The organism is Nocardia sp. NBC_01327, assembly GCF_035958815.1.
Lineage (GTDB): Bacteria > Actinomycetota > Actinomycetes > Mycobacteriales > Mycobacteriaceae > Nocardia.
On record NZ_CP108383.1, the window covers coordinates 4,475,455 to 4,533,125 of the forward strand.

The 57,671-nt window shown below is 66.3% G+C and carries 51 protein-coding genes (2 of these 51 only partly in view); 28 read left to right on the plus strand and 23 right to left on the minus strand.

Annotated elements, in window-relative coordinates:
* Together OG326_RS20435 and OG326_RS20440 are read left to right on the plus strand one after the other, a co-directional pair.
* Positions 1-1,440, plus strand: partial view of a primary-amine oxidase gene (locus tag OG326_RS20435; RefSeq protein ID WP_327146249.1) — the 3' portion only. It extends 510 nt beyond the left edge of the window; 1,440 of the gene's 1,950 nt are visible here — the last part of the coding sequence; its start codon lies beyond the left edge, outside the window; it ends in the stop codon at positions 1,438-1,440.
* Positions 1,437-1,862: a hypothetical protein gene (locus OG326_RS20440; RefSeq protein ID WP_327146250.1), complete on the plus strand. Its 426-nt coding sequence runs from the start codon at positions 1,437-1,439 to the stop codon at positions 1,860-1,862. The genes OG326_RS20435 and OG326_RS20440 overlap by 4 nt, the downstream gene beginning before the upstream one ends.
* Here OG326_RS20440 and OG326_RS20445 read toward each other — a convergent pair.
* Together OG326_RS20445 and OG326_RS20450 are read right to left on the minus strand one after the other, a co-directional pair.
* Positions 1,783-3,006, minus strand: a complete 1,224-nt coding sequence (locus tag OG326_RS20445; RefSeq protein ID WP_327146251.1) for a PucR family transcriptional regulator — start codon at positions 3,004-3,006, stop codon at positions 1,783-1,785. The genes OG326_RS20440 and OG326_RS20445 overlap by 80 nt on opposite strands.
* Before the next feature lie 88 nt (positions 3,007-3,094).
* Positions 3,095-4,414, minus strand: a complete 1,320-nt coding sequence (locus OG326_RS20450; protein ID WP_442791043.1) for a lipase family protein — start codon at positions 4,412-4,414, stop codon at positions 3,095-3,097.
* A 211-nt stretch (positions 4,415-4,625) separates the two neighbouring features.
* Between OG326_RS20450 and OG326_RS20455 the strand changes: the two genes are divergently transcribed.
* Positions 4,626-5,639, plus strand: coding sequence for an LLM class flavin-dependent oxidoreductase (locus tag OG326_RS20455; RefSeq protein ID WP_327146253.1), 1,014 nt, complete (start codon positions 4,626-4,628; stop codon positions 5,637-5,639).
* A gap of 15 nt (positions 5,640-5,654) precedes the next feature.
* Here OG326_RS20455 and OG326_RS20460 read toward each other — a convergent pair whose 3' ends face one another.
* A complete protein-coding gene (locus tag OG326_RS20460) occupies positions 5,655-5,957 on the minus strand; it encodes an ArsR/SmtB family transcription factor (RefSeq protein WP_327146254.1) in 303 nt (100 codons plus the stop codon).
* Positions 5,958-6,260: 303 nt separating this feature from the next.
* On the opposite strand from OG326_RS20460, the gene OG326_RS20465 reads away from it, so the two are divergent.
* From OG326_RS20465 to OG326_RS20475, 3 genes are read left to right on the plus strand one after another with little or no spacing between them, the layout of a single operon-like run.
* Positions 6,261-7,262 (plus strand): AfsA-related hotdog domain-containing protein, encoded by a 1,002-nt coding sequence (locus tag OG326_RS20465; protein WP_327146255.1) that lies wholly within the window; start codon positions 6,261-6,263, stop codon positions 7,260-7,262.
* Positions 7,259-7,924 carry an HAD family hydrolase gene (locus OG326_RS20470; protein WP_327146256.1) on the plus strand — a complete coding sequence of 222 codons (666 nt, stop codon included), beginning with the start codon at positions 7,259-7,261 and terminating at the stop codon, positions 7,922-7,924. Before OG326_RS20465 ends, OG326_RS20470 begins: the two co-directional genes overlap by 4 nt.
* A gap of 24 nt (positions 7,925-7,948) precedes the next feature.
* Positions 7,949-9,166 carry a cytochrome P450 gene (locus OG326_RS20475; RefSeq protein ID WP_327146257.1) on the plus strand — a complete coding sequence of 406 codons (1,218 nt, stop codon included), beginning with the start codon at positions 7,949-7,951 and terminating at the stop codon, positions 9,164-9,166.
* Here the strand turns inward: OG326_RS20475 and OG326_RS20480 are convergent.
* Complete coding sequence (locus OG326_RS20480) at positions 9,146-10,669, minus strand: FAD-dependent monooxygenase (RefSeq protein ID WP_327146258.1); 1,524 nt, start codon at positions 10,667-10,669, stop codon at positions 9,146-9,148. The genes OG326_RS20475 and OG326_RS20480 overlap by 21 nt on opposite strands.
* Entirely contained in the window at positions 10,666-12,210 is a 1,545-nt protein-coding gene (locus OG326_RS20485) for an MFS transporter (protein WP_327146259.1), read from the minus strand. Before OG326_RS20485 ends, OG326_RS20480 begins: the two co-directional genes overlap by 4 nt.
* Positions 12,211-12,404: 194 nt before the next feature.
* Between OG326_RS20485 and OG326_RS20490 the strand changes: the two genes are divergently transcribed.
* Positions 12,405-13,379: a GAF domain-containing protein gene (locus OG326_RS20490; RefSeq protein WP_327146260.1), complete on the plus strand. Its 975-nt coding sequence runs from the start codon at positions 12,405-12,407 to the stop codon at positions 13,377-13,379.
* 6 nt (positions 13,380-13,385) lie between these two features.
* On the opposite strand, the gene OG326_RS20495 is transcribed toward OG326_RS20490, so the two are convergent.
* From OG326_RS20495 to OG326_RS20505, 3 genes are all read right to left on the minus strand, one after another.
* Positions 13,386-13,838 carry a flavodoxin domain-containing protein gene (locus tag OG326_RS20495; RefSeq protein ID WP_327146261.1) on the minus strand — a complete coding sequence of 151 codons (453 nt, stop codon included), beginning with the start codon at positions 13,836-13,838 and terminating at the stop codon, positions 13,386-13,388.
* 90 nt (positions 13,839-13,928) lie between these two features.
* Positions 13,929-14,795 (minus strand): LLM class flavin-dependent oxidoreductase, encoded by an 867-nt coding sequence (locus OG326_RS20500; RefSeq protein WP_327146262.1) that lies wholly within the window; start codon positions 14,793-14,795, stop codon positions 13,929-13,931.
* Between the two features lie 15 nt (positions 14,796-14,810).
* Positions 14,811-15,830: an aldo/keto reductase gene (locus OG326_RS20505; protein ID WP_327146263.1), complete on the minus strand. Its 1,020-nt coding sequence runs from the start codon at positions 15,828-15,830 to the stop codon at positions 14,811-14,813.
* 104 nt (positions 15,831-15,934) lie between these two features.
* Here OG326_RS20505 and OG326_RS20510 point away from each other — a divergent pair, with 104 nt between their 5' ends.
* Positions 15,935-16,522 (plus strand): TetR/AcrR family transcriptional regulator, encoded by a 588-nt coding sequence (locus OG326_RS20510; RefSeq protein WP_327146264.1) that lies wholly within the window; start codon positions 15,935-15,937, stop codon positions 16,520-16,522.
* Between the two features lie 75 nt (positions 16,523-16,597).
* Here the strand turns inward: OG326_RS20510 and OG326_RS20515 are convergent, their stop codons facing one another.
* A complete protein-coding gene (locus tag OG326_RS20515; RefSeq protein ID WP_297618078.1) occupies positions 16,598-16,801 on the minus strand; it encodes a cold-shock protein in 204 nt (67 codons plus the stop codon).
* Positions 16,802-17,227: 426 nt separating this feature from the next.
* On the opposite strand from OG326_RS20515, the gene OG326_RS20520 reads away from it, so the two are divergent.
* Entirely contained in the window at positions 17,228-17,572 is a 345-nt protein-coding gene (locus OG326_RS20520; RefSeq protein ID WP_327146265.1) for a VOC family protein, read from the plus strand.
* A 60-nt stretch (positions 17,573-17,632) separates the two neighbouring features.
* Here OG326_RS20520 and OG326_RS20525 read toward each other — a convergent pair whose 3' ends face one another.
* From OG326_RS20525 to OG326_RS20535, 3 genes are read right to left on the minus strand one after another with little or no spacing between them, the layout of a single operon-like run.
* Positions 17,633-18,826, minus strand: coding sequence for a cytochrome P450 (locus OG326_RS20525; protein WP_327146266.1), 1,194 nt, complete (start codon positions 18,824-18,826; stop codon positions 17,633-17,635).
* A complete protein-coding gene (locus OG326_RS20530) occupies positions 18,823-20,106 on the minus strand; it encodes an NAD(P)/FAD-dependent oxidoreductase (RefSeq protein WP_327146267.1) in 1,284 nt (427 codons plus the stop codon). The genes OG326_RS20525 and OG326_RS20530 overlap by 4 nt, the downstream gene beginning before the upstream one ends.
* On the minus strand, positions 20,103-21,368 hold the full coding sequence (locus OG326_RS20535) for a cytochrome P450 (protein ID WP_327146268.1): 1,266 nt from the start codon (positions 21,366-21,368) through the stop codon (positions 20,103-20,105). The genes OG326_RS20530 and OG326_RS20535 overlap by 4 nt, the downstream gene beginning before the upstream one ends.
* A gap of 258 nt (positions 21,369-21,626) precedes the next feature.
* Between OG326_RS20535 and OG326_RS20540 the strand changes: the two genes are divergently transcribed.
* Both OG326_RS20540 and OG326_RS20545 read left to right on the plus strand, forming a co-directional pair.
* A complete protein-coding gene (locus OG326_RS20540) occupies positions 21,627-22,835 on the plus strand; it encodes an MFS transporter (RefSeq protein WP_327146269.1) in 1,209 nt (402 codons plus the stop codon).
* 115 nt (positions 22,836-22,950) lie between these two features.
* The gene (locus OG326_RS20545; RefSeq protein ID WP_327146270.1) at positions 22,951-23,370 is read left to right on the plus strand and encodes a GtrA family protein; all 420 of its coding nucleotides are present in this window, start codon (positions 22,951-22,953) and stop codon (positions 23,368-23,370) included.
* A 3-nt stretch (positions 23,371-23,373) separates the two neighbouring features.
* On the opposite strand, the gene OG326_RS20550 is transcribed toward OG326_RS20545, so the two are convergent.
* Complete coding sequence (locus OG326_RS20550; protein ID WP_327146537.1) at positions 23,374-24,672, minus strand: alpha/beta hydrolase; 1,299 nt, start codon at positions 24,670-24,672, stop codon at positions 23,374-23,376.
* A 188-nt stretch (positions 24,673-24,860) separates the two neighbouring features.
* Between OG326_RS20550 and efeU the strand changes: the two genes are divergently transcribed.
* The 4 genes from efeU to OG326_RS20570 all read left to right on the plus strand — a co-directional run bounded on the left by efeU (position 24,861) and on the right by OG326_RS20570 (position 30,669).
* A complete protein-coding gene (gene efeU, locus OG326_RS20555; protein ID WP_327146271.1) occupies positions 24,861-26,927 on the plus strand; it encodes an iron uptake transporter permease EfeU in 2,067 nt (688 codons plus the stop codon).
* A gap of 26 nt (positions 26,928-26,953) precedes the next feature.
* A complete protein-coding gene (efeB, locus tag OG326_RS20560) occupies positions 26,954-28,189 on the plus strand; it encodes an iron uptake transporter deferrochelatase/peroxidase subunit (protein WP_327146272.1) in 1,236 nt (411 codons plus the stop codon).
* A 511-nt stretch (positions 28,190-28,700) separates the two neighbouring features.
* The gene (locus OG326_RS20565; protein WP_327146273.1) at positions 28,701-30,332 is read left to right on the plus strand and encodes an ABC-F family ATP-binding cassette domain-containing protein; all 1,632 of its coding nucleotides are present in this window, start codon (positions 28,701-28,703) and stop codon (positions 30,330-30,332) included.
* An 82-nt stretch (positions 30,333-30,414) separates the two neighbouring features.
* The gene (locus tag OG326_RS20570; protein ID WP_327146274.1) at positions 30,415-30,669 is read left to right on the plus strand and encodes a helix-turn-helix domain-containing protein; all 255 of its coding nucleotides are present in this window, start codon (positions 30,415-30,417) and stop codon (positions 30,667-30,669) included.
* 115 nt (positions 30,670-30,784) lie between these two features.
* On the opposite strand, the gene OG326_RS20575 is transcribed toward OG326_RS20570, so the two are convergent.
* From OG326_RS20575 to OG326_RS20590, 4 genes are all read right to left on the minus strand, one after another.
* Positions 30,785-31,744 carry a hypothetical protein gene (locus OG326_RS20575; RefSeq protein ID WP_327146275.1) on the minus strand — a complete coding sequence of 320 codons (960 nt, stop codon included), beginning with the start codon at positions 31,742-31,744 and terminating at the stop codon, positions 30,785-30,787.
* A gap of 11 nt (positions 31,745-31,755) precedes the next feature.
* Positions 31,756-32,118, minus strand: coding sequence for a hypothetical protein (locus tag OG326_RS20580; protein WP_327146276.1), 363 nt, complete (start codon positions 32,116-32,118; stop codon positions 31,756-31,758).
* A gap of 269 nt (positions 32,119-32,387) precedes the next feature.
* The gene (locus OG326_RS20585; RefSeq protein WP_327146277.1) at positions 32,388-32,804 is read right to left on the minus strand and encodes an acyl-CoA thioesterase; all 417 of its coding nucleotides are present in this window, start codon (positions 32,802-32,804) and stop codon (positions 32,388-32,390) included.
* A gap of 132 nt (positions 32,805-32,936) precedes the next feature.
* Positions 32,937-33,434, minus strand: coding sequence for a cupin domain-containing protein (locus OG326_RS20590; protein WP_442790984.1), 498 nt, complete (start codon positions 33,432-33,434; stop codon positions 32,937-32,939).
* A 71-nt stretch (positions 33,435-33,505) separates the two neighbouring features.
* Between OG326_RS20590 and OG326_RS20595 the strand changes: the two genes are divergently transcribed.
* Positions 33,506-34,009: a MarR family winged helix-turn-helix transcriptional regulator gene (locus OG326_RS20595; protein WP_327146278.1), complete on the plus strand. Its 504-nt coding sequence runs from the start codon at positions 33,506-33,508 to the stop codon at positions 34,007-34,009.
* A gap of 4 nt (positions 34,010-34,013) precedes the next feature.
* Here the strand turns inward: OG326_RS20595 and OG326_RS20600 are convergent, their stop codons facing one another.
* Together OG326_RS20600 and OG326_RS20605 are read right to left on the minus strand one after the other, a co-directional pair.
* Complete coding sequence (locus tag OG326_RS20600) at positions 34,014-34,580, minus strand: TetR/AcrR family transcriptional regulator (RefSeq protein WP_297623882.1); 567 nt, start codon at positions 34,578-34,580, stop codon at positions 34,014-34,016.
* A gap of 182 nt (positions 34,581-34,762) precedes the next feature.
* A complete protein-coding gene (locus tag OG326_RS20605) occupies positions 34,763-37,579 on the minus strand; it encodes an aconitate hydratase (RefSeq protein ID WP_327146279.1) in 2,817 nt (938 codons plus the stop codon).
* Between the two features lie 246 nt (positions 37,580-37,825).
* Here OG326_RS20605 and OG326_RS20610 point away from each other — a divergent pair, with 246 nt between their 5' ends.
* From OG326_RS20610 to OG326_RS20620, 3 genes are all read left to right on the plus strand, one after another.
* On the plus strand, positions 37,826-38,380 hold the full coding sequence (locus OG326_RS20610; protein ID WP_327146280.1) for an Rv1476 family membrane protein: 555 nt from the start codon (positions 37,826-37,828) through the stop codon (positions 38,378-38,380).
* 342 nt (positions 38,381-38,722) lie between these two features.
* Complete coding sequence (locus OG326_RS20615; RefSeq protein WP_442790985.1) at positions 38,723-40,141, plus strand: NlpC/P60 family protein; 1,419 nt, start codon at positions 38,723-38,725, stop codon at positions 40,139-40,141.
* Positions 40,142-40,316: 175 nt separating this feature from the next.
* Entirely contained in the window at positions 40,317-43,064 is a 2,748-nt protein-coding gene (locus OG326_RS20620) for a (Fe-S)-binding protein (protein WP_327146282.1), read from the plus strand.
* On the opposite strand, the gene OG326_RS20625 is transcribed toward OG326_RS20620, so the two are convergent.
* Together OG326_RS20625 and OG326_RS20630 are read right to left on the minus strand one after the other, a co-directional pair.
* Entirely contained in the window at positions 43,061-44,467 is a 1,407-nt protein-coding gene (locus tag OG326_RS20625) for an ABC1 kinase family protein (RefSeq protein WP_327146283.1), read from the minus strand. The two genes, OG326_RS20620 and OG326_RS20625, sit on opposite strands and share 4 nt — an antisense overlap.
* A gap of 54 nt (positions 44,468-44,521) precedes the next feature.
* Positions 44,522-45,193 (minus strand): TetR/AcrR family transcriptional regulator, encoded by a 672-nt coding sequence (locus OG326_RS20630; RefSeq protein ID WP_327146284.1) that lies wholly within the window; start codon positions 45,191-45,193, stop codon positions 44,522-44,524.
* Positions 45,194-45,412: 219 nt separating this feature from the next.
* Between OG326_RS20630 and OG326_RS20635 the strand changes: the two genes are divergently transcribed.
* The 7 genes from OG326_RS20635 to ald all read left to right on the plus strand — a co-directional run bounded on the left by OG326_RS20635 (position 45,413) and on the right by ald (position 53,751).
* Complete coding sequence (locus OG326_RS20635) at positions 45,413-46,270, plus strand: SDR family NAD(P)-dependent oxidoreductase (RefSeq protein WP_327146285.1); 858 nt, start codon at positions 45,413-45,415, stop codon at positions 46,268-46,270.
* On the plus strand, positions 46,267-47,127 hold the full coding sequence (locus tag OG326_RS20640) for an SDR family NAD(P)-dependent oxidoreductase (RefSeq protein WP_327146286.1): 861 nt from the start codon (positions 46,267-46,269) through the stop codon (positions 47,125-47,127). The genes OG326_RS20635 and OG326_RS20640 overlap by 4 nt, the downstream gene beginning before the upstream one ends.
* Before the next feature lie 7 nt (positions 47,128-47,134).
* The gene (locus tag OG326_RS20645; protein WP_327146287.1) at positions 47,135-48,676 is read left to right on the plus strand and encodes a flavin-containing monooxygenase; all 1,542 of its coding nucleotides are present in this window, start codon (positions 47,135-47,137) and stop codon (positions 48,674-48,676) included.
* Positions 48,673-50,253: a flavin-containing monooxygenase gene (locus OG326_RS20650; RefSeq protein ID WP_327146288.1), complete on the plus strand. Its 1,581-nt coding sequence runs from the start codon at positions 48,673-48,675 to the stop codon at positions 50,251-50,253. The genes OG326_RS20645 and OG326_RS20650 overlap by 4 nt, the downstream gene beginning before the upstream one ends.
* Before the next feature lie 13 nt (positions 50,254-50,266).
* On the plus strand, positions 50,267-50,839 hold the full coding sequence (locus OG326_RS20655) for an SRPBCC family protein (protein ID WP_327146289.1): 573 nt from the start codon (positions 50,267-50,269) through the stop codon (positions 50,837-50,839).
* Complete coding sequence (locus tag OG326_RS20660) at positions 50,836-52,443, plus strand: flavin-containing monooxygenase (RefSeq protein WP_327146290.1); 1,608 nt, start codon at positions 50,836-50,838, stop codon at positions 52,441-52,443. Before OG326_RS20655 ends, OG326_RS20660 begins: the two co-directional genes overlap by 4 nt.
* A 201-nt stretch (positions 52,444-52,644) precedes the next feature.
* The gene (gene ald / locus OG326_RS20665; protein ID WP_327146291.1) at positions 52,645-53,751 is read left to right on the plus strand and encodes an alanine dehydrogenase; all 1,107 of its coding nucleotides are present in this window, start codon (positions 52,645-52,647) and stop codon (positions 53,749-53,751) included.
* Between the two features lie 43 nt (positions 53,752-53,794).
* On the opposite strand, the gene OG326_RS20670 is transcribed toward ald, so the two are convergent.
* The gene (locus tag OG326_RS20670) at positions 53,795-54,298 is read right to left on the minus strand and encodes an Lrp/AsnC family transcriptional regulator (RefSeq protein WP_327146292.1); all 504 of its coding nucleotides are present in this window, start codon (positions 54,296-54,298) and stop codon (positions 53,795-53,797) included.
* Between the two features lie 105 nt (positions 54,299-54,403).
* Between OG326_RS20670 and OG326_RS20675 the strand changes: the two genes are divergently transcribed.
* Positions 54,404-55,657 carry a cytochrome P450 gene (locus OG326_RS20675; protein WP_327146539.1) on the plus strand — a complete coding sequence of 418 codons (1,254 nt, stop codon included), beginning with the start codon at positions 54,404-54,406 and terminating at the stop codon, positions 55,655-55,657.
* 96 nt (positions 55,658-55,753) lie between these two features.
* Entirely contained in the window at positions 55,754-57,190 is a 1,437-nt protein-coding gene (locus tag OG326_RS20680; protein WP_327146540.1) for a lipase family protein, read from the plus strand.
* Positions 57,191-57,218: 28 nt separating this feature from the next.
* Here the strand turns inward: OG326_RS20680 and OG326_RS20685 are convergent, their stop codons facing one another.
* A protein-coding gene (locus OG326_RS20685; RefSeq protein WP_327146293.1) for an FAD-dependent oxidoreductase crosses the window boundary here: on the minus strand, positions 57,219-57,671 show its 3' end. The gene runs 699 nt beyond the window's last position; only the last 453 of its 1,152 coding nucleotides appear in the window; its start codon lies off the right edge, out of view — the gene reads right to left on this strand; its stop codon occupies positions 57,219-57,221.

A 57,671-nucleotide genomic window follows, 5' to 3' on the forward strand; every position in this document is an offset into this window, starting at 1 on the left:
CAGGATCACCCGCAGGATCATCCGTGGGCGCATCCGGTCGACGGGCTGTGCGCCTACGTCGACATCATCAGCCGCGAACTCGTCGATCTCATCGACCACCGGACCTTCGAGGTGCCCGAGGAGCACGGGAACTTCCAGGATCCGGCGCTGGCCCTGCCCGGCTACGAGGGTCTCAAGCCCATCGAGATCACCCAGCCCGAAGGCCCCAGCTTCACCGTCGACGGTGATGTCGTCGAATGGGCGAACTGGCGGCTGCGTCTCGGTTTCGACGCACGCGAGGGACTGATTCTGCGCCAGTTGGCCTTTCGTGACGGTGCGCGCTACCGGCCGGTCCTGTACCGGGCCTCGATCGCGGAAATGGTGGTGCCCTACGCCGATCCGTCGCCGAGCCGGTTCTGGCAGAACTACTTCGACACCGGCGAATACCTGTTCGGGCGCTTCACCAATTCACTGCGGCTGGGCTGCGACTGCCTGGGCGAAATCCATTACTTCGACGCCACTCTCAGCGATGAGCTCGGGATGCCGCGCACCATCGAGAACGCGATCTGCCTGCACGAGGAGGACTACGGCACGCTCTGGAAGCACACCGATCTGTTCACCGGGGTGAGCGAGGTGCGCCGGCAGCGCCGGCTGGTGATCAGCTTCTTCACCACCGTCGGCAATTACGACTACGGCTTCTACTGGTACCTCTACCTCGACGGCACCATCGAATGCGAGGCCAAACTGACCGGCGTCGCGTTCAGTGCGGCCTATCCGCCGGAGGGTTCGCCGTATCAGAACGAGGTCGCGCCGGGCCTGGGGCTGCCTTATCACCAGCACCTGTTCAGTGCGCGACTGGATATGACGGTCGACGGGCTCGCCAATGCGGTCGACGAGGTCGAGGTGGGCCGGGTGCCGGTCGGCCCGGGTAATCCGTACGGAAACGCGTTCACCGCCAAGACGACTCGGCTCACCAGTGAATCCGAAGGCGCGCGGGACGCCGATGCCTCGGTCGGGCGGGTGTGGCATGTGGTCAATACCGAGCAGACCAATCGTATGGGTCAGCCGACCGGGTACGTCCTGCACGCGCAGCAGACACCGACGCTGCTGGCCGATCCGTCCTCCTCCATCGCGGCCCGCGCCGCCTTCACCACCCGTCAGCTGTGGGTGACCCGGTACGCGCCCGGGGAGCGGTATCCCGCAGGAGATCTGGTGAACCAGCACGCCGGAGGTGACGGGCTGCCCGCCTACATGGCGGCGAATCGGCCGATCGAGGGGGAGGACATCGTGCTGTGGCACACCTTCGGCCTCACCCATTTCCCGCGGCCGGAGGACTGGCCGGTCATGCCCGTGGACTATGTGGGATTCACGCTGAAGCCCTACGGCTTCTTCGACCGCAATCCCGTCATGGGCGTGCCCGCGACCACGCAGTCGCACTGCTGCCACCCGGAGCCGCAGTGACCGCGAATGTGCATGCGCTGCAACGTTCGGCCCGAGGGGTGGGGCGTTGCGGCGCGATCCTCGCGGCCGGTTCGGCGCTCCTGCACGCGGCGGGACTGTCGCAGGGCTGCGCACCCACGCCGCTCACCGTGCTCATGAATCTCATGATCCTGGCGTGCCTGGCCTGCGCCTGGCATCTGTGGACCCGTCCGACCCCGCGGGCGTGGGCGGTCACCGGTGTGATGAGTGCAGTGATGGTCATTGTGCACACAGTGCTGATGCGCGGATCCATGCACCACGGCTCAATGATGCTGGGCCCGGCGACGTTCGGGGCGGTGCTGGAAATCGCGCTGTCGATCGCGGTCATCCAGCACGAGGCCGGTGTTCGCCGTCGTGCTGGAAGGATTTCGATTCCAGCCGCCGCGCCGTCCGCGCTGCCATGAGCGTGGAGATGCCGGACGGGTGCAGCGGGTCGTAGCCGGTCAGGTCCGCGATGCGCGTCAGCCGGTAGGTGACCGTATTGCGGTGGATGAAAAGTGTTCGGGCGACGGCATTGTGGTTGAACTGATTGTCGATGAAGGCATCGAGGGTCTGGCCCAGCATGGGCTGATCATCGAGCGGATCGAGCAGCGCCGCCAGCGTGCGCCGGGTGGAACCGGTGGTGGCGATGGCGAATTCGAACATCATGTCCTGCTGACGGCACACGATGTCCGGGAGTTGCAGACAGCGCGCCACCTCGGCCACGATCTGGGCCTCGGCGTACGCGGCGGGAATCGCCGCGTGTGCCGGGGCCGGGGCCACACCGATCCAGAACTGCGGATGCGGCCGAATATCGCGCAGCGCCAGCGCATCCACCAGCAAGTGCTCCGGCTCTCCGCTGTCCGCCGGCATCGGGACCAGGGCGGTCCAGCCCCCGCTGTCGCGGTGCAGCAGGGTGCCGGGCAGATGTGCGATGCGGCTGCGCAGCCGGGTCAGGGTGCCCGGGGTGGGTTCGCCGAGCCGGACCACCGCAATGAGAAATGCCGGGGCGAGCGGTGATTCGGGATCCACCGCCCAGCCGCCGGGTTCGCGGCCGGACAGCAGGGCATCGGCGACCTCGTGCTGGCGTTCGAGAATGTCCCAGCGCGGCTGGCGGGCGTCCTCGACCAGTGCGGTCGCAATGCGCGCCATGATCAGGCCCATGTACTCGGTGAGCCGCAGGCCGACCTCGGGGACCACCCGGTACTCGTCGCGATCGAGCAGCGGTATCAGCTGGGACCAGAAGAACGCGGCGCCGACGCGGTAGTTGGTCAGCACCTCGGTCAGGCCCATACCGTCGTGGACCAGCGTCACCGCCCGGTCGATGAGCGGCTGCGTATCCTCGACGGACGGTTCGACGTGTTCGATGACGTAGCGGAAGAACAGTTCGAGATTGAGCTTCGCGCTCGGTACGAAGTCCGCATCCCGCAGCGAGTGGGGGAGGGTGTTGTAGGGCGCGACCTCACCGCTGAAGTCCCCGGCCAGCGTGCTGGCGCGGGCTCGCAGCAGTTCCAGTGTGGCGGCCGGTTCCGCGAGCAGGACCGGGTCCGCCACGATGCGGTTGTCCACTGCTGCCTCCCCGGATCTCTCGGAACTGTGTGTCCGCACACATTAGGCGATACACGCTGTTACAGATAGCCCCGGGGCATTCTTGGCGTCAGCTGCCGGGGAATCCCGGCGGGAAGGGCTGGAAATCGGCCTTGAACCGGGGCCCGGGCGGCAAGCCGCGCAGTACGGCGCTGATCCACGCGACCGCCGGCGCCCAGCCGACCACCGCATTGGTGAGGTGCTCGGGAATCGGATCGGTGTAGAAACGCATATCCGCGCCGCGATCCCAGTAGGACTGCACGGTCGGAAGCACCGTGGACGGCGGAATCAGCTCGTCCCAGTCGCCGTGCCACCACAGCAGCGGAGTATCCGGAATGTGCTTGCCGAGACTGTTGTCCTCGAGGACCTTCAGCACCTCAGGCGAGGAATTGATCGATTTCCCCGGCAGGAAGTACTCGCTGATCGGGCGGTACACGCCTTCGGCCGCGATGGTGGCATAGCAGCGGTGCTGCATATCCGCGAGCAGTCCCTGGCCTTCGGGGGTCAAGAACTCCTCGGGCTTGAACACGTCCGGATATTCGCGCGCCAGTGAGGCGAAGCCGAGCCACATGGTGAAATTGCTGGTTCCCGTCACGCCCGGCTCGCGGGCGGAGCCGTAATTCGCGATCGCCACCAGGTCGCCGGGTGTGCCGCCGAAGGCCGTCCCGAGCAGCCGCACATCCGGTGCGTAGGTCTCCCGCAATTCGGCCGCGCGAATGGAACCGCTGCCGCCGCCGGAGAATCCGTAGAGCGCGATACCCGAATCGGCGAATCCCAGGGCCGGATCGTTCTTGACCGCCCGCAGGCTGTCGAGCACCATCTTGCCTTCGTCGAAGGTGTTGAAGGTATTGAACTTTCCGTCGAAGTCCGGGACGTTGATCGCGAAACCCTGTGCCAGCCAACCGGCGACCAGCGTCGACTCCTTCATGGTGCCGACCTGCAGCGTATGCGAGGGATTGCACGCCGAATCGGTGGAGTCGATGGCCTCCTGGAAGGACACCACCGGCCGCGCGCCGCCCTGCCACGGAATGCCGGGCACGATCACGGTGGTCGCGGTGACAATGGGATTGTCGTGCACATCGTTGGACCGGAACAGCAGCTGTTTGGTGTACACCGGGAAAGGGATGCCCAGAATGCGGGTCTGGACCTCTCGTGACCGGACGATGTCACCCGGGTTGTAGTCGGCGAGGTTCGGCGGATCGTTGTACCAGTCGTCCTGGTCCGGCGACGGAATCGGCAGCATGTCGTAAATCTGCGGCTCCGAAGGCAATTGCGGGATCTGATTCTGATCCGACGGAAAATTCGGCGGATAGGCGGGCTGCGCCGACACCGCGCCCGTCCCGACCGTCACCAAACATGCGGACGTGGCCACAACCAGCAGCCGCCGCATCCGAGACCTGTTCACCGAGCCTCCAAAACTTCATTGTTTCCACACAGCCGAATCACATACTCCGGCCCATGCGACCTAGCTCACACCACTGCGAACTCGCGCGCAATCGGCGGTACGCCGAGCATTGACCACTGCTTTTGTGCATTTGCACGGGTGGTCGTCGGCCTTGCGCACGCGGAATCAACGCGCGCGGAACGCGTTGATCAGGTATGTGACCCCCGCATCGCAGGCGACCCGCTTCTCGATCCTCGACCGATCGCGCACCCGCCGGGGCCAGTCGCATCCGGCGGCGCTGCGCGAAACCGTCGAATTCGCGCGGCTCGCGGAAAGCTGGGGATACCACCGGTTCTGGGTGTCCGAACACCACAGTGTGCCCGGCGTCGCGGGTTCCGCGCCCACCGTGCTGGCGGCCGCCATTGCCGCAGCCACCGATCGCATTCGGGTCGGCACCGGCGGTGTCATGCTGCCCAATCACCAACCGCTCGTGGTGGCAGAACAATTCGGCACGCTCGAATCGCTGTATCCCGGCCGCATCGATATGGGGCTGGGCCGGTCGGTCGGATTCACCGACGGTGTGCGCCGCGCACTCGGTCACGGCCGGGACGATGCCGAGGATTTCGACGCCCAGTTGACCGAACTGCTCGACTACTTCACCCGCGGCCGGAACGGCGTGCACGCCTGGCCCGCCGAAGGTCTGCGCGTTCCGGCGTATCTGCTCGCCACCGGTTCCGGCGCCGAACGCGCCGCCCGCTTCGGGCTGCCCCTGGTCATCGCCGCGGTCTCCGGTGAGGAGGCGATGGTCGAGGCAATCGCGAACTACCGCAATAGTTTCCGTGCCACCGAATGGGGTGCGGCGCCGTATGTGATCGTCTCCGCCTCGGTGGTCATCGCCGATACGATCGACGCCGCCCACCGCCTGCTGCTCCCCGAAGCGTGGTCCGCCGCCTACTCCCGCACCCGGGGCGAATTCCCGCCGCTGCTGTCACCGGAGGACATCGAGCGCGAACCCATGACCGACCGCCAGCGCCGCATTGTCGAAGAATCCCTGCGTGGCCATATCCACGGTCCGGAATCGACAGTCATCCCCGCCCTGGATCGTCTGATCGCGCACACCGATGCCGAGGAAATCCTCGTGCACACCAGTACCTACGACCGCGAGGCCCGCTTGAATTCACATCGTCGGCTCGCCGAAGCGGTGTGGGCGCGGCCCTCGGTGACCGTTTAGGCCCTCGGTGACCGTTTAGACGATGGAGCTGAGCAGGCCCGGGAAACGTGTTTCGAGATCACCGCGCCGCAGCGTTGCCATGCGGGAATTGCCGCGGTCGACCTGACGGATGAGGCCGGCTTCGCGAAGCACTTTGAAATGGTGGCTGCGGGTCGATTTCGAGACCGGGAGGCCGAAGGACGTGCAGTGGCGTTCGACGCCGTCGGGTTCGGCGAGCAGATCGCGCACGACTTTCAGCCGCAGCGGATCGGCGAGAGCGGCGAAGACGTCGACGAGTTCGATCTCGTCGACCTCGGGGTGACCTTCGTGATCGGGCACAAATCCAGTTTACCAGTGGTTCGTCTTTCATCGAACCAGGCGGCGAGTGTGACCTGCTCTTGCTCCGGTTGCCGTGGGTCGGATGGTCTGTTTTACTTCAGTCGGACTCCCTTTCTTGGGACAGCACGGCGACCCTGATCGCTGTGCCCATCGTCCGGTGCAGGATTGCTCCTTCTCGGAGAACCCTTATGCCCGGCGCAGCGATGCGGCACAGCCTCTATTGCCGTCCATGCATCCGTCACCGCGTCCGGCATGACGAATTCTCCTGCACCCGTTCGGTCCAGCGACGTTGAGGAGATACGTGTGACCACATTTGTGGAACCCAGACTGTCCTATCGCACTTCGATACCCCGCGAAGACGTACACCGCGCCGCCATCTGTGAAGTGTTCCTCACCGATATCGTGTGCGATCGCTATCCGAAATTCCGTCTGGGAGCGCAGCTTCCGCGGGTGCACAGCTATTACAGCGACCACGATTGCGTCGAACAGCGGTACGATCCGCTGCTACTGCTCGAAACGTTCCGGCAGGCATCGATTCTCATTGCGCACCGGTATGTCCAGGCGCCGCCGGATTCCGCCTTCATCTTCAATATCGGTGCACTCCGCATTGTTTCGCTGGATGCGCTGGCCATCGGACCGCGCCCCGCCGACGGTGTCCTCGATGCCGAGATCGTCGAGGAGAAGACCCGCGACGGCATCATTGTCGGCATCACGCTGAAAATGACGCTCTCGCTGGACAATCGGCCCGCGGCCGAGATGGATATGGTGATCCAGTGGATGCCGCGGGCGGCCTGGGCGCGGCTGCGCGCCAAAGGGCGGGCCTCGCTGGCGCTCGAGCCGGTGCGGGCCCACGGGCTCGACACACGCATCGACCCCCGGGAAGTCGCGCGGCGCCTGACCGGCAATGTGCTCGTCGCGGGGTTCGAGGTGCACGACAATGCGATCTCGACACGGATTCTCGTGGACGAGGATCACCCCGCGCTGTTCGACCACCCGCTCGATCATGTCCCCGGTGTGCTGGTTTTCGAAGCGGTCCGGCAGTCCGCGCTGGTCGCCGCGCACGAACTGTTCGGGCTCTCACCACATCGAATAGTGCTGGTCGAGTGCTCTGTTCAATTCGTCAGCATCGGCGAGCTCGAACTGCCGGTGGATTGCGAGGTCACGACCGAGAGCACCGAATGCGGTAATCAGCTCGCCTTCGCCGCGTCACTGCATCAGGAGGGGCGGGTGATCGCCTCCGCGACCATTCTGCTGCAGCGGATCGGCACGTCACCGCGGGTGCGCGCCATTCGGATCCCGGCATGAACGCCGTAGCGCCCCGGGCGATCTGGTTCGATTTCGGGGGAGTGCTCTCGCCGCCGCTGTCCGATCTCTTCGACGCGTACGAGCAGAAGACCGGAATCACGCCGCGTGCGCTGCGGGCCGCGATGGACGCGGTGGGCGCCGATCTCGGCGCGCATCCACTCGCACCGATCGAACTCGCCGCGATCACCGAGTACGAGTGGGGATCGCGCTTGCGCACCCATCTCGCGGCCGCGAATCCCGCCCTGGATCTGTCCCGTGCCGAGCTGGAAATGTTCGGCGGCCAATGGTTCTCGAATATTCACTGCAATTCCCTCATGGCCTCGACGGTCCGGGCGATGCGCGCCCAGGGACATCTGGTAGGCGTGCTGTCCAACAATGTCGTGGAGTGGGAACCGCATTGGCATCGGATGATCGAGCCGGCGGGGGAGCTCGACGCCCTGATCGATTCGTGCTTCGTCGGTGTGCGCAAGCCGGATCCGCGGATCTTCCGCATTGCCGAGGAAGCGCTCGGCGTCGCGCCGTCCGACTGCCTGCTCATCGACGACCTGGCCGAGAACTGCGCGGCCGCCGAGGAATCGGGCTGGCAGGCCATCCGATTCACCTCCAACGACCAGACCCTGCGTGAGCTGTCGTACCGCACCGGAACCTACAGCGTCGTCTGACGACCGTCTCGAAGGAGAACGCTCATGACCCTCGCCGAGCTGCCGATCTTCGCATCGGCTCCCGTTCTACTGACCGACATTCCGAATCTCGACCCACCGCCCGCGTACACACCGATCGCGGAATCGAGTAGGGGATCGTTACCGCAGATCGTGCTGCCCAGTGGTCACACCGCTGTGCATGTGACCCGGTATCGGGACGTTCTCGCGGTGCTGGCCGACCCGACATTCAGTCGCGCCGTCACCAATACCGATGACGGTGCGAGTTTCCTGCCCACCACCATGCCGCCGGAGCTGCCGCTCAATCTGGATGTACCCGACCACGCGCGCATGAAGGGGTACGTCACTTCCGATTACAGTGCGCGCAGTGTGGCTGCGCTCGAATCGGCCGCGACCGGGATATTGGATGACGCACTGTCGAATTTGCGGCGCTCGGAGCAGCCCGATCTCTTCGGCACCGTGCTGAACCGGATCCCGGTCGAGGTCAATATGGCATTCCTCGGGTTGCCGATCAGCGATATCGACTACTTCCGGCCGTCATCGCGGGTGGTGCAGATGGCGCCCGAATCCGATGTTCCCGGGCTGCTGGAACACTTCTGGCTGGTGTACGACTACCTGACCGATCTGGTCACGGGTAAACGCGAAGTGCTCGAGGGTGGCCTGGTCGCCCGGTTCATCGCCGGACGCGACAGTGTGGAACCGCGCCTGTCCGATGCCGAGCTGGTCGGACTGCTCATGGGCTCGTTGCTCGGTGCGGATCACAATGTGTTGTCGGTGCTCGCCAAGGCGGTGTACGTGCTGCTGTCGGCGCCGCCGCTGTGGAAGTGGGCCGTGCAGAACCCGGATCGCACACCGGAATTGGTCGAAGAGCTGCTGCGCGTGCTGCCGCTGGGCACCATCTCGACCTTCCCGCGGGTGGCGACTCGTGATCTGCCCGTGGGTGACGGCGTCATCTATGAGGGGGACGTCGTCTACGCGGATGCCTTCGCCGCCAATCGTGATCCGAGCGAGTACCCGGATCCGCACCGCATCGACCCGGAGCGAAAAGGGCCGCGGCACTTGCAATTCGGTTACGGCATGCACCACTGCATGGGCGCCTCGCTTGCCCGCATGGAGCTCACCGTTGTCATTCGCCGGCTGACAAGTGAGTATCCGGGACTGCGACTGGCCGCGGATTCCGAATCGCTGCCGTGGGATTCGGGCGTACTGCTGCGGCGGCCGACACTACTGCCGGTGCGCTGGTGACGAGACAGGAGCGGCGGACAATGGCGTCCGCGGTTCCTGTGCCGCACCGAATGTTTCGCTCAGGCTGTCCCGCAGGTCTGCGCTGAGATCGGCCGAGGACCATACGACGAAACCGTCCGGGCGCAGCAGCACATCGTATGGCAGCGTGGGATACAGGACCGGGACGAGGTCTACCCGGTCGTGCCACGGGCCCAGTTCGGCGTGGAGTTCTTCTTCGCGACCGGCCGCGACCAGCAGGACCGCCTGTGTGCGCTCCGCCAGCAGTTCGATGATCGAGGTGATGCCTGTGGTCGTCGTGAGCTGGCGATTGGTCAGGAACGAACCGACAGCGGGGTTCTCGATCGGCCTCGGCACGCCGTCCACCTGTGCGCTGATCTCATTGCCCAGGGCGCGGCTGCGTGCGGAATCGCCGAAGAGATCGATGATTTCGGCACGCAGGGCATCACCCTCGGGGCCGGACCGCATTCGGTCGGCCTGATCGGCGACATTCGCGATCACCCGCTCGGCGGCCGGGCGGCGTTCTGCCGAGAACGCGTCGAGCAGTGTGGACGGTGCACCGAACCGCGTGATCAGCCCGAGCCGCCAGCCGAGCTGTACGGCATCGGCGATGCCGAGATTCAGCCCCTGCCCGCCGAGCGGGAAATGCACGTGCGCGGCATCGCCGATCACCAGTACCCGCCCGTGCCGGTAGCTGTCGGCCAGGCGGGAGAAATCGCTGAAGCGGGACAGATGGGTGACGCCGTGCATCGGAACATGATGTCCGACAATGTGTTCCACGCTCTGCTGCAATTCCGCCGGAGTCAGCGGGCGGCGGTGATCACGCTCGGGAGCGGACATGTCGAAGGTGATCACCCGGCTGTGCCCGAGCGATCGGTTGATCACCGTCCAGCCGCGCGGTGTGCGCACCCAGCCGTCCACCACCTGCGCCTGATTGTCCAAGCGCGCCAGGCCGAGCAGCGCCGCGGCGGTGGGCGGTACTTCGGTGACCGCAAATCCCGCACTGCGCCGCACCGTGCTGCGTGCACCGTCGGCGCCGACCACCCAGTCGGCCGAGACCGTCTCGTCGATTCCGGCACGCCGGTAACGGATGTCGACCCCGTCGCCGGAGTCGACTACGCCGGTCACGGTGGCCGGTCGCACCACCTCCACGCCGAGGCGCGGAAGCAGTGCGCTCCAGGAGCTTTCGAGCTGACTCTGGCCGATACCGGCGATCGCGGGGCCCTCGCCGCCCGGAACGGCGATCTCCAAACCGGGCTGTCCCGCGTAGTGGAACACCGTCGACTGCGGGCCGAAGCCCGGATTCGGCACATTGAAATAGCCGCGCCGAGTCAGCAATTGGATGCTCCGGGCGTGAATCGTGCCCGCCTTGGGCACCAGCGTCGTCGTCGGCGCGGCCTCGATCACCAGGACTCGCACACCCCAGCGGCCGAGTTCGGCCGCGAGCAGCGAACCGACCGGGCCCGAACCGACGACCACGACCTCATAGTGCGCGGTGGATGTCATGCCTTACGGCCGCCGCGCAGCAGGAGCGCGATGGCGCCCGACAGTGCGAGAACCACGACCGTCATGGTGATCAGCGTGGTGTGGAATGCACCGTTGTACGCATCCACCACCACCGAATGCACCTGGGCGCGAGCGGGTCCCGCCGAATCGAGAGCCTTGCCGAGATCGCCGGAGGCCGTCTTGGTGACCACGGCGTCGGGATCGGCGACCCCCGCGATACCCGACAGGCCGTCCCGCGCCCGGCTCGCGGCGAGCCCGGACAGAATTGCCGCGTACACCGCGACGGCGATCGCCTCGCTGCCGAGTCGGAGCGTATTCACCACGCCCGCAGCCATTCCCGCCTGTTCCTCCGGTACGAGAGCCAAGGCCTGCCCGTCCACCAGGCCCGCGGACAAGCCCATACCGCAGCCGGCGAGCAGCAGCGGCAGTGCGAGTACGGCGACGAGGGTGTGCGGTCCGGCGAGCAGCAGGCCGAGATCACCCAGGACCAGCGCGGCGAGGCTGAGCCAGATCACCACCAGCGGATTCACTCCCGCACTGACCGCCCGGCTGGCCGCCAGCGGTCCGACAACCACGGGGATCGTCAGCAGGACGATCGTCGCGCCCGCCTTCGCCGAGGAATCACCGGCGACGAACTGCAGATACGTCGGAAAGTAGGTCAGGAGTGTCACGAAGCCGAACGAGGCCGCCACCGGGACCAGGCACAGGGCGAGAAAACGCCGGTGCACAAGCAGTGGCAGATCCAATAGTGGTGTGGCGAGCCGGGATTCGACGACGGTGAACGCACCGAGCAGCACTATGGCGAGGACGAACGCGATGATCACGCTGGGCGAGCCCCAACCCCAGGGCTGGCCCTGCACGATGCCGATCATCGCGGCGAGCAGTCCGAGAACCAGTAGAACACTGCCGGCGATATCGAAACGTCCGGCGACCTTGACCGCCGGGGCGCGCAGGCCGACCGCGGGCGAGAGCGCCAGCACGACCACCAGTACGGCGGCCTGGATCGCGAAGATCACCCGCCAGCCCGCCGAATCGGCAAGTGCGCCAGAGATTGTCGGCCCGAGTGCCACGCCGATACCCGCCGTGGTGCCGAAGAGCGCGAACGCGCGATGGCGGGCAGGACCGTCGAACGAGGAGGACAGGATGGCGGCGCCGCACGAAAAGATCGCCGCACCACCGAGTCCGGCGATGCCGCGGGCGATATCGAGCGTGCCGATGCCGGGGGCCAGTGCGCTCGCGGCGCTGCCGACCGCAAAGGTCGCCGCGCCCAGGGCGAAGAGCCTGCCGCGCCCGAAGCGGTCGGCGAGTGATCCCCAGACCAGCGTGAAGCAGGCGAAGGCCAGATTGAACGCGTTCACCACCCACTGCAGGCCCGCGGTGCCGCCGCCGATATCCGCCGAGATCGCCGGTAGTGCCACCGCGGTGCCGGAGATCGACATGGGCACGACGAAGACCGCCAGCAGGACGGTTCCCAGTACCAGCGATCTCGACGGCGGTGTTTTCGCCCCGGTGTCGGTGTTCGTGGATAGATCAGTGCTCATGTGCGTCCTCCCGCGGAACGAGCGCCAGACGTGCGACCAGAAGGTTCGGCTGTGATCGAACCTAGAGTCGCATGCCTGGAGGTTCGAGACAAGTCGAACCTTTGGCGGCGCACTATTTCGTTCATCACAGTTTTCAAGGACTGCCCCGGTCACGTTCTGGTGCGACGATGCGTACGACGTCGTCGAAGGGGGCCGTGTTGGAAGTACGGGACAGTCGTAACTGGTTATTGATCGAGACGCTCTCCGAGGTGCCGACCGTGATTGCCGAGGGCGATCGTCAGCGGCAATTGCGCCCGCTGGGAAATGTGCTGCGCGGCAAGATATTCGAATCGGTCAGCGAGATTGTCGCGGAGGTGCGCAGCTCTCGTGAACCGCTGGTTCGGGACCTGTCCAGCACCGACGCCGACGCCTGCCCGCTCATCGCGCATCCGATCGCCGCGCCCTGCGGTGAGGTTTTCGGCGTGCACGTCCACCTGGGCGAACCTGATATCGCCGCCCCGCTGCCCCCGCGCGCCGCCGCCTGGGGCTGGCGGACGAATTCCCTCGGCGCGCCGATGCGCACGCCTTTTACCAGCGAATTCCGCGAGCTCTACGGCATTCTCGACGATCGGCCCGAGGACGCCGAATTCGGTCTGGCGGACCTGTATCGGCGGATTCCGCGCATGTCCGACGTCGCCGTCGTCATGAACGGCGTCGATTCCGCCGTGGCCGGGGACGTCCGGTCGGGACATCTGATCGCGCGCCATGACAGCGGCCGTCGCCGGCTCATCCGCTATGTCCGCCGCAGCGTCTCGGGTCCGGACGGTGTGGTGCTGCGCGGTATCGATCACGATGTCACCGCGCCCGGTCAGGAACCGCTGCTCGAGATCGAAACCGCCGACGCCGATATCGCCCACCGGATCGCGCGCAGTTCCGGCTCCTACACGGCCCTCGTCGAAGTGCGTTCGGGCTGGGTGATCCGCTGGATCTCCGAACCGATTCCGGGCCTCACCCCCGAGGCCCGAGGCGGCGCGGCGCCGCTGCTGCCGAATGCCCCGACGCCCTCCGGCGAGGCGACCACGGTCATGGTGGGAAATCCGCTGCGCAGATACTGCGTGCAGGCGCTCGAATGGATCCGTTTCGGCTCCTCACAGGCGACCCTGACAACATTCACCGCGCTCGGCGATTGATGCGGCTCAACTGGTCATGAGGGCCGGAATCGGTAGCGTCCCAGCCCATTCGCGCGCCATATCCTTCGGCCGCACCTCGGTCGAGGAGTCGTGGCGGGCATGCTCGCCGACCTGGGTGGCGCCGCAGGCGATGAGCTTCTCGGCGGCGATCTCCCCGCCCCGGTTGTAGGTGTCACCGTAGATGGTGTCGCCCAGCCCGAACACGGCGAACCGCAGCCCGGTCAGATCCGGTCGCGCCGCATCCAGCAGTGCGAAGAAAGGCTCTGCGCCCGTAGGCAATTCACCATCGCCGTAGGTGGAGCACACCACGATGTGAAAGTCGTCCGCGTCGAGGTCGCCAGGATCGAAGTCGAACATATCGAACACCGACACGTCATAAGCGGACAGTTCCTCCGCAAGCGCCTCCGCGACCATTTCGGCCGTACCCAGCTCAGATCCGAACAGAACGACGACGCGCACGCCCAACTCCCTTCGATGTATGTAAGCCTATCCTAACTTACATGCGCATCGGTGGGGCCGCCGATGACCCTCGAGGGAGTGATCGGCGGATCAGGTCGACGGGATGATGAGTTCGTCGGCTACCCACTGTGCGACCTTGGCGGGGTAGGGCGCGGACAGTCCGAAGACGATGTGCCGGAAGCCGGCGTCGATCGCGGTGGCGATCGCCTCCCTGGTTGTGCTGGGCTGATCGTAGGAGACCGGCAGGTGGATCGATCGGGTGATCGAGGCGGGGTTGCGGCCGATGTCGGTGCAGTAGCGGTCGAGCAGGGCGCTGCGCTCGATGACATCGTCGATATCGCCGCCGGGGATATTCCAGACGTCGGCGTGTTCGGCGACCACGCGGAGCACCGCGGTCGAGCGGCCGCCGATGACGATCGGCGGGTGCGGGCGCTGCACGGGTTTGGGATTGCCGAATGCTCCGGTGAGGTGGATGTGCGCGCCGTCGAAATCGAAGGGTTCGGGCTCGGTCCACAGCCGCCGGATGACGGTGCACGCTTCGGCCAGACTTTCCACCGCATGTTTCGCGTCGTGATACGGCAGGCCGTGCGCGTCGTATTCGCGCCGCGAGAGCGGATGACTGGGCCGTGAGCCCGCGCCGATGCCGAAGTCGAGCCGCCCGCCGGAGACGATGTCGACGGTGGTGGCGATCTTGGCCAGCATCGCCGGCGGCCGGAATCGGTTGCTGGTCACCAGAAGTCCGATGCGCAGTCGGCCGGTTTGTGCGGCCAGCGCGGACAGCAGTGTCCAGCCTTCGAGGATCGGCCCGTCCGGGTCGCCGCCGATCGGCATGAGGTGATCGAAGAGCCATGCGTGCTCGATCTCGGGGATGGCGTCCGCCTCGCGCCAGACCCGCGCGATGTCCTGGTAGTCGACTTGCATGGGGGCGGTGAGGATTCCGAAACTGATGTGGGACATGGGAGTCGATCCTCTTCAGCGGCGGCGCAGGGCCGGGTCGAGCAGGGCGGGCGGGGTGTCGGACTTCTCGTCGGCGGCGAGATCGACGCCGGGGGCGACAATGGCATCGATCGCGTCGAGCACCTCGGCGGACAGCACGGTGTCCGCGGCGGCGAGCTGAGAATGCAGGTGGTCCATGGTGCGCGGGCCGATGATCGCGCTGGTCACGGCCGGGTGCGCGGTGACGAATCCGAGCGCGAGCTGGATCATGGTCAGCCCGGCCTCCGCGGCGACAGCGGCGAGCTTTTCGACGGCGTCGAGTTTGGCCCGATTGGCGGGGATGGCGGTGTCGAAGCGCTGCGGCATGAATGCCGCACGGCTGGTGGTGATTTCGCGACCTTCGCGGATCGCGCCCGACAGCCAGCCCGAGGCCAGCGGACTCCACACCAGTACGCCGAGCCCGTACTCCTCGGTCACGGGCAGGACGTGAGTTTCGATGCCGCGCTGCAGAATCGAGTAGCCGGGCTGCTCGGTGACATAGCGGCTGAGATGGTGCTCGCGGGCGGCCCACTGCGCCTGCACGATTCGGTACGCGGGGAAGGTCGAGGAGCCGAAGTAGCGAATCTTGCCCGCGCGCTGCAGATCCGTCAGTGCCGAGAGGGTTTCCTCATCGCTGGTGGCCGGGTCCCACCGATGGATCTGATAGAGATCCACATGGTCGACGCCCAGGCGCCGCAGGCTGTTGTCCAGCTCGGTGATCAGCCAGCGGCGCGAACTGCCCCGATGATTGCGCTCGTCGCTCATCGGCAGGTAGGCCTTGGTCGCCAGCACCAGATCGTCGCGGCGGCCGGCGATGGCCTTGCCGACCATCTCCTCCGACTCGCCCCGGCTGTACGCGTCGGCAGTGTCGATGAGGTTGATCCCCGCCGCGAGCGCGCCGTCGACAATGGCCGTTGCCTCGTCCTGGGTGGTGCGCCCGATGCTGCCGAAGTTCATCGCGCCGAGCGCGAGTGTGCTGACCTGCACACCGGTGCGGCCCAAGGTGCGGTACTGCATGGCGGTCCTCCTGTGGCAAACTGGGTAAACGGAACGCTGTTCCGATAACCAACATACGGAACGTTGTTCCGTTTGCCAAGGGAAGTGATGGAGGTGGCGGCGCAGTGGCCGAAATCGACAGCGGATCAGGGCTGGAAGTACCGCGGAAGCGGGCCGATGCGCGGCGTAATGCGGAGACGCTGCTGGACGCGGCGGCCGCGGCATTTGTCGCCTCCGGCGTCGATGTGCCCGTGCGCGATATCGCCGCCCGGGCCGGTGTCGGGGTGGGCACTATCTACCGCCACTTTCCGACGCGTGCGGATCTGATCGTCGCGGTCTACCGGCACCAGGTCGAGGCCTGCGCCGAGGCGGGTCCGATTCTCTTGGCGGACAATACTTCTCCGCATGCCGCGCTGGCGGCATGGATCAATCTCTTCGTCGACTTCCTGGTCACCAAGCACGGCCTCGCCGGCGCCCTGCAGTCCGGCGATGCCGCCTTCGCGAGCCTGCACGCGTACTTCCTCGACCGCCTCGTCCCCGTATGCGCCCAATTGCTCGAGGCCGCAGGTGCGGCGGGGGAGATTCGTCGCGATATCGAAGCCGTCGAACTCATGCGCGGTGTCGGAAACCTCTGCATCGGCGCGGAGAACAACGCCCATTACAACGCCCGCCGCATGGTCGGACTTCTCGTTGCGGGACTGCGCAGTCGGTGAGCCGGGTGAAAACTCCCGGCAACTCAAAAGCTCCGCACCGAAAACGGTGCGGAGCTTCTATCAAGTCGCGCTGAATCAGATGGCGCGGACGTCCTGGGCCTGCGGGCCCTTCTGGCCCTGCTCTACCGTGAACTCGACACGCTGACCCTCGTCGAGGGATTTGAAACCCGAGCCGCTGACGGCCGAGTAATGCACGAAGACGTCGGGGCCGCCTCCGTCTTGAGCGATAAAGCCGAAGCCTTTTTCACCGTTGAACCACTTCACACTGCCTTGAGCCATGCTGTTTACAACTTCTTCTCTGTAGTGAGCCGAGCAAATTTCTTGGTAATGCGCCCGTTCTCAACAGGCAACTATGCCACGTTCGCCGTCGCCGCGCCGAGACTGTGGGCCAACCGACACTGCCGCCGGGTCGGCTCGCGGCCGGGATTCGGGATCGGAACCACGGAATATACTGGGCCCGTGTACATTCCGTGTTCAGTCTTCCGGCGAAGCCCTTTGGAACGCGCCGACGAACGCCTAGCGTAGGTCAGGTGCGTCACCCGCGCGGTCGGTTCCGAACGGACCTGCTCGAGCGCGGCCTCGATGCCGTCGTTGACGAGGTGGAAGGTGACACTCGGATCGATCAGGAATCGAGAAGCTGTGCGTGGGGTCGCGGCCATAGCGTGTGCGGTGACGGAGTTCGAAACTGTGCAAAGGAGTTTTCCGATGGCAAAGACACTGGACGCGATCCTGTACCCGGTGAGCGATATCGCGGCGGCGAAGGCTCAGTTCACGGCGTTGCTCGGTGTCGAGCCCGCTATGGATCAGCCGTACTACGTGCACTTCGAGACGCCGGAGGGGCTGGCCGTGGGTTTGGTGCCGAACGGGCAGCAGCGGGGGATGACCGGGCCCACGCCGTTCTGGACGGTCGAGGACATCAACGGTCAGGTCAAGGCGCTGGTCGCGGCCGGCGGAACTGTCGCGGAAGAGGTTCATGACGTCGGTGGCGGCAAGCTGGTCGCGATCGTCAACGATGCCCAGGGCAATGTGATCGGGCTCGCCGGAGCCTGAGGGTCTGCGGGCAGTGCGGTTCACCACGTCGTTTCGAACCGCACTGCCGCGACGGGGATTTCAGCGGGGAATGCGGACCGGTAGTGATTGCGGGCCGCGCATCGATACCGATTCGCGGTACGGGGGAGTCGGGTCGAGGAGGGTGAAATCCGGTGTGCGGCGCATGAGTTCGGTGAACAGGACCTCGGCTTGGAGCCTGGCCAGGGGAGCGCCGATGCAGAAGTGGGGGCCGTGGCTGAAGGCCAGGTGGCGTGATGTTTGTCGGCCCGGCGCGAATCGTGTGATGTCGAGTGAGTCGGGATCGGTGAATGCCGCCGGGTCGCGGTGCGCCGAACCGGCCAGCAGGATGAATCCTGTTCCCCGGGGCAGGGTTTGGTCGGCGAGCTCGAGGTCCTGCATGGCGACGCGGGTCGGGAACGGGACGGGGGTGTCGAAGCGGAGGAACTCTTCCACGGCGAACCGGCTCGAATCCGGGTCGGCACGCAGGATTTCGCGCTGTTTCGGGTTGTGCGCCAGCGCGAGTAGTCCGGTGGCGATCAGGTTCATCGTGGTTTCGTGGCCCGCGATGAGCAGGAGCACGGCGATATCGACGAGTTCCTTTATCTCCAAGGGTGTTTCCGTCACCAGGGTCGAGAGCAGGTCCGTACCGGGGTCGGCATGCCGACGCGCGATGAGGTCGGTGAAGTACTCGGCGAAGGCCAGTACGGCGGTGGCCCGGGCCTGTTTGTCGTTGTCGGACAGCAGCGCATCCGGATCCAGGCCGCGGCTGATCGCCGAGGCCCAGATCCCGAATGTCGCGTGGTCGGACCGGGGAATTCCGAGAATGGTGCAGATCGTGGTCAGCGGCAGCAGGTAGGCGATGTCGGCGACGAAGTCGATCTCGCCCGCGGTCGCCGCGGTGTCGAGCAGTGTGATCGCCGTCTGCGTGATCTGATCCCGCAACCGGTCGATCGCGCGGGAAGTGAAGGCCGGAGCCACCATTGCGCGCAGTCGGGTGTGATCGGGCGGGTCCATCAGCAGAAACGAGCCGGGAAGGTTCCGGGGATCGACGCCGGGGCGGAACGGATTGATCCCGGAGAAGTAGCCGTGCCCGAACGCCGGATCGGCGAAGATCGCGCTGCAATCGGCATAGTGCGGGACCAGATAGATCCCGGGCCGGTACTCGTGCAGCCGGCCCGCCTCTCGCAGGATGCGGTAGGACGGCGACGGATCGGTCCGGAACTCGGGTGCGAACGGGTCGGAGACGACGGTCATCGGGCACTCCGTTCCTGGGAGCTCGCACGCAGTACCCGCAGGACGATCGCGGGAGCGAGCAGTGAGCTCGGCGGGGCGGTCAGATTGGAGGCGCGCATGAAGGCGTGGGCCACCTCGGCGTCGTGATGGGCGGCCAGCGGCATGCGGGAGGTGTAGGGGCTCAGGATCCTGCTGCGCAGGGAGCGCGGTCCTTGGACGCCGGGGAACCGCAGGTCCGCCTGCGTGGACATCTGCCACGCGATATCGATGGGCACGGCGGCGCGCTGATAGAACTGTGCCGGAACGGGATCGGGCAGGCAGGACCGCAGTGCGAGCGCCTGCTGCGCGGCCACCGTCATACCCTGCGCGTACAGCGGGTTGAAACTGCTCATGGCATCGCCCAGCACGAGAAACCCGCGGGGCGCCGCGGCAATCCGGTCGTACCGGCGGCGCAGCGAGCCGCGAAAGCGGTGCGGCACAGGATCGTCCAGCGGTTCGGCCGTCCGCACGATCTCGTGCAGATCGGGCACCGGCAGCGTCGCGGCGAAACGCTCGAACTCCACCGGATCGGTCGGCGGGTGGTCACCGAGCATTCCGCTCAGCGTCACATGCCAGCGGTCGCCCTCCAGCGTGATCGCGGACCCGCCGTGGAAGCCCGGCGTGGTCGAAACCACCGCTGCCAGATCACCATCGAGGTGATCGGGCTTGCGGCGGAACATCCGCGACGTGTAACCGAGGTCGACGTCGATGCGTTCCTCGACGGGGCGCTGATAACCGAGGGCGGCGAGCCAGTCCGCGGCGCGCGAGCCGCGCCCGGTGGCATCCACCACCAGATCGGCCGGTACCTCCTCACCGTCGGCCAGTCGGACGCCGGTGATCGCCCGGCCACCGAGAAGCCCCGCCGCCGTTCGCCGCTGCCACAGCTGCACACCGGGCATGGCCAGCACCCGGGTGAGGATCGCGTCCTCGAGCATCGGACGACTGGCGAGCAGGGCGGTCAACCCGGTATCGGTCGGGTGTACCCGCAATCCCGCTATGTACCAGCGAGATCCGCGCAGTACGTCGGTGGTCGGCGCACCCGCGGCGGCCAGCTCCGCGGTGAGCCCGGGGAACAGCTCCTCCATGATCTGGCGCCCGCGATCCATCAGGCCGTGCACATGCCGCGCCTGCGGCACACCCCGGCGCGGCACCGCACCGTCGAGCCTGTCCCGTTCGATGATGAGCACGCGGTCGAAGGCCTCCGCGAGCACCCGGGCGGAGAACAGCCCGGCGATGCCCGCACCGAGCACCACAGCGGTCATGGGCGTCCCTCGTGGAATCGGACCTTGAGCTCCGCAATCCCGCGAATGAGCACATTGGGCCGATAGGGCGGATTGTCGTCGAGCAGTTCCATCGAGCCGACCCGCGCGAGAATGGCCTCGAGCAGCACTTCCATCTCGAGAGTCGCCAGCGGTGCGCCCAGGCAGTAGTGGTGGCCGAGGCTGAAGGCCAGATGCTTGGTCACCGGGGCGTGCCCGTCGAACCGGGTGATATCGAACGTGTCCGGATCGGTGAACGCCCGGGGATCGCGGTTCGCGCACGCCAGCAGGGTGACCACGCCGTCGCCGGGCTCGAAGACCTGGCCGCCGAGGGTGGTGCGCACCTTCGCGGAGCGGGAATTGAGGTGTGCGGGACCGTCATAGCGCAGCAGTTCGTCGATGGCCGGGCGGAGCAGTTCGGGCCGCGACCGCAGCAGGGCCAGCTGCTCGGGATGGCGCAGGAAGGCGAGCAGGCCGTTGCCGACCAGGTTCACCGTGGTCTCGTGGCCGGCGACGATCAGGAAGATGATGGTGCCGAGCATCTCCTCCTCGGTGAGCCGGTCACCCTGCTCCTCGACCGTGGCCAGCCCGCTGATGAGATCCTCGCCGGGCTCGGCGCGGCGCTCGGCGATGAGCGCGCGCAGATACGCCAGGAACTTCGGAGTCGCCTCGGCGCGAGCGTCTTTGGCCTCCTGCGGCAGTAGATGATCGGGATCCAGACCCCACGAGAGGATCTGCGACCACTCCTGGATGCGGTCGTGATCGACGGCCGGTACGCCGAGGATCTCGCAGATCACGGTCAGCGGCAGCGGGTAGGCGATCCCGGTGATCGCATCGAATTCGTCTGCGGCCAAGGCGATGTCGAGCAATTCCTCGACGATCTCCTCGATCCGCGGCCGGATCGCCATGATCCGGCGGGGGGTGAACGCCTTCGAGACCAGGCCGCGCAGCCGGGTGTGGTCCGGCGGCTCCATCCACATGAACACCGGCGGGAACACTTCCTCCTGGCCGGAGTGCAGGTGCTGGACCTCCTGGTCGTGGCCCCACTCGGAACTGGTGAGCACCGTGGCGATTTCGTCGTATCGGGTGAGCAGGCTCAACCCCAGCGGCGACCGGTGCACCGGACCCAGGTCCTGCAACTGCCGATAGAAGGGGAACGGATTGTGCCGATTCGCCGGGTTGAATATCTGCAGCATCAATTGCACTTCCACCGACAGTTCACCCGGTGCTGGAGTGGGCTGCGTCGGCGTGCTGGACAGGCTCATGGCTGTTCCTTCACAGGAGGGAGCTGATCGCTGTGTGAGCTATCGAGTCCGAGCAAGCATGCGGACACTTCCCGGATTCGCCTGTGATGATTCGTTTTTTGATTCGATCGATGGTTACCGCCCGCATGTGAATCTGCGGAGTCATCGATGCCGCCGGATCGGCGATTGCGGAAATCGCCTGAGCGATAGGAGATTCCGAGAGTGCCGCTGCCCGCCGGTGCGGGGTTGAAGACTGTCGGGCATGGTGGCTGGGTCGCAATGGGGATGACGACGGAGCAGGGCATACGGTCCGGGCAGAAATACTTGTCGCTGGCCGACCTGCTGATTCTGGCGGTCGGTACCTTCACTCTGGGGGTGGACGGCTACGTCGTCTCCGGTTTGCTGCCGGAGGTGTCGGCCGATCTGCACGTATCGGTGAGCACAGCGGGTCAGCTGACCTCGCTGTTCGCCATTGTGTACGCGGTCGGATCGCCGATCATCGCTGCGCTCACGGGCAATTGGGACCGCCGGGTGCTGCTCGCGGGCGGGATGGCGGTGTTCATCGTGGGCATGGTTCTGCAGGCCACCGGATCGAATTTTCCGACGGTGGCCGGTGGGCGCGTGGTGGCGGCGCTGGGTGCGGCGGCGTATCAGTCGAACGCGTTCAGCACGGCCGGACTGCTGAGTGATGATGCGCATCGTGCGCGGTCGCTGGCCGTTGTCGCGGGCGGTGCGTCGCTGGCGCTGGTGGCGGGTCTGCCGTTCGGGATCCTGGTCGGCCAGGCGTGGGGCTGGCGCAGTGCGATGTGGATCCTGGTAGTCCTGGCCGCGATCTCCTGCGTCGCGGTGGCGTTGCTGCCCGCCGCACATGCGCCGAGTCTCGGAGTGCGCGGCCGTCTGCGGGTGCTCACCGATACCCGTGTGCGCGGCATTCTGGTCGGTACGACGACAGTGATGGTGCCCGCCTTCCTGATCGTCAGTTATCTGCCGACCGTCCTGCATATCTCCGGCACGCTCGTGGTGGTGGCGATGTTCGGTTTCGGATGCGGGCAGGTGCTCGGCACCGCGGCGGTTCCGCGCTTGATCCGGTGGCGGGGTTCGCCCTTCGTGCTTGTGCTGGGTGCCTGCGCTGTCACCGTTTTCGCGGTGATATTGGCGCTGACGCGTACGAGCGAATTCGGTGCGGTGGTCTCGATGCTCGGTCTCGGCGCGGGCGCGGGGATCGCGATCGTGCCTCAGCAACACCGCTTGTTCGCCCTCGTCCCCGCGTTCGCACCGATTGCCATGGGCCTGAACGGATCTGCGATCTACTGTGCCGCGGCGATCGGCGCCGCGCTCGGCGGCGGCGTCCTGGCCGTCGGCGGGGCATGGGCCCTCGCTCCGGCTGCGGCCCTCCTCGGCGTGATCGCCATAACGGCGGCCGCCGTCCTCCGCCCCGAGAGCCACAGCGAGCGGAAAGCCGAGGCGGCCGCGCAGCGCGGGGTGTAGACGGAATTGGCCGGGTGCTCATCTGCGCGCCACCTGGCGGTGGCAGCGTGGTCGAGTGCGAATAGCGACAGTCTCTGGGCCCGCAAGCTCGCGGTCGATTCGTTCGTTTCATCGGTTGTGTGAACGCGTCGTCGAGCGGCTGCCGTTCGGGCTCGATCGTGCCGTGGCCCCGACATTCGTGGGCTACCTACTGGTCAGCGGGTGTACGTTCACCGCTGACCTGCTCATACTCACCGCCCTGCACGGCTGGCTGGGTGTGCCGCTCCCGATCGCGGTCACTGCCGCCTATATCGCCGCATTCGCGCTGAGCTACCTGCTCAATCGGACCTTGAACTTTGCCTCGCACGCTGCCGTGGGCCCTCAGATCGCCATCTACATCGCGGTGGTCGCGGTGAACTATCTGGTCTTCATACTCGGCGTGACCAGCGGTCTGGCGGGACTCGGTCTCGAGTACCACCTCGCGCGGATTCTCGGCGGGCTCGGTGAGGCGCTCTTCATGTATACCTCGATGCGCTGGCTCGTTTTCCGGCGCTGACGCCTAGGGCACCAGGCCGAGACGCGTAGCCAGCCAGGACAATTCGCGATGCAGAGCCGCAGACCATACGTGCCAGTCGTGACCACCGGGGAGTTCGGTGTAATGCGTGTCCATTCCGGCGGCCCGGGTGGTTTGCAGCAGAGTGCGGGCGCCGCTGAGGCCGTCACGATCGTGGTCTCCGACGACGAATGCGCCTGCGCTGCCCGGATATCGGGAGGTCTGGAGCAGACGGGTGGGATTGACTCGCTGGTAATCGTGTTCGTTCCCGGCGAAGGCTTGGTCGATGGTCTCGTATCTGCTGCCGAGCCGCGGTTCGGGGTCGGCGGAGAACGCCAGGAAGGTGGGATAGACGTCGGGGTAGTTGGTGGCCAGCTGCACCGCGCAGGTGCCGCCGTAGGAGAGTCCGCCGATGGCCCAGGCGCTGGCGTGGTCGTCGACGGTGAGGTGGGATCTGATCCAGGCGGGGACGTCCGCGGCGAGGTAGGTGGCGGCGTTGGCGAGGCGGGAGTCCAGGCAGAGCGGGTTCGCGAACGGGCCACCGGTCCCGTCGGCGACCACGGTGATCGGGGCGAGGCCGCCGTGCGTGGCAGCGAACGAGTCCATGGTGCGAACGAGACCGCCCGCGGTGAGCCAATCCTGCGGTGCGCCAGGTTGACCCGCGAGCAGGACCAGCACCGGCAGCCGAGGCCGTGGTGTGGCGAAATAGGCCGGAGGGAGGTAGATCTCGGCATCACGGGCCGCGAATCCCGAACGTGTGGCAGGGATACGCGCAGAGGTCAGGCGGCCCTGATCCGGCAGCGCCGAGGTCGGCGTCCACGACGCGGACACCGGATGACTGTCCGGTGCCAGCGCTTCGGAGGCGGGTAGGGCGTGAAACGGGATCTTGGTGGAGGTCTCCTCGCCGAGCGCGTCGGCCAGCGTCGGATAGGCGCCGAAGTAGAGATTGATTTCATTGGTATCGGCGGCCATGGCGATCATGGCGGCCACCATGATTCGGATCAGATAGGGCACGCTGCGCTGTCCGGCCGCCAGGGTCGCGATGAGGGCGAGCGCGAACACCGCCAGCGCGACCGCGGTGAAAATCGGCGGGTCGAGCGCGTCGGGGAACAGGCGCCACACTTTCCGCACCAGGTGCACGCCGAGTTCGGTTGCAGCGACCGCGGCAATTGCGCACATGATGATTGCGGGGGCACGTCGATTCCCCTCGTGCCTGCCGGTGTGTAGGAGCAGCCAAGCCAGCGCGGCAACCCCACACCACCGCAGTACGGCAGGAAACGCCCCGGACAGCAGGGCGGCGTGCATCGGAATCACGGCTCACCGTGGACCACGCTGCGAAAGGCCGGACAACCGGAAGTCATGCCCGGCGACAACATCCGGTGAAATGTCGGCCGTGCCGCGCCGGCGGGCCGAGTTTCGCTGGAGATGTAGCCAGGAAGTTTCCGGGCGGGGTGCCCTGGACCCGAGAAGTAGGTATGCCTTACCTTTACGAAGTGAGTTGGGCCGAGGCAGTACCGAATCTCCTGATCTGCTTGCGGGAAGGCCTCGAGGCCGGTCTCGTGGTGACGATCCTGCTGGCAGCCGTGCGCAAGGCGTCGACGGCCGAGCGTCCGCTGTCTGCGACACCGGTCTGGCTCGGGCTGCTCGGGGCGGTGTCGGTGGCGGCCAGTTTCGCTGCCGTGCTGACCTATTCGACCAGCGTGATGTCGAGTTCGGCGCAGGAGACCATCGGCGGCGTGCTGAGCGTGCTGGCGGTCGCACTGGTCACCTGGATGGTGTTCTGGATGCGCCGCACCGCCTCGACCCTGTCGAAACAGCTGCGCGGTGAGGTGACCCGGGCCGCGGCCATCGGGGCGGGCGCGCTGGCGGTCACCGCATTCCTGGCGGTCGGGCGGGAGGGCCTGGAGACCACGCTGTTCGTGTGGACCGCGGTCAGGGCCTCCGGCGCCACCCTCGCGCCCCTGGTCGGCGCGACGATCGGCCTGATCGCCGCGATCGTGCTGTGCTGGCTGCTGTACCGCCAGAGTGTGCGCCTCAACCTGGGTGTGTTCTTCAGCCGAACCGCGCTGCTGCTGATCGTGATTGCCGCGGGCGTGTTGGCCTACGGGCTGGGCGAACTGCAGAACGCGGGCCTGATCCCGGGTGCGCAGTGGATCGCCTTCGACCTGAGCGCCCATATCGACGCCAATTCCTGGTGGGCCTCGCTCATCACCGGCGTCACCGCCCTGCAGCCGAAGATGACCGTGCTGCAGGTGGTGGCCTGGGCGGTCTACCTCGTCGTGGTGCTCACCATGTTCGTCCGCGCGGGCGCCACGGCCCCGCAACCGGCGGACCCGAAGCCCGAACCCGCCGACGAGCACGGGCATGCCGGCGACTGGTTCGAGCGGATCGCGGGCAAGCGTCTGGCGGTGGTGGGCGCGGCCCTGGTGCTGGTACCGGCGCTGGCCGCCGGCCTGGCCATCGCACTGCTGCCCTCGGCGAGTGCAGGCTCCGTCCAGGCGGTCTCGATCAGCTCGAATTCGTGTGCGCCGGAATGGAGTTCGGCTCGTTCGGGCAGCCAGACCTTCTCGGTCAAGAACGGCAGCGGCAAGGCGGGGGAGATCACCCTGGTCGACGCCGATGGCGCGATCGTCGGCGAGATCGAGACGATCGGCGCGGGCACCACGGCCGATATGACCGCGACGCTGAGCCGCGGCAGTTACACCATCAAGTGCGCGATGTCGGGCCAGGCGGTGACGAGTTCGGCCACGCTGCAGGTCAGCGGTACCGCAGATGCGCCGGCGGCGGTGAAACCGGTCAACCCGGACGACCTCACGCCCGCAAACGACGCCTACCAGGCCGCCGCCGCGCAGGCGCTCGGCGGGCTCACCGGAACTCTCGCTGCCCTTCGTAACGACCTGCACGCGAACAATATCGCCGCGGCGCAGGTGAATTGGCTGACCGCCCAGGAACAATGGGAGCGGGTCGGCGCCTCCTACAACAGTTTCGGTGCGGCGGGCACCGCCGTGGACGGCCTGCCCGGTGGGCTCCCCGACGTGGTGAACGATGCCGGCTTCACCGGCCTGCACCGCCTCGAATACGGCCTGTGGCACGGACAGGGCGCCGCGCAGCTGCTGCCGGTCCTGGACAAGCTGGGCGCCGATATCGCCACGGTGCAGCAGAACCTGAGCTCGACCGACCTGGCGGGCGACCCGACCAACCTGTCGATCCGCGCTCACGAGATTCTCGAAGACGCACTGCGCGACCACATTTCGGGCATGGACGATCTGGGTGGCGGCGCCGCCTATCCGCTCACGATGGCCGATATCGATATCACCCGCACCGTGATCAACGGCCTGGGCCCGCTGCTGGATGAGCGGGCGCCGGATCTGCGCGCGACCATCGCCGCGCGCCTGGACACCCTGCAGCGTGCGCTGCTGGCCACGCAGGACGGCGGCAAGTGGCGTCCGCCCGCCCAGACCCCGCATGCCGCACAGCAGTCCGTGAAGGCCGCACTCGGCGGCGCCCTGGAAGTTCTGGCCCGGGTTCCCCGGCTGCTGGAAGTTCCCGTCGCCCACTGATCCTCGACACGTAAGGCTTGCCTCCGATGAACCTCAGCCGACGCAGATTCCTCTCCGGTGCCGCCGCCGGTGCGGCCGGAACGGCCCTGACCGCGGGACTCGTCGCCGAAGGCGCCCGCGTGGACGCCGCGGCCGCGGCCTCGGGCGCGCCCTCGGCTGCCTCGTCCTACCCGTTCCACGGCGTCCATCAGGCGGGCATCCTCACCCCCGGCCCGGCGGATAAGCAGAACGCCTCCTGCTACGCATCGTTCGATGTCACCGCGTCGAACAAGGCCGAATTGGCCGAGCTGATGAAGACGCTCACCGGGCGCGCCCGCTTTCTCACCGCCGACAACACCCCGCCGGACCTCGGCCTGGGTCAGCCGCCGTCCGACAGCGACGTGATCGGCCCGGAGACGGCCGCCGACGGGCTCACCGTGACCACCGGTGTGGGTGCGAGCCTGTTCGACGACCGGTTCGGACTGGCAAAGCTCAAGCCCGCGCATCTGACGCCCATGAAGATCTTCCCCGACGATTCGCCGGAGGACGCGTGGATGCACGGCGATGTGATGGTGCAGTTGTGCGCGCATCACCCCGACACCGTCCACCACGCGATCCGTGACATCACCCGCCAGACCCGCGGTGCGCTGCAGCTGCGCTGGAAGATCGAGGGCTACAACTCGCCGCCGCGCCCCTCGGGCACCGGCCGGAACCTGCTGGGCTTCAAGGACGGTACGGCCAATCCGACCGGAAGAGACGCCGAAGCGTTGATCTGGACCGACGATCCCGCAGAACCGGCCTGGACCCGCGACGGCACCTATCAGGTGGTGCGACTGATCCGCATGCTGGTGGAGTTCTGGGACCGGGTCTCGATCAACGAGCAGGAGAACATGTTCGGACGCCGCCGGGATTCGGGTGCGCCGCTGGACGGCAATCAGGAATTCGACACCCCCGACTACGAGCGGGATCACGAAGGCACGGTCATCCCGCTGACCTCGCACATCCGCCTGGCCAACCCGCGCACCCCCGATACCGTACGCCAGCAACTGGTTCGGCGTTCCTACAACTACGATCTGGGCATGGGTTCGAACGGCAATATGGCCGCCGGGCACATCTTCACCTGCTTCCAGCAGGATGTGCAGCGCCAGTTCGAGCAGATTCAGACCCGGTTGGCCGGCGAGCCGCTGACCGACTACGTGCAGCCGTTCGGCGGCGGGTACTTCTTCGTGCTGCCCGGCGTCACCGACGCGAACGACTGGTACGGGCGCGCACTGCTGAGCTGAGGTTTGCGTAGCTGTTCACTTCCCGCACAGCAGGTTTCATCGGCGAGTGCATCACCCGCGCGTGCGCTGCGAACGCAGGTTGCGCGAGAGTCGCGGCCGCGCAGCCGATCACAACCTGGTGACGTTTCCGGTTACGCACGGGTACGTCGATCCCATGGGTGACGTTCGGCAACCTTAGGGATACGGTTGCCACGCACGTCGCGGGCAAGACCGGGGATGCCCGTCGTGCTAGCGCGCAGTTGGGTCATTCGGAGGGCGCAGGGGTGGCGACACCGAACTGCATCGACCGGACGGGTGCATCCATCGGGTCGTCGACAACGCCGACGCGCTCGAGGACCTCGAGCCGTCCGAAGTGGGAGCAAAGTAGGAGCACGGCCTGCGGTGACGCATCGTACCGGCCCCTGACCTTTTGGTATGCCGTTCATGAGATAAAATCGGGTTTTCTTGTGTGTCGTGACGGCCCACAATCGAGCAGTTATCCGCCAGCACATCACCGCACGAGGAGACACTTGTGATCACCGCGACCGACCTGGAGGTCCGGGCCGGAGTCCGCACCCTGCTGACAGTGCCCGGCTCGGCACTGCGGGTGCAGGCCGGTGACCGGATCGGACTGGTCGGGCGCAACGGCGCCGGTAAGACCACCACGCTGCGCATTCTCGCCGGTGAGGGCGAGCCGTATGCCGGCAAGATCATCCGTTCGGGTGAGGTCGGCTATCTGCCGCAGGATCCCCGCGAAGGTGATCTCGATGTGCTCGGGCGGGACCGGGTGCTCTCGGCTCGCGGCCTGGACAAGATCCTGCGCGATATGGAGAAGCAGCAGGTGCTCATGGCCGAAGTGGTCGATGAGGCCGAACGGGACAAGGCGATCCGCAAATACGGTCAGCTCGAGGACCGGTTCTCCTCGCTCGGCGGTTATGTCGCCGAGAGCGAGGCGGCACGTATCTGCAGCAACCTCGGTCTGCCCGATCGGGTGATGCAGCAGCCGCTGCGGACGCTGTCGGGTGGTCAGCGCCGTCGTATCGAATTGGCGCGCATCCTGTTCGCGGCCTCGGACGGCAGCGGCGGCAAATCCAACACCACCCTGCTGCTGGACGAGCCCACCAACCACCTCGACGCCGACTCCATCACCTGGCTGCGCGGGTTCCTGCAGGGTCACGACGGCGGCCTCATCGTCATCTCCCACGATGTGGATCTGCTGGCCGATGTGGTGAACAAGGTCTGGTTCCTCGACGCCGTGCGCGCCGAGGCCGATATGTACAACATGAGCTGGAAGAAGTACCTCGACGCCCGCGCCACCGATGAGCAGCGCCGCCGCCGCGAGCGCGCGAACGCGGAGAAGAAGGCCTCCGCGCTCAAGCAGCAGGCCGCCAAGCTCGGCGCCAAGGCCACCAAAGCCGCTGCGGCACACCAGATGATCAAGCGCGCCGAGCGCATGCTGAACGAGGCCGATGAGGTGCGCGTGGCCGACAAGGTGGCGCGCATCAAGTTCCCGACTCCGGCCACCTGCGGCAAGACGCCGCTGATGGCCGAGAACCTGACCAAGATGTACGGCTCGCTGGAGATCTTCGCGGGCGTGGATCTGGCCATCGACAAGGGCAGCCGAGTGGTGGTGCTGGGCCTCAACGGCGCGGGTAAGACCACACTGCTGCGCATGCTGGCCGGCGTCGAACAGCCCACCGCCGGTGAGCTGGTGCCCGGATACGGTTTGCAGGTCGGCTATTTCGCGCAGGAGCACGACACCCTCGACGATCACGCGAGCGTCTGGGAGAACATCCGGCACGCGGCCCCCGATGCGGGAGAACAGGATCTGCGCGGCCTGCTCGGCGCGTTCATGTTCACCGGCCCGCAGCTGGATCAGCTCGCCGGCACGCTGTCGGGTGGTGAGAAGACCCGTCTCGCACTGGCCGGTCTGGTCTCCTCCGCCGCGAATGTCCTTCTGCTGGATGAGCCTACGAACAACCTCGATCCGATCTCACGCGAGCAGGTCCTCGACGCACTGCGCAGTTACGCGGGCGCGGTTGTGCTGGTCACGCACGATTCGGGCGCTGCCGAGGCGCTGAATCCCGAGCGCGTCATCATGCTTCCGGACGGCACCGAGGACCACTGGTCCCAGGATTATCTGGAACTCATTCAGCTGGCGTGATTCCGATCACACGATTTCGTTGATCACCGCCCTCCGAGTCTCTAACCTTGAATGAGGCGCCCACGGCGACTCGGAGGAAGTCATGAGTGACAGGCCCGCACAGGGTAAAGCCGTATTGGGAAAAGGCACACGCGTGACGGGAAAGTCGCGAGATCGCCTGCAATCCCAGCTCAAGAAGCAGTACGAGAGCGGTGCGAGTATCCGCTCACTGGCCCGGGAGACCGGGCGATCGTACGGCTTCATCCACAACGTGCTGGTGGAGTCGCATGTGCAACTCCGCAGCCGTGGTGGTGCCAACCGCCGCAAGGCAGCAAAGGTCAAAGCAAGTAGTAGCTGATCACGACATCGGCAAGCGGTCGAGGGGCGAAAACCGTTCGACCGCTTGCGATATCGTGCGCTGATTCTCCAGCGGCGTGCAGCCGCGCACGGCCCCCGAGCTCATGTGCCGATGCTCATGTGTTGACGGTGCCGTCACCGAGGACCAGCAGATTCGCCAGGCTCTCGAAGATCGGCAGCCCGGTCTTGATTTCGAGATAGGCGAACTGGCCCTGGGGGTTCACCTCCAGGAACCAGAACTCGCCGTCGAGGCCGACCCGCAGGTCGAGCACGCCGAAAGCCAGTCCCAGCGCGCCCATCAGGGTGGTCAGCGACTTGCTCACCGAGGCGGGCAGGCGGTCCGCGGTGAAGTCCACCGACGTGTCCAGACGCGAATCGACCCGTCCCACACCGGATTGCGAGTCGATGCGCACCACCCACTCCATACCGTCCACCCACACGATGCGCAGATCGCATTCGGCGTGGATGTAGTCCTGGAAGATGGTGGGGGAGTTGCGGATCGTCTCCAGCCGCGCGAGATCGGCTGCGGTGACTATGCGTGTCTCGGTGAAGGCCCCGCGGCCGGTGCCGGCGCGCTTGTAGACCACCGGACCGGGCCGCGAATCGATGAACGAGCGTGCCTCGTCCACATCATTGGTGATGAGTGTTTCCGGCACCGCGAAACCGGCGCGATACGCCGTCTCCAACTGTACGAGTTTACGATTCGCGGTGCGATCGGCGCCCGGATCGTTGACCCACAGTGCGGGGATGGACCACAGCAGACCCTGCAGGAACCCGTCGCATTCGGCCTGGCGATAGTCGTCGTCCTCACCGCGGGCACTGCCCGGAACCAGGCACGGTTGCGGCCGTCGCCACCACACCGAGGAGGCGTCGTCGAGCCCCAGAATGTGGGAGAGGCTGCGGGAGGTGCCGTCGCGGCTGACGCGGAAAGTGCCGTTCTCACGCGGGAAGTCGCGCATATCGAGCCGAATCGGACTGAGCCCGTGATGTTTCCGCAGAGTGGCGGCGAGTGCATCGCCGTGAAGGTCGTCGGCTTCGGTGACAATGAGTACCGAACCCGTTGTACGGGCGGCCATATCGGGGCCTATCAGTCGAGACTGTCGCAGGCCACGCCGTCGTCACTGCCGTTGAGCGACCGGGTCTGGCAGCAAGTCATGGTGGCGCCGCCGACACCCGGCCCGGCGGTGAGTTCCAGGCCGCGGGCCCAGGCCTCGGTGAGCTCGCGGAGCTCGTCGTCACCGCGGGTGGGGGAGTAGGCGAGCGGGAGGGTCGGCGGGCGTTCGGTGAGTTCGATGCGCCGGCGCTGGGTGAAATCGGCTGTCGCGCCATTGCGTACCCGCACCAGTACCGGGCGTCCCTCGCAAATTCCCTGTGCCGCCGCAACTTCCCAGTCGGTCAGATCGAGAACGTCGGTCCGCCGGAACGTCCACATGCCATCTGTGACGCGCACGCTGATGTGCTTATCGGTGGATGCTACGAGGTAGCCAGATAGCGGTGGCGCAGTGGCGTCTATAGGGGGAGACGCGAGGTGATGGAGGGCGCCGGTCATGCTTAACTCCGATCTGCTCGGGATTTGCTGCGGGGCCGAGCTCGATCTGAATCATATCCCGCAAGGCCGCTCGTTCGGTTCGCAACGAAAGATTTCCGCCGCCCTGGCAAACCTTGCCGGGGCGGCGGAAACCCCTCAGCCTGAGAGTTTTTCGCTACACGCCGCGCGAACTAGAGCCCGAGCAGTTCGGGCGTTTCGGAGATCTCACGCAATCGCTGCGCCGGATCCGAAACGAGCTTGCGGGCTTTCAGATCCAGAATGCCGCCGACCGCATTCACCTCGGCGGAGAGGGTCCCGTCCAGCTTCCGGATCTCCTGGTGCATCCGGTAGGTCTTGCCGCCGCTCCATACGAATTCGCAGCTCACCGTCACCTCATCGCTGATGTGCAGCTCGCGCAGGTACTTGATGTTGTTCTCCAGCACCACCGGACCGATCCCCGACCCCATCAGCTTGTCCTCCTGCACCCCGCACGACCGCAGCAGCTCCCACCGCGCGTGCTCCGCGTACTGCAGATAGACGGCCTGGTTCAGGTGGCCGTTGACATCGAGCTCATAGCCGCGAACGGTGACGGGAACGGAGAAAACCATAAAACCTACAACCGCAGCATTTTCCGGACGATTCCGGAAATTCAGTGGTCTGCGGCACATTCCGGCGATTGCCGGGCTACCTGCGGAAATCATCGATGTGGCCGTATTGCCGCAGGTTGGCGCGCGTAATGCTCAGCGGCGGTTGGCGTTGCGCTCGGCCCACCAGTCGGGGCGGTCGATGAAGTGGTTGTCGAACTCCTCCTGGGAGTCGAGCAGGTCCTGGAAGGTGGATTCGCCCTTGGCGATGCGGTCGAGAATGCGGAAGTACTCGAAGCGCTGCACGCCGGGCATGAGGGCGATCAGGATGCGGGCCGAGCTGTCCGGGGTGGCGCCGAAGGCGTGCGGCATGAGTCTGGGGACCACGATGGAACCGCCCGCGGCGACGGTGACTATGCGGTCGCCGGCCAGGAGTTGGAGTTCGCCCTCGGCGATGTAGAAGAGCTCATCGGATTTGGTGTGGAAGTGCGGGGTGGCGCCGTCGGCGCCCGCCTTCATGGTCACCTCGAGGGTGCTGACCGAACCGCCGGTGTCGGCGGAGTCGATGAGCAGGCGCATGGTGACGTTGTCATTGCCGAAGGTCTCGGCGTCGTTCGGCTGGCAGATGGCGACCTGGCGGGAAGTGGTGGTCATGACCGGCTCCAGATAGTTCGATGAGTTATAGTTCGCTATCGAACTATATAGGAGCGAATAGAATGTTGTCCATGGGTGCGAAGAAGGTTGATGCGGTGGATGTCATCGAGGCGCAGTGGCATCGTGAGCGGCCGGATCTGGATCTGGAGGCCATGGCCATCATCGGCCGGCTGGGCCGGCTCTCACTGGTGGCCGGGCGGCAGATCGAATCGGTGTTCGCCGCACACGGATTGCAGCGCGGGGAGTTCGATGTGGTTGCGGCACTGCGGCGTTCGGGGGAGCCCTATGAGCTCAACCCCTCCGTGCTCGCCGATACGCTCATGCTCTCGCGAGCCGGCATGACCGGCCGCCTGGACCGGCTCGAACAGGCCGGACTGGTGCGGCGCATCGCGGACGCGGGCGACCGGCGCGCGGTACGGGTGGCCCTGACCGACCGCGGCCTGCAACTCATCGATCTGGTGATCACCGAACACGTCGAGAACGAAACCCGCATCCTCGCAGTGCTTTCCGAGAAGGACCGCAAAGACCTCGACCGGATCACCCGGCTCCTGCTCGCGGACCTCGAACGGGAATAGGCGCTCAATTCTTGCGGCGCACAGAGGCTTCCACGAGATCGAGCACTGCGGAGAGATTGTCGTTGGCGTGCCCGGAGGCGATGCGGGCGATGAGGCCGTCGAGGATCAGGTCGAGGTAGCCGAGCAGGACGGTGGTGGGGACGTCGTCACGTAGTGCGCCCTCGGCTTTGCGGCGTTCCAGGCGCGCCACGGTGGCGGCGGTGAGCTCCTCGGAGCGTTCCTCCCAGTTGGCGCGGAATTCGGGATCGTTGCGCAGGCGGCGGGCGATCTCCAAACGTGTTCCGAGCCAATCGAAATCCTCGGGGCGCGCGAGCATATCGCGCATGACCTGGACCAGACCCTGGTTCGCGGCCACTTCGGCCATGCGGGCCGCGTCCTCGTGCGCGAGCGCCAGGAACAGCGCGTCCTTGTCACGGAAGTGGTGGAAGATGGCGCCCCGCGACAGACCCGTGGTTTCTTCCAGGCGACGCACGGTGGCGCCCTCGTAGCCGTATTCGGCGAAGCAGCTGCGTGCTCCGTCGAGGATCTGGCTGCGACGAGCGGCGAGGTGGTCGTCACTGACCTTGGGCATGGACTCCTCCGAAACGGGGTGTGCGGGACGTCCCCACCGATCAAGGACCGGTGCGGACGTCCCGCACTAGCGACGAGCGAAGCGATCCGGCTGGACCGCGTTACCGGCGACGGCGCGAAACCGTTGCCTGCCACCATAACTCGGCCGGGAAACAGCCCTTCCCGGCCGAGCCTTCAGCAGTTCTAGCCGCGAATCATATTGCGCAGTACGTACTGCAGGATGCCACCGTTGCGGTAGTAGTCGGCCTCACCGGGGGTGTCGATGCGGACGACCGCGTCGAATTCCACCTTCGTGCCGTCGGTCTTGGTGGCGGTCACCTTCATGGTCTTCGGAGTCACACCCTCGTTCAGCTTGGTGATTCCGACGATGTCGAAGGTTTCGGTGCCGTCCAGCTTCAGCGACGCGGCGGACTCGCCGGCCGGGAACTGCAGCGGGACGACGCCCATACCGATGAGGTTGGAGCGGTGGATGCGCTCGAACGACTCGGTGATGACGGCCTTGACGCCCAGCAGGCTGGTGCCCTTGGCGGCCCAGTCACGAGACGAGCCGGACCCGTATTCTTTGCCGCCCAGCACGACCAGCGGGATTCCCGCGGCCTGGTAGTTCTGCGAGGCGTCGTAGATGAAGGCCTGCGGGCCGCCGTCGAGGGTGAAGTCGCGGGTGTAACCACCCGAGACATCGTCCAGCAGCTGGTTCTTCAGGCGGATGTTCGCGAAGGTGCCGCGAATCATGACCTCGTGGTTACCGCGACGCGAGCCCAGGGAGTTGTAGTCCTTGCGCTCGACACCGTGCGAGTCGAGGTACTGCGCGGCCGGGGTGCCCGGCTTGATCGGACCGGCCGGGGAGATGTGGTCGGTGGTGACCGAATCGCCCAGCAGCGCGAGCACGCGCGCGCCGGTGATATCGGTGACCGGGGTCGGCTCCATCTGCATACCGTCGAAGTACGGCGCCTTGCGGACGTAGGTCGAGTTCTCGTCCCACGCGAAGGTGTCACCCTCGGGGGTGCTCAGACCCTTCCAGCGCTCGTCACCCTCGAAGACGGTGGCGTAGGAGCTGGTGAACATGTCCCGGCTGATCGCCGACTTGATGGTGTCGTCGATCTCCTGCGGGGACGGCCAGATGTCCTTGAGGAAGACGTCGTTGCCGTCGGTGTCCGTGCCCAGGGCGTCGACCTCGAAGTCGAAGTCCATGGTGCCCGCGAGCGCGTACGCGATGACCAGCGGCGGGGAGGCCAGGTAGTTCATCTTCACGTCGGGGGAGATGCGACCCTCGAAGTTGCGGTTGCCCGACAGTACGGCGGTGACCGACAGATCGTTGTCGTTGATCGCCTTGGAGATCTCGTCCGGCAGCGGGCCGGTGTTGCCGATGCAGGTGGTGCAGCCGTAACCGCCCACGAAGAAGCCCAGCTTCTCCAGGTACGGCCACAGGCCGGCCTTTTCGTAGTAATCGGAGACGACCTGCGAGCCCGGCGCCATGTTCGTCTTGACCCACGGCTTGGACGCGAGGCCCTTCTCGACGGCGTTGCGAGCGAGCAGCGCGGCGCCGATCATGACCGACGGGTTCGAGGTATTGGTGCAGGAGGTGATGCCCGCGACCACAACGGCGCCGTGATCGAGCACGAAATCGCCGCGCTCGGGATCGGAGACCTTGACCGGCTTGGACGGGCGGCCCACATTGCCATTGGCGGCGGACGGAATCAGCAGCGCGTCATCGTCGGCGAAGGACAGCACGGCGGGATCGGACGCCGGGAAGGACTCCTCGATCGCCTCGTCCAGATGCGTGTGCGGGGTGACGGCGGCCGGGCCGGACTCCGCGTCATTGGTGTAGTTGTGGATGTCCTTGCGGAAGGCGGTCTTGCTCTCCGACAACAGGATCCGGTCCTGCGGGCGCTTCGGGCCGGCGATGGACGGCACGACGGTGCCCAGGTCCAGCTCCAGGTACTCCGAATAGACCGGCTCGTTGTCGGCGTCGTGCCACAGGCCCTGTTCGCGGGCGTAGGTCTCGACGAGCGCGAGCTGATCATCGCTGCGGCCGGTGAGGCGCAGGTAGTTGATGGTCTCCTCATCGATCGGGAAGATCGCTGCGGTGGAACCGAATTCGGGGCTCATATTGCCCAGGGTGGCGCGGTTCGCGAGCGGAACCTCGGCGACGCCCTTGCCATAGAACTCGACGAACTTGCCGACCACACCGTGCTTGCGCAGCATCTCGGTGACGGTCAGCACGACATCGGTGGCGGTGACGCCGGGGACGATCTCACCGGTCAGCTTGAAGCCGACGACGCGCGGGATCAGCATGGAGACCGGCTGGCCCAGCATGGCGGCCTCGGCCTCGATACCGCCGACGCCCCAGCCCAGCACGCCCAGGCCGTTGACCATGGTGGTGTGCGAGTCGGTGCCGACACAGGTGTCGGGGTAGGCCTGGCCGTTGCGGACCATGACCGTGGGGGCCAGGTATTCGATGTTCACCTGGTGCACGATGCCGACGCCCGGCGGGACGACCTTGAAGTCGTCGAAGGCGCCCTGGCCCCAGCGCAGGAACTGGTAGCGCTCGCCGTTGCGCTGGTACTCCAGGTCGACATTGCGCTCGAGGGCGTCGGCGCGGCCGAACACGTCGAGGATGACCGAGTGGTCGATGACCATATCGGCGGGGGAGAGCGGGTTGACCTTGCTCGGGTCGCCGCCGAGGGTGGTGACGGCCTCACGCATGGTGGCGAGGTCGACGATGCAGGGGACACCGGTGAAGTCCTGCATGATCACGCGGGCGGGCGTGAACTGGATTTCGGTGTCGGGCTGGGCGTTGGGATCCCAGTTCGCGATGGCGCGCACGTGGTCGGCGGTGATGTTCGCGCCGTCCTCGGTACGGAGGAGGTTCTCGGCGAGAACCTTGAGGGCGTAGGGCAGCTTTTCGGTGCCGGGCACGGCCGAGAGACGGAAGATCTCGTAGGAGTTCTTTCCGACCTCTAGGGTGCTCTTGGCGCCGAAGGAATCGATACTCGTCACTGTCAGCTCCACTCGTCTGTGAATGGGAGGGCCACCGGCGGGGCTGTGCCGATGGCTCGTCGAGGCGCTGGCCTCGTCCGTGCTTCACCCTAACAGTACGCTTGTCCTGTGAGCGCATCGGGGAGGTCCCCGAGCGGCGCGGGGAGGTTCTCGCGGTGGCTGCGCGAGCTTCTCGCGTCGGGACGCTGCCAGCTTACGGCGTGCCGTGGTGAGGTGATGCGACAAGTAGTCGCGTACTGTGCGTCCGTGACCGTCTCGCACACCTCGGTTTTCGCGCCTATGAAGGCGGAACTGCCGCCGAACACCGACTTGAACGCCATTCTGGTGGACTTGGACGACAATCATGTCGCCGCACCCCAGGGGCGCAGTCAAGACGGCTTGGCCGCCATTGCCGCTGCGGCGCGCGATCAGGGCATCGATCTGAACATCGTTGTGGTGCAGGGCAACCCCGGTATGGAGGCGAACCTGCGCGACCTCGCCACCGAGGTCGGCAAGACCGAGCACGGCACCGTGGTGGTCTTCAGCGACGACTGGGTCGGCACCTACAGCGATACCTTCACCCGCGCCCGCCTGGAGTGGGCCGAGGACAAGTCCAAGTACCGCGGTTCGGACCACACTCAGGATGCGGCCCAGGCCTTCGTGAACCGGCTCGAACAGCCCGAGACCGTGTCATGGACCCTGATCACGCTGATCGCGGTGCTCGCGCTGATCGCGGTGATCGGCGGGCTGTACACCGTCAAGGTGCGGCGCGCCGCGGGGGAGACGGCCGGCTCCGGCCGTCCGCGCACACCCGTTTCCTGAATAGTTCGCTCATTTCCCGGACCGCAGTTCTCGGCATGCCCGAGCTGCGGTCCGGTCTCATTCGCTGAGTCTTCGCTGACATCCGGAAGGTTTTCCCGAGGGTCGGCTGCGGCCTCGTGCAGTATCGCCCGAGCAAACAGGCAAATGACTGGCAACGTCTGAATTGTCTGCGAGTCATTCCCGCGTGGCTGATTCACCCTGTGTCGGAAGTGTCGTACGGTTTCGAAACTACGCTGTTGGGGATGAAGTGTCAGAAGGGCCTCGAGTTTCCGGTGATCCGGATGGTTCGCATGGGGCTCGTGAGTCGCTCCCCGGGGCCAGAACGGGATCCAGGGAGGTGCGATGCGAAAACCGGCGAAACGTGTACGGCGACCGATTCGGGTCGCTACCGAGTTGCTGGTAGCGATCACAGTGGTGACTCTGGGGATAGCTACCGGACACGCTGTGCCCCCGCCACCCCCCAATCCCAGCGATAGCGATATCGCCCAGGCCGGTGCGGATGTCGACGCCACCGTGGGCCAGGTCGGTGTGCTCATCAATCAGGTCGCGACCGCCGAACAGCAATTGCAGCTGCTCGACGATGCCGTCGCCGCGCGCCGCGAAGCCGTCAACAAGGCCCTGGTGGATCTGCAGGTCGCCCGCGATGCCGCCGATACCGCGGCGCATGCCGTGACCAACTGCCAGCGCGACCTCACCGATGCCGGTGTGCAGGTGGGCGACGCGCACAACGAGTTCGACAAATTCGTCTCCCAGGTTTACATGCGGCCCGGTTCCACCTCACTCATCAGCTATATGGCCGCGCCCACTCCGGAGGTCGCGCTCGCCCGCGCCCAGGTGCTCACCATCGCGTCCAAGAGTCAGCAGCAGGTGGTGGACGGCCTGCGCCGCGCCCAGGTCGATCAGGCCAACAAGACCTCCGCCGCCAAGCAGGCGCAGCAGGCCGCCGATGCCGCCGCGGCCGACGCCGATGCGAAGAAGGTCGAGGCGCAGGGCGCCGTCGCGGCCGCGAAAACCGAGTTCGACCAGCAGGCCGCGCGCCGCAATGATCTGCAGCAGCAGCGTGATTCGGCGCAGCAGCGGCTCGATACGGCCCGCTCGCAGGTGGCCGGACTGCAGAGTCAGCGCGATACCTACCTGGCCTGGGATCAGCAGCGCCGCACCGAGGAGGCGCAGGCCCGCGCCGCCGCCGTCGCCGCGGCCGCCCGGGTCGCGGCCGATCGTGCGTCCAATGACCGTGCCTCGGAAACGGGTTCGGGCCGCCGCCCGCACACCCAGCTCAACAGTTCCCCGGCGCCACCACGCAGCAGTCAGCCACCGACCCGCCCCAGCGGAAGCCGCTCGGATCTGGTCGAAATCGTGGTCGACCGCGCCATGTCCCAGCTCGGGGTCGAATACGCCTGGGGCGGTGGTGATGAGGACGGTGCTACCCTCGGCATTCGCGACGGCGGCGTCGCCGACTCCTACGGCGACTACAACAAAACAGGTTTCGACTGCTCGGGCCTGATGATCTACGCCTTCGCCGGCATCGGCGTCTCACTGCCGCACTACAGCGGATACCAGTACTCCATGGGTTCCCGTGTGCCCGTGGCGGATCGGGAGCGCGGCGACATGTTGTTCTGGGGCTCGGGCGGTTCCGAGCACGTCGCCCTCTACGTCGGCAACGGCAAGATGGTCGAGGCGCCGGAGTCCGGCGAAGTCGTCCGCGTGGCCGCAGTCCGCGAAGGCGGCATCATGCCGTACGCCATCCGCATCATCTCCTGAACTCCCCATCGCCACAACGGAACTGGTCCACACCCGTATGGGCGAGGTGAAGGTGAACCGGGCTTTCCCCCTTGTCGATTCAATGATAACTTGACATCAGACACGTAAGTTACTGGACGGTAACATAACTCCTGCTGCCGCCCCGGGGAGTTCTCGGGACCGGGGGGTCAGCACCATGAGCGCAGCGACGATCGCACTGGGGGTCATCGGCGCCCTCATCACCCTGCTCAGTTGGGGGTCATTCTTCGGCGGGTTGCGCCGGATGCTTCGCCTCTTCCGCACGGGTCAGCCCGACCGGTCGCGGATGCGCCCGTTCCTGCCTCGAGTGAAAACCGTTGCCGTCGAGGTTGTTGCGCATACGCGGATGAACAGGTTCCGGACCGTGGGCTGGGCGCACTGGCTGGTGATGGTCGGATTTCTGCTCGGCATGATCTTCTACTTCGAGTCCTACGGGCAGACCTTCGATCCGGCGTTCCACTGGCCGATCATCGGCGATACCGTCGGGTACCGCCTGCTGGAGGAATTCCTCAGCGCCGGCACCATTATCGGGATCGTGGCGCTGATCACCGTTCGCCAGTTGAATCATCCGCGCCGGCCCGAGCGGCTCTCCCGATTCGGGGGATCGAATTTCCTTGCCGCCTATGTCATCGAAATGATCGTGCTGACACACGGTTTCGGTGATGTCCTGGTCAAGGCCGGCAAGATCGCGACCTACGGCGGTGGGCAGGCGTCGACCGATCCGCTCACCATGCAGGTCGCCCGAGTGCTTCCGGTCAGTCCGCTGCTGATCTCGATCTTCGCGTTCGTCAAAATGCTTGCGGGAGCGGCATTCCTGTATCTCATCGGCCGAAAACTCACCTGGGGTGTGGCCTGGCACCGGATTGCCGCGTTCTTCAATATCTACTTCAAGCGCGAGGGCGACGGTGGAGTCGCGCTCGGGGCGGCCAAGCCCATGATGTCCGGTGGCGCGGTCCTGGAGATGGAGACCGCCGATCCCGATGTCGATGTGTTCGGCGTCGGCAAGGTCGAGGACTTCAGCTGGAAAGCGCTGCTGGACTTCACCACCTGCACCGAGTGTGGTCGCTGCCAGAGTCAATGCCCGGCGTGGAATACCGGAAAACCGTTGTCTCCCAAGCTGCTGATCATGTCGCTGCGTGACCACGGCTACGCCAAGGCCCCGTACCTGCTGGCCGGTGGCCGCAAGGATATGGGCGGCGACGAGATCGGTCTCGTCGATGCCGAGGGCAAGCCGGATGAGGTTGCGCTGTCGAAGATTCCGGCGGAGGCGCGGGCGGAGGCGGAGCGGCCGCTGGTCGGTGGTGAGGATGTGCACGGCATCATCGATCCGGAGGTGTTGTGGTCGTGCACCAGTTGTGGTGCGTGTGTGGAGCAGTGCCCGGTCGATATCGAGCATGTGGATCACATCATCGATATGCGCCGCTATCAGGTGTTGATCGAGTCGGATTTCCCGTCCGAGCTCGCGGGGTTGTTCAAGAATTTGGAGAACAAGGGCAATCCGTGGGGGCAGAATTCCAAGGATCGGCTGAACTGGATCTCCGAGGTCGATTTCGAGATCCCGGTCTACGGCAAGGACGCTGATTCCTTCGACGGGTACGAGTACCTGTTCTGGGTCGGTTGCGCCGGTGCGTATGAAGACCGCGCCAAGAAGACCACCAAGGCCGTCGCGGAACTCCTCGCGACCGCGGGGGTGAAGTTCATGGTGCTGGGTCAGGAAGAGACCTGTACCGGTGACTCGGCGCGGCGGGCGGGTAACGAGTTCTTGTTCCAGCAGTTGGCGATGCAGAACATCGCGGTGCTGGACGGGGTGTTCGAGGGTGTGGAGGCGTCGAAGAAGAAGATCGTCGTCACCTGTGCGCATTGCTTCAATGCCTTGAACAACGAGTACCCGCAGGTCGGTGGCTCCTACGAGGTGGTGCACCACACGCAGTTGCTGAATCGGTTGGTGCGCAGCAAGAATTTGGTGCCGGTGTCGCCGGTCGCGAAGAACGTCACTTATCACGACCCGTGCTATCTGGGTCGGCACAACAAGATCTACGACGCCCCGCGTGAGTTGATGGAAGCTTCCGGTTCGACGCTGGTGGAGATGCCGCGCCATGGTGAGCGTTCGATGTGCTGTGGTGCCGGTGGTGCGCGTATGTGGATGGAGGAGAACCTGGGCAAGCGCATCAACGTCGACCGGGTCGATGAGGCTCTGGATACGTTGAAGGGTGGCAACGAGCCGTCGTTGATCGCGACCGGTTGCCCGTTCTGCCGGGTCATGCTGACCGATGGTGTGACCGCCCGTAAGGACGGTGGCGAGGTCGGCCAGGGTGTCGAGGTCGTGGATGTCGCCCAGTTGATGCTGGACTCGATCACCCGGGTCGAGGGTTCGGTGCTGACGCAGAACCTGAAGGTCGTGCAGCAGCCCAAGGTGCAGGAGCCGGAACCGGTTTCCGAGCCCGAGCCGGTCGCCGAGCCGGTCGCCGAGCCGGTCGCCGAGGCTGTCGTCGAAGAGGCTGCGGCCGAGCCCAAGTCCGCTCCGGCCGCGGGTAAGGGTCTGGGTATGAAGGGTCCGGCGAAGGCTCCCGGCGGTAAGGGTCTGGGTATGAAGGGCGGTCTCAAGGCCCCCGGCGCCAAGGCCGCCGCTGCGGCTGCCGAAACCGCCGCTCCGGCAGAAGCTTCCACCGAAGCTGCCGCCGCCCCGGCCGCACCCGCCAAGGGCCTCGCTATGAAGGGCCCCGCGAAGGCTCCCGGCGCGAAGGCTGCCGCTCCGGCCGCAGCCGCCGCTGAAACCGCCGCTCCCGCAGAGGCTTCCACCGAGGCCACCGCCGCGCCCGCCGCACCCGTCAAGGGACTTGCAATGAAGGGTCTGGCGAAGAAGCCGGGCTCCAGGTCTGCCACGGTTGCTCCGGCCGAGGCCTAGTCGGCTTCGACGGCCACTGTTCGCAGCCACTCATGTTCCCGCAAGCCGAGTTCGGTGCGGGGCGGCTCGTTGTAGAACCATTCGCGGGCGATCCGGTGCCAGTTGCCGCCGGCGTGGAGTTTGCCGAGGAGGGCGAGGGTGCCGTATTCCACGCGGCGGGCGAAGGCGTGTTCGGCGGGGGCGTATTCGCGGCGCCAATTGTCGAAGTAGCCGCGGCGGGGGTCGACGAAGGCGAGGATGGAGGTGGCGGCGGCGTCCTCGGCAATGCGGATATCGGCATCGGTGAGCAGCCAGCCGGAGACCTCGTGCACCAGTCGCAGGCACTGGTCGGCGGTGGCCGGTGAGTTCGGTTCCAGCACACCGTAATCGACGAACAGTTCCCGCAACTCAGCGCCGCGGTATTCGGCAGCGGCTCGGACGCAGTCGAGTTCGAAGTCCACGGCGGTCTGGTCCATATGCTTGAACAGGCCGAAATCGAGGAAGGCGACCTTGCCGTCGGGCGCGAGCAGAATATTGCCGGGGTGCGGATCGCCGGTGAAGCGGCGCTCCCGGATCATCGATCCCACGTAGAAGCGCAGCAGGATCTCGCCCACGCGGTCACGCTCGGCGTCGGGCAGGGCCGCGATCTCCTGGAAGCGCAGCCCCTCCACGAGTTCGGTGACCAGCACCCGCGCGGTGCACAGTTCGGTCTCGATCGCGGGGATCCGAATGAACGGGTGGTCGCGGAACATGTCGGCCACGGTCCGATGATGTTCGGCCTCGGTGCGGTAGTCCGCCTCGTCCGCGAAGTGGGTGGCCAGTTCTCGTACGAGCGCATGACCGGCGACCGCCGGTGCCACGGTGCGCAGCATGCGCATGACCAGTGCGAGGTTCTTGATATCGGCCCGGATCGCGACGTCGATGCCCGGATACTGGACCTTGACCGCGACCGCGCGCCCATCGGCGAGCCGGGCGCGATAGACCTGCCCGATCGAGGCCGCGCCGATCGCCTGCCTGTCGAATTCGCTGAACACCGCATCGATCGGACGCCCGTAGTCGGCCTCGATCACCTTGCGCATCTGCTCGAACGGGACCTGCGTGCTCTGGTCGTACAGCGCGGCGAGTTTTCGCTGAAACCGTTCGCGCTGCCGAGGCGGCAGGTTCTCGATGCCGAAGGCCGCCAGCAGGTCGAACATCGACAGCAGTTGCCCGGCTTTCATGGCCAGGCCCTTCATGCTGCCCAGCACGGTGACAATGTCTTCGGCGGCATCGGCGAGTGCGCGTTCGGTCCGGGCGATGTGCTCGGCCTCGGAATCGCGGACCATCGACAGCGTCACGCCCGCGCCTCGAACGGCTTGTCCGGCAATGAGTTTGCCCAGTTGCGCCCCGCGCCGCGCCCTCGAGGTGGGGATTTCCTTCGCCATCAGCGACCTCTTCTCAGCGATCCGCCGAGATTAGCAGACGAGCACGTCGGCTAATCAGGTCTTCGATTGCAGAGTGCGCAGGCCCGGGGTGAGCACCGCCACGGCGGTATCGATATAGCGCCGCCGATCGGTTTCCCCGCGGCCCTGCAGGGTGCGCATGACCGGCGGAATGGTCAGCGCCAGCAGCATCCAGCCGACATCGTCGGTATTCACATCGTCCCGGATCACGCCGGAATCGACTGCGCGGGAAAGGAATCGGTCGACGGTGGCGGCGAGTATGCCACCCAGGCCCAGAATCCTGGTATTGAGCTCATCGTCGATGCCGGGCAGCTCGAACAGCATGGCCTGCATGAGCGCCGGATCGGATTCGGCGATGGTGCACATGCGCTCGACGGCCCCGGACCACGTGCGGATCAGTTCGTCGACGGTGATCTCGTGGTCCAGCGCCGCGGGTTCGAAGACATCCCCGGCGATTTCGGTGAGCAGCCGGTCGAGCCCGTAGTCGACGACATCGTCGAGAATCGCGCGCTTGCTGTCGAAGTAGCGGTAGAAGGTGCCGTAACCGATGCCCACCTCGGCGGCGATATCCGCGGTCGAGGCGGCCGCATAGCCCTTGGTGGTGAATACGCGGTAGGCGGCCGCGATGAGCTCACGGCGTCGCCGCTCGGTGTTCTGTTCATCGCGCGGCCGGCCGGGTCCGCGGCTGCGCTTGGCTGGTTCGGTCATCCAGCACATCGTATGCGCCCGTCGCCACGGTACGGCCGACCGTCTGCGCGCCGGATCAACCCTTGCGCTTCTGTCTGAGACGGTTTAGTTTGATGACGTATTCGTCCGCTAATTGAGTGCTGATCAACGAGGCATTCGTGATCGCGGATGTTCATGACAAAGGAGTCGCCTCATGACGCAACCGAATCCGCCCGCGAAAACGCGATGGGGATGTCAGTCATGACCGTGGCAGTGGTGACCGGCGCCGGCAGCGGGATCGGCCGGGCGACCACCCTGCGATTCGCCGGGCGCGGCACGACCGTGATCGTCGCCGATATCGACGAACGCGGGGGAAACGAGACCGTCGCGCTGGCGCGTGCGGCGGGCGGCCGCGCGGAATTCCGCCGTCTCGACGTCGCCGACGCGGTCGCCTGGGAGGAATTCGCCGCCTCGGTGCGCCGCGATCACGGCGTCCCGGATGTGCTGGTCAACAATGCCGGAATCCTGATCTCCGGCGGATTCCTGGAGCAGAGCGGCGATGACTGGCGGCGCATGATCGCGGTCAATATGATGGGCCCGCTCTGGGGTTCCAGAGTATTCGTCCAGCAGATGGCCGAGGCGAATACCCGTGGCGCCATTGTCAATATCTGCTCTGTCGGCGCCTTTCTGCCCACCGCGCTGGCCCCCTCGTATGTGACCGCCAAGGCCGGAGCCTGGATGGGCACCCAGGCGCTGCGCGCCGAGTTCGCGGGCCGGGGCATCCGGGTGAGCGCGGTGTGTCCCGGTCTGATCGCCACCGAACTGTCGGCCCGTGGCACCCGCGCCGGAGCGGATCTGCTGGCCGAGGCCGACTGGGGTTCGAAACTCGATCGGGCACAACAGCTTTTCGGCCGGTCCCCGGAGCGCGTCGCCATCGCGATCGAACGTGCGATTCGCTGGAATCTCGCGACGGTGCCGGTGGGGCTCGAAGCATGGGCGGGGTGGTATCTGTCCCGGCTCTCTCCCGGCCTACTGCGCGGGATCAGCGGTCTGGCACGAATGCCGCTGGCGGAGAAGGCGGTTCAACTGTCCGATCGAGTACTGGGCGGGCGGCGATGAGAACAGCGATCGTGACCGGCGCCGGCGCGGGCATCGGACGTGAGACGGCCCGGCTGCTCGCGCGGACCGGTTACCGGGTGGTGGTGGCCGATATCGACGCGAGCGCGGCGCAGGCGGTGGCCGATGAGATCACCGCCGCGGCGGGCCGCGCGCACTCCTATCGGCTCGACGTCGCGAACGAAGCGCAGTGGGACGCCTGCGCCGAATGGGTGCGCGGCGAATTCGGCCCGGCGCAGGTGCTGATCAACAACGCCGGAATCATGAATACCGGCGGATTCGCCGAAACGAGTGCGGCGCAGTGGCAGCGCACCATCGACGTCGATCTGATGAGCGTCATCTACGGCTCCCGCGTCTTCGCCCGCCAGATGATCGATGCCGGAATGGAAGGCCATATCGTCAACCTCTCCTCCGCGGCCGCATTCTTCCCCGCCAAGTACATCCCCGCCTACGCGGCGGCCAAGGCCGCGGTGCTCCTGGCCAGCCAAGCTCTGCGAGTGGAGTTGCGGCCCAAGGGAATCGGCGTCACCGCCATCTGCCCCGGCGCCATCCGGACCGATCTGATCGCCCATGGTGAGCGCGCGGGCCTCGATGACGACCGGCAGGCCGCCTGGCGCGCCGACGCCGGCCGGATCCAGGGGCTGGCCTTCGCCGGGCCGGACAAGGTCGCACGGGTCATCGAACGCGCGATCCACCGGAATACGGCCGTGGTTCCGGTGAATCCGGAGGCGTGGATCGGCTACGGCCTCTTCCGTCTCTCGCCGGGCCTGGTCCGCGCGGTCGGCAGCATCGGATCCTTCGATCTCGCCGACCGGCTCCTTCCGGGCATTCAGCTGCTGCTGAACCGAATCATGAAGTGAGACAACCATGAACGACACAGATCAACCGCAGTACGAGGTCGCCGTGGTCGGCGCGGGACCGGGCGGCATCGCGGCCGGGGTGAAACTGCGCCGGGCCGGTATCGACGACTTCATCGTGCTCGAGCGTGCCGGCGAGGTCGGCGGCAGCTGGCACGAGAACCACTATCCCGGTCTGGGCGTGGACATTCCGGCGCTGGCCTACCAGTACTCGTTCGCCCGCAAGGCGACCTGGAGCCGGGTGTTCCCGCTCGGCCCGGAGGTCAAGCAGTACCACGTCGAGGTCGCGCACCGATTCGGTGTGCACGAGCGGGTGCGCTTCGGCGCCGAGGTCGAGCGTGAGGAGTGGGACGACGACACCGGCTGCTGGCGACTGCATCTGGCCGATGGCAGCACCGTGACCGCCCGCTTCCTCATCAGCGCGGTCGGCGCGTTCGTACGCCCCAGGGCCGATGTCGACATCCCCGGCGCGGCATCCTTCAAGGGCAAGGTGCTGCGGCCCAGCGAGTGGGACCACGAATACGCCCTGTCCGGCAAGCGTGTCGGCATTATCGGCACCGGAGCCAGTGCGGTGCAGATCATTCCGTCGATCGCCCCCGAAGTGGGGGAGTTGACCGTCTTCCAGCGCACGCCGGTATGGTCGCTGCCCAAGCCGGATTTCCGCATTCCCCCTGCGCTGCACCGGGTTCTGGCCGTGCCGGGACTTCAGCGGGCGGTGCACGGCGGTGCGCTGGTCGTGGTCGACCTGGTGCTGCGCGCCATTGTCGGCATGCCGGGCGCCGTGGTGCATCCGATCATGAATCGTTTCGACGCCGGTTGCCAGGCGCTGTACAAGCGCTACCTGGCGCGAGTGATCGACGATTCGGCGACGCGGGACGGGCTCACCCCGCACTTCGGTGTGCTCGCCAAGCGCCCGACGCTGTCCAACAGCTATCTGCGCGCCTACAACCGCGACAATGTCGCGCTGGTGACCATACCCATCGAGAAGATCACCCCCACCGGCGTCCGCACCGGCGACGGCACCCTGCACCGCTTCGACGCACTCATCCTGGCCACGGGATACGAGGTGTTCTCCGACCCCGAGACCTACCGTCCGGGAACGGTACTGGGCCGCGCGGGATTCGATCTGGCGAAGTTCTACACCGAGCAGGGCCTGCAGGCGTATCAGAGTGTGTCGGTGCCCGGTCTGCCGAACCGATGGACCCTGGTCGGCCCGTATTCGTGGACCGGATCGGGATGGCATGCCTTCGTGGAGATGACCGCCGATCACGCGGTGCGCGCCATTACCGAGACCCGCCGGCGCGGGGCCCCGTGGTGCGAGGTCCGCGGGGAGGCCGCCGCGGCCTACCACCGCCAGGTGCACCGGCGCGGTGCGGCGCTGCGCTACTACCTGGCCGACCTCAACGGCCATGTCCCGACCTACTACCGCAATTCCCAGGGCGACAGCACCTATGTCCGCCCGTCCGGATTCTTCGAGGCGAGCCGGGGCAATCGCCGCTTCCCGCTCGACGACTACCGCTACGGGAACACAGTGAAGGACAGGGTCCGATGAGCGCCACCCGCACACCGTCCTATGAAGTGCTGGTCATCGGCGCGGGTTTCGGCGGTCTCGGCACCGGGACCGCGCTGCGCCGCGCGGGCATCGAGAACTTCCTGATCATCGATAAATGGGATCGGGTCGGCGGCACCTGGAATGCCAATACCTATCCGGGAGTCGCCGTCGACGTTCCCTCGCCGATCTACAACTTCTCCTTCCAGCAGCGCTCGCACTGGTCGCGATTCTTCGCGCCCGGCACCGAGATTCAGCGTTATGCCGAGGAGGTGGCCGATCGTCAGGGGCTGCGCGGCAAACTGCGACTGGGGTGCGGCGCGACCGAGGCGCGCTTCGACGAGGCCGCCGATCTGTGGCGGGTGCGCACCTCCGACGGTGCCGAGCTCTCCGCTCGATTCCTGGTGAGTGCGGTCGGGGCGCTGGAACAGCCGAAGCCGCCTGCCATCCCCGATATCGACACCTACAGCGGCACGCTCATGCACACCGCGCGCTGGGATCACTCCCGGGACTACCGGGGCAAACGGGTCGCCGTCATCGGCACCGGAGCCACTGCGCTGCAGGTGATTCCGAAGCTGGCCGAACAGGCGGCACAGCTGACGGTGTTCCAGCGCACCGCCATCTGGGTCGCGCCCAAACCGGACTTCCCCCTGGGCGCGGCGGGCAATCGGATGCTCGACTTCCCACCGGCACAGCAGGCGGTCCGGCTGATCGGCAATGTCGCGGTCAACGCCTTTCTGGGCCTGGGCCTGGCGCTGTCGGACTATCCGCGCCTGACCTCGGCGGTGCTGGGCACCGGTGAGGCCGTCCTGAAGGCCTACCTGTTCACCCAGATTCGTGACCGGACCCTGCGGCGCGCGCTCACCCCCACCTATCGCCTCGGGTGCAAACGGCCGTCGATATCGAATGCCTACTTCCGGACCTACACCCGCCCGCACGTGGACCTGATCACCACACCGATCGAGCGGTTCACGCCCGGCGGCATCCGCACCGAGGACGGTGAGCACCGGGAGTTCGACATGGTGGTGACCGCCACCGGATTCCAGGTCATGGACAAGGGCGCGACGCCGCCGTATCCCGTATACGGCTGCGGCGGAATCGAATTGGGCGAGTTCTGGGATACGCACAAGTACCAGGCGTACGAGGGCGTATCGGTGCCCGCCTTCCCCAATATGTTCCACATTTTCGGCCCCTACGGGTATGCGCCCGGTTCGGTGATCCCGCTCATCGAGGCGACCGCGGCGCACAGCGCCCGGGCGATCGGGGAGGCGCGGCGGCGTGGAGCCACCCGGGTACAGATCCGCCAGGAACCGCACGAGGAGTACTTCGCCCGCATGTACGCCCGCAACCGCAACACCTACCTGTTCAAACAGGGCTGCGCCGATTCACGCACGTACTACATCAACTATCAGGGCGACGGCCCGGCCTTCCGCGCCACCACCCAGGCCGGAATGTACTGGAGCAACCGGCATTTCCCGCTCGATCACTACCGGTACACCACCTCGCGAACCGCTGTGTCCGAACTCGGCGGCGAAGCACAGCCCGTGGGCGCTTCGCGGTCGCCGATCACCCACCCCTGACCCGGAGACCATCATGACTCTCACCTCATTCCTGCATACGCAGCACACCGCATCGACACCGGTGGACGACTCCGTGTTCGACAGCGCCGCACTGGTGTTCACCATCGAGGGCACCTTCGACGCACCCGTGCGGGCCGTCTGGACCGCCATCGACGACGACCGCGCCTGGAGCTGGCTGCCGTTCCCCGGCGTCGGGGTGCAGTACGACTCGCCTGCGCGTGGTGTCGGCGTGGTGCGTGAAATGGGCTCGGTGTTCGCGCCGTGGCGTTTCCTCTGGGTCGAACGCGAACACTTCTGGCGGTACGAACCCAACCAGCGCATCACCTTCGGTGTGGTGAGCGGCAATTGGATGCAGTACCTGCTGGTACGCCAGTACGCCGAGGACAAGACCTTCGCCGACCTCGGTGACGGCCGGACGAAGGTGGTGTGGACCGTCGCGGTCACGCCGCGCCTGCCCCTGCGTTTCTCCACCTGGTTCCCGTCGGTATGGCGCACCGCCTACCGGTTCGGCGGCGTGGGGCCCTTTTTCCGCCGTCGCGTCGACGCCGTCGCACGCCAGCAGCAGACCGAGGAAGGTGTCAAATGACCCGAAGCAATGGACGCACTGCCGAATTCACCGGCACCACCGAATCGCCGCAGTACGAGGTCGTGGTGATCGGCGCCGGAATCGGCGGCATCTGCGCGGGAGTGAAACTCCAGGAGATCGGGATCGGCGATTTCCTCATTCTCGACCGCGTGGGCGGGCTCGGCGGCACCTGGTACAGCCACAGCTATCCCGATGCCGGCTGCGATATCCCCAGCACCACCTACCAGTTCTCCTTCGCCCGCAAACCCGACTGGGACCGGCTCTTCGCCAAACGCGATCAGATCCTGGAATATCTGGAGCAGGTCGCCGCCGACTACGACCTGCCGCGCCGAATGCGCTTCCACACCAGCATCATTCGCGAGGAATGGGATGAGCAGCAGGCGCTGTGGCGGCTGCACGTGGACTCCGGTGAGGTGATCACCGCACGCTTCGTGATCAGCGCCGTCGGCGCGTACATCAATCCGAAGACGCGGCCGAACATTCCCGGACTCGACTCCTACACCGGGGTTTCCATGCATCCGGCCCACTGGAATCACGAGTACGACTTCACCGGTAAGCGGGTCGGCATCATCGGCGTGGGCGCCAGCACGATGCAGATCGCGCCGAAACTCGCCGCTCAGGTCGCGCGTTTGGATATCTATCAGCGGACCCCGCAGGTGTACCTGCCGAAGCCGGATTTCGTACTGCGCCCGTGGATGCAGCGGCTGCTCGCCCTGCCGGGTGGCTCCGCCGTTGCCAATGGACTGGCGCAGGCGGTTGTCGATTCGCTGCTGCGATTCGCGATCTACACACCGGCGCCGGTATGGAAGGCCGGTGCTCGCGCAGTCGACTTCCTGGGCCGCCATGCGTACTCGGGCTGGGTGCGATACAAGGTGAAGGACAAGAAGACCCGCGAGGTGCTGCGCCCGGGCTTCGGCATCGTGTGCATCCGAGGTGGCGCCGGCGGTGAGTATCTGCCCACGCTCAATCGTGAGAACGTCGATCTGATCACCACGGGGATCGCGGAGATCACGCCGAACGGAATCCGCGCCGCGGACGGTACCGAGCGGGAAATCGATGCGTTGATCGTGGCGACCGGGTACGAGGTGTTCTCCGATCCGGAGAGTTACAAACCCGGAACCGTCATCGGCCGTGACGGTTTCGACCTCGGCGTCTTCTACAACACCGAGGAGCTCAAGGCGTACTACAGCACCTCGGTCGCCGGTATTCCGAACCGCTTCCTCATGATCGGCCCGTACTCCTGGACCGGCACCGCGTTCCACTATTTCGTGGAGAATTCCATGCGCCATATCGGCACGGTCATCGACGAGACCCGCCGCCGTGGCGCGGTCACCGTGGAGGTGCGGCCGGAGGCGCAGGAGCGGTTCCATCAGGGGGTGATCCGCAGCGGACGAAATCTGTCCTACTACTTGGAAACTCGATGCGAGGGCTCCAATACCTACTTCGTGAACTCGCAGGGTAAGTCGCCCTACATCCGCCCCTGGTCGCTGGTGAAGACCTATCGCAAGGCCACGCGCTTCGACCGCGAGGATTACCGGTACGGCCAGCGGGTCGAGGTTGATGTCCCCACCGCTGTCTCGTCCGCCGAACTGGCGCGAGGCTGAGCCCGGACAGGCAATGCCGAGGCGCCGAAGATGATTCATAGCATTGGTGCGAATCGGGGCACGTATCGAATGTGTTGAGAGAATCATCTGGATGTATAGAAGTATGTTCATCCTTCTTGTATGAGTTCCGCAGTTTCTTCACACTCACTCCTGAGGCGGCAGTGGCCGCGCTGAGAGCTCGAGACGACGTCAGGAGTGCGTGTGAAGATCGGAATCCCGCGGGAAGTGAAGAACCACGAATACCGGGTCGCGTGTACACCGGCGGGTGTGCACGAGCTGGTCGCCCGGGGTCACGAGGTCTATATCGAGGCCGGCGCCGGCGCCGGATCCAGCTTCGAGGACGGCGCCTACGGCTACGCGGGCGGGCGGGTGCTCGATTCCGCCGACGAGATCTGGGGCACGGCGGATCTGGTGCTCAAGGTGAAAGAGCCGGTCGCCGAGGAGTATTCGCGCATGCGGGCGGGCCAGACGCTGTTCACCTACCTGCATCTGGCCGCATCCAAGGAGTGCACCGATGCGCTGCTGACCTCCGGTATCACCTCCCTCGCGTACGAAACCGTCACTGCCGGTGACGGTTCGCTGCCGCTGCTCGCTCCCATGAGTGAGGTCGCGGGCCGATTGGCTCCGCAGGCGGGTGCGTACCACCTCATGCGCAGCGGTGGCGGCCGCGGTGTGCTCATGGGCGGTGTGCCCGGCGTGCGTCCCGCGAAGGTCGTGGTGCTCGGCGCGGGTGTGTCCGGCCGCAATGCCATTGCCGTCGCACACGGTATGCACGCCGACGTCACCGTGCTCGATCTGAATATCGCCCGCATCCGAGAGATCGACGACCTGTACCGCGGGGCGGTGCGCACCGTCATGTCCAATCGCCTGGAGGTGGAGAACCTGGTGCGGGAGGCGGATCTGGTGATCGGCGCGGTACTGGTGCCGGGCGCCAAGGCCCCGACGCTGGTCTCCAATGCGCTTGTGGCGCAGATGAAACCGGGCTCCGTGCTGGTCGATATCGCCATCGACCAGGGCGGCTGCTTCGAGGATTCGCACCCCACGACCCACGCCGACCCGACCTACCGGGTGCACGATTCGCTGTTCTACTGCGTGGCGAATATGCCCGGAGCCGTGCCCCACACCTCGACCGTCGCGCTCACCAATGCCACGCTGCCCTACGCGATTGCGCTGGCCGACAAGGGCTGGCGCGGTGCGGTGGCCGCCAATGCGGGCCTGGCAGCGGGCTTGAGCACGCACGCCGGGGCACTGCTGTCGGAATCGGTCGCGGCAGCGCACGGCTACCTGGTCGACACTCTTGCGGCCTAGTCTCGAAAAGGGCAGTGCCGCAGAGGGTTAGCGAACCGCCCGGTCAGGAAGCGACTCCGCCCGGCTGGACGTGCTCGAAGATCAGAATCGTCTGAGTGGACGCGACCGCCGGGTGCGCACTGAGGTGCTCCAGCACGAATCGGCGCAGCTCACCGGAATCCGCGGTGGCAACGTGGATCAGGTAGTCGTCCACCCCGGCGACGAAGTAGACGTTCTCCACCTCCGGTAGCGCCGCCATCTGCTCGCCGAATTCGGCCAGGTGGCCGCGCGCCCCGGAATGCACCCGCACCGCGATGATGGCCTGCAGATCGCGCCCCAGGGCGGCCGGATCTATATCGGCGTGGAATCCGCGAATCACCCCCGACTCGACCAGTGCGCGCACCCGCCCGAGACAGGTCGAGGGCGCGATGCCTGCGAGGGCGGCGAGTGCGTTATTGGTGATCCGGCCGTCCCTGGCCAGTTCACTGAGCAGCAGCCGGTCGATGGCGTCGAGCGAGACGCGAGGGCGAGGCGCGGCCGGAACCACGGGCGACGAAACCTTCCTCATGACCCGAAGAGTACCGAAGATCATTCGCTGCTACGGGGTAGAAGCAGAGGAATCTTCGAGGCTCCAAAACATTACGTAGTAGGCTGTTATATATTTGACGTGGTGATGCGCGAAGAGAACGTCAGGCCCGATCTCCCCGAGGGATTCGATGTCACCGATCCGGAGATGTGGGCGCGGCGGGTGCCGGCCGAGGAGCTGGCCGAGCTGCGCCGCGTCGCGCCGATCTGGTGGAACCCGCAGGCGCGGGACATCGGCGGTTTCGACGATGCGGGATTCTGGGTGGTCACGAAACATGCTGACATCAAAGAGGTCTCGCTGCGCGATGCGGAGTTCTCCAGTTTCGAGAACACCGCGATCCCGCGTTTCAACGACGATATCCAGCGCGAGCAGATCGAGCAGCAGCGCGCCTCACTGCTGAATATGGATGCCCCCGAACATACGAAGCAGCGCAAGCTGATCTCGAAGGGCTTCACCCCGCGGGTGATCGGTGCGCTGCGTGCGCAATTGGCGGCGCGCGCCCACTCGATCGTGCAACGCGCCGCCGAGGCCGGGTCGGGCGATTTTGTCACGCAGGTGGCCTCGGAACTTCCGCTGCAGGCCATTGCCGAGCTCATCGGCATCCCGCAGCAGGATCGGTCGAAGATCTTCGAGTGGTCCAATGCGATGACCGGCTACGACGATCCGGAGTTCGACGGCGATCCGCTCACCGCCGCCATGGAGATCATCGCCTACGCCTATGCGATGGCCGAGGAGCGCAAGGGGCATCCCGCCGACGATATTGTCACCGAACTGGTGAATGCCGATCTCGACGGCGAGGCGCTCAGCTCGGTCGAGTTCGGCTATTTCGTCATCCTGCTGGCGGTGGCGGGCAATGAGACCACGCGTAATGCCATCAGCCACGGCATCATCGCCTTCCTCGACAATCCGGATCAGTGGGAGCTGTTCAAGAAGGATCGCCCGAGCACCGCCGTCGACGAGATCATCCGCTGGGCGACGCCGGTCAGCCTGTTCCAGCGCACCGCGCTGGTGGATACCGAACTCGGCGGGGTGCGCATCGCCGCGGGGGAGCGGGTCGTGCTGGTGTACCGGTCGGCGAATTTCGACGAGGAGGTCTTCGACGAACCGAAGCGGTTCGACATTCTGCGCGATCCCAATCCGCATCTGTCCTTCGGCGGCACCGGCGCGCACTACTGTGTCGGCGCGAATCTGGCGCGGCTCGAGATCGCGCTGATCTTCGACGCCATCGCCACACACGTCCCCGAGCTGACCAAGCTCGCCGATCCGAAGCGATTGCGGTCGGGATGGCTCAATGGCATCAAGGAGTTCCGCGTCGACTACGGGACCAGCCCCGTGAAATGAATTCGCCCACACGGCGGCCCCGCGCGCGGTAGCTTTGCCTTCGATATGGGGATGCGGCTCCGGAGTTGTTCGGGGCCAAGGGAAAACAGGGTGAGCATGGCTGGGAAATCGGCGCTGCGGCGTGGTCGGCGCGCATCGGGTCTGTTCGCGATCGTCGCGGTCACCGTCGCGATCGCGGCGCCGCTGGCGGGGGCCGACGAGCCGGATCCGGGTGCGCCGGTTGCCGATTCGGTGGCCGGGTCCGATGCCTCGGCCGATGCGTTCTACGATCCGCCGGCCGGGTACGAGTCCGAGGCGCCGGGCGCCATCCTGAAGAGCCGGCCGATCGTCGCCAAGGCGCTGGAGCTGTTCCCGGTGAACGCCCAGGCATGGCAATTGCTGTATCGCACCACCGACGCCGACGGCAATCCCTACGCCGCGGTCACCACGGTCCTGATTCCGGACGGACCCGCGAAACCGCGCCCGCTGCTGTCCTATCAGATGGCCTACGACTCCATTGCGCGAGACTGTATGCCGTCCTACTCCCTGCAGCACTCGAGCCCGTTCGACCTGCTCGACCCGGCCAGCCAGTCCGGCTACGCCCTGCCGCCGTGGGAAATGGCTTTCGCCGCTTCGGGATTGGCGCAGGGCTGGGCGGTCGCCATACCGGATCCGGGCGGTATCGACGATCGATTCCTGACCCCGCGCGTCATGGGATACACCACGCTCGACGGGATTCGGGCCGCGGAGAATTTCGCGCCGCTCGGCCTGCCCGGCGCCGATACCAAGACGGCGCTGTGGGGGTACTCGGGCGGCGGCATCGCCACCAGCTGGGCGGCGGAATTACAACCGGACTACGCACCCGAGCTGAATATCGCGGGCGCCGCGATCGGCGCTCCCGTCGCGGATCTGGGCGCGGCGCTGCATTCGGCGAACGGGCGCCTGCTCGGTGGACTGATCCCGATCGGAGTCGCTGCCCTGGAGAAGGATTCGCCCGAGGTGGCGGCCCGGTTGGGCACCTATCTCACGCCCGCCGGTCAGGGGATCGTCGCCGCGGCGGCGTACCAGTGTGTGGCGCGCAATGTCGCGACGAACCTGATGCTGACCGTGCCGACCCTGCTCAATGCGCCGCTGGACACCGTGCTCGCCGATCCGGTCATCCATCAGGCCATTGCCGAACGATCCCACGGCGCGAGCACTCCGACCGCGCCGGTCTACCTCTACAACGGCGTCAATGACGAGGTCAGTCCGATCGGCCCGGTGGACGCGCTGGTCCAGAACTATTGTGCGCACGGCGCATCGGTGACCTATACCCGCGATGCCTTCCCCGATGTCATCAGCGACCACACCATCGTCGATGTGACTGGCGCCGGTGGCGCCTTCGCCTGGGTGCGGCGGGCACTGTCGGACCCGCAGCCGGTGCAGCCCGCCGGATGCACGACCGATACTGTCGCCTCCACGCTGCTCGATCCGGCCGGACTGGCCGCGCTGCCCGACTTCGCGGCGGGCACCGTGGAAACAATGCTCGGACAGGCGCTCGGCGCGGGCCGCTGACCGCAGCGCATCATCATCGCGATTTCGCTTATGCCCCAGCGGTTTCGACGGCGGCGAACATCTCGACGAGAGACTGGGGTGCGCGGCCGCTGAAGATGCTCGCGAGCGATTCGGCGGAGTCGCGCGCGGCAGCCTCTGCCCGCGGGAAGAGCGTCTGCTCATAGGCGCCGAGGGCGGCTTCGATATCCCCGGGGTGGGCGGCGAGCGCCAGGGCGAGATCCGCGCCGTCGATCATGGCGAGGTTCGCTCCTTCACCCGCGAACGGCGACATGACGTGCGCGGCATCACCGAGCAGCGTGACACCCGGAACGCGTGACCAGCGGTGGTCCACCGGCAGTGCGTGGATCGGTCGCGGCACCAGCGGGCCGTCGGCGTCCGTGATGAGATTGCGCAACGCGGGAGCCCAACCGGTGAAGTCCTGCAGCAGAGCAGCTTTCGCGGCCGCCGTATCGCCGAAGTCGAGCGTCGCGAGCCAGCCTTC

Excerpts from the sequence above, each read along its gene's own strand:
- OG326_RS20540 (WP_327146269.1), top strand. The coding sequence starts at position 21,627 with ATGGGGATGACGACGGAGCAGGGCATACGGTCCGGGCAGAAATACTTG.
- OG326_RS20475 (WP_327146257.1), top strand. The coding sequence starts at position 7,949 with ATGACCCTCGCCGAGCTGCCGATCTTCGCATCGGCTCCCGTTCTACTG.
- OG326_RS20655 (WP_327146289.1), top strand. The coding sequence starts at position 50,267 with ATGACTCTCACCTCATTCCTGCATACGCAGCACACCGCATCGACACCG.
- OG326_RS20480 (WP_327146258.1), bottom strand. The coding sequence starts at position 10,669 with ATGACATCCACCGCGCACTATGAGGTCGTGGTCGTCGGTTCGGGCCCG.
- OG326_RS20525 (WP_327146266.1), bottom strand. The coding sequence starts at position 18,826 with ATGACCGTCGTCTCCGACCCGTTCGCACCCGAGTTCCGGACCGATCCG.
- OG326_RS20500 (WP_327146262.1), bottom strand. The coding sequence starts at position 14,795 with ATGTCCCACATCAGTTTCGGAATCCTCACCGCCCCCATGCAAGTCGAC.
- OG326_RS20585 (WP_327146277.1), bottom strand. The coding sequence starts at position 32,804 with ATGGTTTTCTCCGTTCCCGTCACCGTTCGCGGCTATGAGCTCGATGTC.
- OG326_RS20520 (WP_327146265.1), top strand. The coding sequence starts at position 17,228 with ATGGCAAAGACACTGGACGCGATCCTGTACCCGGTGAGCGATATCGCG.
- OG326_RS20595 (WP_327146278.1), top strand. The coding sequence starts at position 33,506 with ATGGGTGCGAAGAAGGTTGATGCGGTGGATGTCATCGAGGCGCAGTGG.
- OG326_RS20535 (WP_327146268.1), bottom strand. The coding sequence starts at position 21,368 with ATGAGCCTGTCCAGCACGCCGACGCAGCCCACTCCAGCACCGGGTGAA.
- OG326_RS20600 (WP_297623882.1), bottom strand. The coding sequence starts at position 34,580 with ATGCCCAAGGTCAGTGACGACCACCTCGCCGCTCGTCGCAGCCAGATC.
- OG326_RS20635 (WP_327146285.1), top strand. The coding sequence starts at position 45,413 with ATGACCGTGGCAGTGGTGACCGGCGCCGGCAGCGGGATCGGCCGGGCG.
- OG326_RS20630 (WP_327146284.1), bottom strand. The coding sequence starts at position 45,193 with ATGACCGAACCAGCCAAGCGCAGCCGCGGACCCGGCCGGCCGCGCGAT.
- OG326_RS20450 (WP_442791043.1), bottom strand. The coding sequence starts at position 4,414 with ATGCGGCGGCTGCTGGTTGTGGCCACGTCCGCATGTTTGGTGACGGTC.
- OG326_RS20615 (WP_442790985.1), top strand. The coding sequence starts at position 38,723 with ATGCGAAAACCGGCGAAACGTGTACGGCGACCGATTCGGGTCGCTACC.
- OG326_RS20640 (WP_327146286.1), top strand. The coding sequence starts at position 46,267 with ATGAGAACAGCGATCGTGACCGGCGCCGGCGCGGGCATCGGACGTGAG.
- OG326_RS20660 (WP_327146290.1), top strand. The coding sequence starts at position 50,836 with ATGACCCGAAGCAATGGACGCACTGCCGAATTCACCGGCACCACCGAA.
- OG326_RS20570 (WP_327146274.1), top strand. The coding sequence starts at position 30,415 with ATGAGTGACAGGCCCGCACAGGGTAAAGCCGTATTGGGAAAAGGCACA.
- OG326_RS20515 (WP_297618078.1), bottom strand. The coding sequence starts at position 16,801 with ATGGCTCAAGGCAGTGTGAAGTGGTTCAACGGTGAAAAAGGCTTCGGC.
- OG326_RS20505 (WP_327146263.1), bottom strand. The coding sequence starts at position 15,830 with ATGCAGTACCGCACCTTGGGCCGCACCGGTGTGCAGGTCAGCACACTC.
- efeB (WP_327146272.1), top strand. The coding sequence starts at position 26,954 with ATGAACCTCAGCCGACGCAGATTCCTCTCCGGTGCCGCCGCCGGTGCG.
- OG326_RS20550 (WP_327146537.1), bottom strand. The coding sequence starts at position 24,672 with ATGCACGCCGCCCTGCTGTCCGGGGCGTTTCCTGCCGTACTGCGGTGG.
- OG326_RS20590 (WP_442790984.1), bottom strand. The coding sequence starts at position 33,434 with ATGACCACCACTTCCCGCCAGGTCGCCATCTGCCAGCCGAACGACGCC.
- OG326_RS20530 (WP_327146267.1), bottom strand. The coding sequence starts at position 20,106 with ATGACCGCTGTGGTGCTCGGTGCGGGCATCGCCGGGCTGTTCTCCGCC.
- OG326_RS20675 (WP_327146539.1), top strand. The coding sequence starts at position 54,404 with ATGCGCGAAGAGAACGTCAGGCCCGATCTCCCCGAGGGATTCGATGTC.
- OG326_RS20680 (WP_327146540.1), top strand. The coding sequence starts at position 55,754 with ATGGCTGGGAAATCGGCGCTGCGGCGTGGTCGGCGCGCATCGGGTCTG.
- OG326_RS20625 (WP_327146283.1), bottom strand. The coding sequence starts at position 44,467 with ATGGCGAAGGAAATCCCCACCTCGAGGGCGCGGCGCGGGGCGCAACTG.
- OG326_RS20620 (WP_327146282.1), top strand. The coding sequence starts at position 40,317 with ATGAGCGCAGCGACGATCGCACTGGGGGTCATCGGCGCCCTCATCACC.
- OG326_RS20470 (WP_327146256.1), top strand. The coding sequence starts at position 7,259 with ATGAACGCCGTAGCGCCCCGGGCGATCTGGTTCGATTTCGGGGGAGTG.
- OG326_RS20575 (WP_327146275.1), bottom strand. The coding sequence starts at position 31,744 with ATGGCCGCCCGTACAACGGGTTCGGTACTCATTGTCACCGAAGCCGAC.
- OG326_RS20645 (WP_327146287.1), top strand. The coding sequence starts at position 47,135 with ATGAACGACACAGATCAACCGCAGTACGAGGTCGCCGTGGTCGGCGCG.
- OG326_RS20485 (WP_327146259.1), bottom strand. The coding sequence starts at position 12,210 with ATGAGCACTGATCTATCCACGAACACCGACACCGGGGCGAAAACACCG.
- OG326_RS20670 (WP_327146292.1), bottom strand. The coding sequence starts at position 54,298 with ATGAGGAAGGTTTCGTCGCCCGTGGTTCCGGCCGCGCCTCGCCCTCGC.
- OG326_RS20650 (WP_327146288.1), top strand. The coding sequence starts at position 48,673 with ATGAGCGCCACCCGCACACCGTCCTATGAAGTGCTGGTCATCGGCGCG.